The sequence below is a fragment of the Lentilactobacillus laojiaonis genome, assembly GCF_020616595.1.
In the GTDB taxonomy this organism is placed as follows: Bacteria; Bacillota; Bacilli; order Lactobacillales; family Lactobacillaceae; genus Lentilactobacillus; species Lentilactobacillus laojiaonis.
The window spans coordinates 461,372-519,042 of record NZ_CP085278.1 but is presented as its reverse complement, the minus strand read 5'-3'; the positions used below and the strand labels follow the sequence as shown (position 1 = coordinate 519,042).

Genomic DNA, 57,671 nt, shown 5'->3' with positions numbered 1-57,671 from the left:
CAGGCAACATAGTCTGTAAACAATTAATTTTAAACGAATAAGTTTCTGATGCTAACCAATCTGATAGTTTTAATAACTCCGAATTTAATTGAGGAATTAAATCGATTAAAGAAATTATTTCTTTTAATTTACCATTAAACTCAGTGGAATTATCTATTCCAACAACAAAACCAGTTATGTGTCTCTTACCAAAAGGAACAACCACCCGCATACCTAGTTTAATTTGATCACTTAATTCGTTAGGTATTAAGTAACTGTAACTGCTATTAGTTTGTCTAGTAGGAACATCTACAATAACTTGGGCTATTTGCAATCGTATTCCTCCTCTAGTTCAACAGTTGTGACATTATATCAACAATTTGCTTAGCTATTATATCTTTTGAAGCTAGCTCTGATTTAACTTGTTTTCCATCCTTAAAAATATAAGTTACTTGATTATCATTAGAATTAAAACCAATTCTTTTATCCGAAACATCATTAGCAACAATTAGATCCAGATTTTTATTTTTAATTTTTTTAACCGCATTTTCAATAAGATCATTAGTTTCTGCTGCAAAACCAATCATCACTTGATTATCTTGTTTATTTGATCCTAAAGTTTTTAAAATATCAGGATTTTTAACTAGCTCAATACTTAAATTGTCATTATCAGCAGTCTTCTTTATTTTATGATCAACGACCCGCTTAGGCCTAAAATCTGCAACCGCAGCGGACATAATTAATGCATCAGCACTTGAAAAGGCTTTTTGAGTTTCTTCTAATAGTTCTGTTGAGCTTTCTATTTTTAAAATTTTAACTCCAGAAGGTAATTTAACACTAACCGATCCAACCACTAATGTAACGTTAGCCCCTGCATTTCGAGCAGCTCGAGCAATTGCAATTCCCATTTTTCCAGAAGAATCGTTAGATATATATCTAACTGGATCAATTCGTTCCTTAGTACCACCCGCAGTAACAACAATATTTTTACCAGCTAATGGTGCCTCAAAAAAACTATCTAGCCAGTTAAGTATTTCTTCTGGTTCAGGAAATCTTCCTTTACCAGTGTATCCTTCAGCTAATAATCCATTAGCCGTCTCCATAATAGTTATTCCGTCATCAGATAATTGTCGTAAATTTCTAACAGTCGCTGGATTATCTAACATATGGGTATTCATGCTGGGAATCACAAATTTTGGAGCTTGAGTTGCTAGTAAAGTAGTACTTGCCATATCATCAGCAATACCATTAGCCATTTTGGCAATTATATTGGCAGTAGCCGGAGCAATGATAGCGACATCAGTATCGTCAGCGGTTTTAATATGTGAAATGCTTTTCGGATCGTTTTCAACAAATACATCCGTCAACACTTCGTTTTTAGTTAGAGCTTGAAAGGTTAATGGTGATATAAATTTTTGGGCATCCTCAGTCATAACTACTTTAACTTCGTTACCATTCTTAATTAACAATCGTGCTAGAATTAGGGACTTATATATGGCAATACTTCCAGTTACATATAAAGTAATCTTTTTATCTTTTAACATAAATTTTCCCCCTTAATCTCAAAACCCCCAAAATCGGAATTTTCCAATCTTGGGGGAAACTTTAATTAAACTGATTTTTAATTAAAATCCTTGGCATTTGGATCAATTTTTAAAACGCCTGCTTCAATTTCTTCTAAAGCTTTACCAACAGATTTTTTTGATTTGTATTCATTTAATAATGGTGTAGCACCACCATCTAATTCATGAGCTCGTTTACTAGCTAACATAATTAATGAATATCTTGAATCAATTTTGTCTAATAATTTATCAACAGATGGGTATAATAACATTTTATTTATCTCCTAACATTAATTCATAATCTGGCATAACTCGTGAAACGCGTAAACGTTCACTTTTTATAATATCTTTAATTCTTTCAACAGCATTTTCTACTTTATCATTTAAAACTGCATAATCATAATTTCTCATCATGCGAATTTCTGATACGGCTTTTTCAATTCGCTTGTTAATAACATCCATTTCATCAGTACCACGTCCAATTAGACGGTTTTTTAACTCCATTAAATCCGGTGGAGTTAAAAAGACGAATACGGCATCCGGACAATTTGCTCTAACTTGCATTGCTCCGTTAACTTCAATCTCCAAAAATACATCTTTTCCAGAATCTAAAGTTTCATTAACATATTTCAATGGTGTTCCGTAATAATTATCAACATACTTGGCATACTCTAGCATTTCACCATTACGAATATTTTCTTCGAATTGTTCTTTAGAAACAAAATAGTAATCTACACCATTTACTTCTCCGTCACGAGGTTCTCTAGTTGTCATTGAAGTTGAGTATTCAAAATCAACATCAGGTTCATCAAATAGTGCTTTTCTTACTGTTCCTTTACCTACTCCTGATGGACCAGATAAAACAATTAACATTCCTCTTTTAGCCATTAAAAAAATCCCTTCGCATATTTGTAATACTATCAATTATCTACTTTTTTAATAAATTTTACAAGACTTTTATAAATTGCAATTTAATTCTTGCTTACACAAACATTTGTTCGTATAATTATAAATGTACTAACATAGTTGAGGTGATTAATTTGCAAAGTAAAGTTTTTTATTCCGAGTTCAATTCTATAATGAAAGATAATTTTAAAAAAGTACATAATTTTTTAGATTTTCCAAATCATTTTATTCAAATGCCTCAATTTCAATTAGAAGTATTTTTAAATAAATCCATAAAAAAAGATTACATTGTTAAGATTATTTTCAATAATTTAGACATTTCATTAGTTGGTTCAATTAGTAAATTGAACGATCAATACATTATTAATGTAATTAATAGCAATATAACCAAAATTTTAAATGTTGATACTATTAAAACAATTAATTTAGTAAATAAAAAGGCAGACTAATTATCTGTCTTTTTATTTTTTCTAATTTCGTTTTTTTCTTTCTCAGCTAACTCTAATAATTCCTCAGCATGCGTTTTAGTAATTTTAGTAACTTGAGTTCCTGCTAACATTCTAGCGATTTCATTAACTTTTTGTTTAAAATCTAATAGAATCATTTGGGTTTTAGTCCGGTCATTTATGACTTCTTTTTTTATTAGATAATGTTGGTCACTCATAGCTGCGACTTGCGGCAAATGTGTAATACATAAAACTTGGGACTTAGTTGAAATCGTGAAAATTTTATTACCAATAGCTTGAGCAACTCTTCCCGATACTCCTGTATCAACTTCATCAAAGATTACAGAAGTAACTCCAGAAGCCCTAGCAAAAATAGTTTTTAAAGCCAACATAATTCTTGAGAGTTCACCACCTGAAGCAGACTTAACTAATGGTAACATTTTTTCTCCGGGATTAGTTTGTATATAAAACTCAACCCTATCCTTACCATTAATAGTAAATTGTGGTAACTCATTAATTCGAACTTCAAATACGGCCTTTTCCATATATAAATCGGCCAACTGTTGCTGAACTACCTTTTCAAGGCTAACAATTGATTGTTTTCGCACGGCGGTCAATTGATCAGCTAGTAATATTAATTTTTTCTCTTCATCTAACAACTGCTGTTCTAAATCATCACCATTAGATTGAAATACTGCCATTTCATCCAACTCGCCTTTAATTTGGTCTAAATAATCTAAAATTTGTGAAATAGAATCACCATATTTTAATTTAAGATTACGAATTAAATTTAAACGCTGATCTACATACTCTAGACGTTCTTGATCAAACTCTAATGTAGTTAGTTGATCAGATATTTCATTGCTAGCATCTTGTAAGGTATAAAATGAAGTCGACAGTTCATCACTAATTTGTTTAAAAGCTGGATCTAAATTTTCAATAGACTGTAAAGCGCTCATCGCCAATCCGATTTGATCTAAGGAACTCCCCATTTCACCACCATTGATATTTTGAAATCCATTCATTAAAGTGGTATGAATTTTTTGGAAGTTAACCAGTTTATTCTTCTCATCTTCTAATTCGTTATCTTCATCTTCTGATAGTTCAGCTCTTTCAATTTCATCAATTTGAAATTTCAACATGTCCATTCTTTGAGCCCATTCTTTTTCATTACTACGCTTATCAGCAATTTTTTTCTTTAATTTCAAATATTGACGATATTTTAGTTCATACTCCGTCATTAAATTTTCAATTTTTGATCCAGCAAAATTATCTAGTAAATTAATGTGATAATCAGAATTCATCAATTCCTGATGTTCATTTTGACCTTGAATACCTACAATAGTTTCACCAATTCGTTTCAAATTAGTGATATTAACTAAAATGCCATTTATTCGGCAACTATTCCTACCATTTTTAAAAATTGACCGTTCAATAATAATATCTCCATCGGTATGGTCAATTCCTAATTCATCTAAGATATTATAAGTATAACTATTAGCGGACAACCTAAAATGACCTTGTAGGATAGCTTTATTGGCTCCTGATCTAATTAGATCATGTGAACCTCTTCCACCAGCTAAAAGGCTTACTGCATCGATAATAATTGATTTACCAGCTCCTGTTTCACCAGTTAGAACGGTCATCCCTTTTTGGAAATCTACATCCAAATGTTCAATAATTGCAAAATCAGTAATTGATAACTCCAACAACATTTTATAATCAACTCCACTAATATAAACTCAATAATTCCCTAGATCACTTAATATATTAAAAATACGTTTAGTTGCATCTTCATTTTTACAAATTATCAATACACTATTGTCATCGCCCACCGTAGCAAATACCTCTTGATAATCGATCTTGTCAATCAAGTTAGCGATAACTGGTCCACTACCAGGCAAAGTTTTTAAATTGATAAATTCATTTTGCTTAGCAATTCCGACAAACGAATCGCTTAAAGCTTGCTTTAGTTTAGCTGCGACTCCGTTATTAGATTTATTAGGCAAACTATAGTAATAGTTACCACTTTTTGATGGAACTTTAACCAGCTGCATTTCCTTAATATCTCTCGAAATGGTTGCTTGAGTAGTATAAATTCCTAATTGCTCTAATTTATTAACAAAATCAATTTGATTTTCAATTTCATTATCTTTCAAAATCTTTTTAATAATATTTTGGCGTTCAATTTTTTTCATTAAATAACCTCAAAAATTAATTAATTTCTCTTTTTAAATCGCTATAAGCTGAATTAATAACCTCATCTACTGAAATTTTATTATCAATTACGGCATTATCAGTTGATTTTAAGTGAACTAAGAATTCAATATTCCCAGATCCCCCTTTAATTGGAGAAAAATCTAATCCAATTACCGAAAATCCACTCATTACTGCAAAATCCATTACCTTGTTAATAACATTTTCGTGCACTTTACGATCTCTAACAATTCCATGTTTACCAACATTTTGTTTTCCTGCCTCAAATTGAGGTTTAATAAGTGCTACCACTTCACCACCATTTTTTATAATTCCTTTTAGCGGTGGCAAAATTAATTCTAAGGATATAAACGATACATCAATTGATGCAAAATCAGGTTGTCCATCTTTAAAGTCATCTAATTTACTATATCTAAAATTAGTATGCTCCATAACAATTACTCGTTCATCTTGGCGTAATTTCCAGACTAATTGGTTACTACCAACGTCTAAAGCATAACTTAATTTAGCACCATTTTGTAACATTACATCAGTAAAGCCACCCGTTGATGAACCTATATCTAATACCGTTAATCCTTCAACATCAATATTAAAAACTTTTAGAGCCTTTTCGAGTTTTAATCCTCCTCGACTAACATATGGCATTGGTTTACCTTTAATATGTAGTTCGGTTTCAACGGATATTTTTACTCCCGGCTTATCTAGTCTTTCCTCATTATCACCCAAAACTTCTCCGGCCATAACAGCTCGTTTAGCTTTTTCTCGCGTATCAAATAATCCTTGTTCCACAAGTAAAACATCCACTCGTTTTTTTTCCATTTTTAATCCTCAATATTTAATTCAAAATAAGTAAAAAAGCTATTTAACAAACTAATATCAATTTGTTGACTAATTTTATCTAAGCTTTTTTTACCCATCTTAATAGTTTCCATTAATTTTTTTTGCGCTCCGGCTAACCCTAACAAATTTGTGTAGGTATTTTTATCTTGGTCTTGGTTTACTGGCTTTCCTAGACTAGCCTTATCGCCAACTACATCCAAAATATCATCATATATTTGAAAAGCCAATCCAAAACTATCCGCAAATTTCAATAATTCTTTTTTTAATTCATCTCCATGGCCAATAATTATACCGGCTAAAACTGAATAATGTATTAAATCCCCAGTTTTTCGTCTATGTAACGTTTGGAGTTGCTTAAAATCTAATTTAGTTTTACCTTCATTAAAAATATCGATGCCCTGACCAGCTACCATACCTTTAGGACCAGCTGCTTGAGCAAGTGCCTTTACTAATTTAACCTGGTCATTTATTGGAAGATTATTATTCACTAACCATTGGAAAGCTAGCGTCTGCAAACCATCTCCAGCTAAAGTTGCCATCCCTGAGCCAAAAACCATATGGTTAGTAGGTTTTCCACGTCTTAAATCATCATTATCCATTGCGGGTAAGTCATCATGAATTAAAGAATAGGTATGAATTAATTCAATAGATAAAATCGGTAACAAATCCATATCATTAATCTCTATCCCCAGTGATTTTAAAGTGGCTAACGTTAATAAAGGTCGTAACCTTTTACCACCAGCATCCACCGAGTAAGCCATTGATTCGCCTAATGTTTTTTGGTCACTATTTTTAACAACGTTATTGGCTAAAGCTTCATTGATTATAGGTGTCCATTCATTTTGAAATTCCAAAAGTTGCTTATTCATCAATCTCTCCATCTTGATCAACTTTTTCAAATGCAGATTCATTTCCATCTTCATCAATCATTTTAGCCATTGTATTTTCTGCATTAGTTAATGTACTTTGCAATGAATTACTTAATTCGATTCCCAATTTGAATTTTTCTAATGATTCCTCAAGTGGAACGTTACCTTGTTCCAACTGACTAACAATTTGTTCTAATTCATTCATTTTTTCTTCAAAAGATTTTTCTTCGGCCATGTTATTTCACCTCATTATTTGAAATTTGTATAACTTTCGCTTCAATTACCCCATCCGATAAGTTTACTTTAATTTTATCATCAGATTTAGTGTCATTAACAGAATTAATTAGCGTATTATCTTCATTGGTTACGTAAGAGTATCCTCGTTGCATTATTTTTAAAGGGCTCAAATGATCTAAAGAACTAATAAGTAACTCAAAATCTTGGCGTTTATTATTCATAATTTTAGTGATGTTTTGGGTTAACTTAGTATTCAATAAATCAAGTTGTTGCTGATTACTAAGAATATTTTTATGGGGATTTAGTCGTTCTAATCGATATTTTAAATTATTTAGTTGATCCTTTTGTTTATTTAATAACTCTAGTTCTTGTGAAACTAGGCGTCGCTTACTAATATCTACTTGCTGGCTATAAACCTCATAGATACGTTGTGGATTTTTAAAAATAATAGAATTAGTCGATCGTTGAAGCCGAATTGCTTGATTTTTTATTTGGTGATTTAAATAATTTACTAAACGCACCTTTAAATTTTCTATATCTGTTATTATTTGGCTCAACTTAGGTACCGCTAGTTCAGCAGCTGCTGTTGGCGTAGCTGCTCGAACGTCTGCAACTAAATCCGCAATGGTTGTATCCGTCTCATGACCTACTGAAGAAATTATAGGAATATGACTATCATTAATAGCTCGGGCAACTATTTCCTCGTTAAATGGCCATAAATCCTCAATAGATCCTCCACCACGACCAATGATCATAGTGTCAAAGCCACCTAATTCATTAACTTGATTAATCTTATTAGTAATATCTAAAGCTGCCTTATCACCCTGTACTACGGTTGGAAATAGTACAATTTGTGTAATTGGAAAACGCCTTCTAACAGTTGTAATAATATCCCTAATAACTGCCCCACTAGGTGATGTTATCACGGCTATTTTTTTAGGAAAACTTGGTAACTGCTTTTTGGGCGTATTAAAGATACCTTCTTGAGCAAGCTTATTTTTTAATTGCTCATAGGCTTGATACAATTGACCAATTCCATCTGGTTCCATGTGATCAATATAAATTTGATAACTTCCCGAAGGCTCATAAACTGATAAATGGCCCGTTACTAAAACTTTCATTCCTTCTTCAGGTTGAAATTTTATCTTATTAAATGCTGATTTAAACATTATGGCATTAATTTTAGCATGTTCATCTTTTAAACTAAAATATTGGTGAGAATTTGGTCTCAATCTAAAATTTGAAATTTCACCTGTTAAGTAAACTTTACCTAAATAGGGATCTGCATCAAATTTACGCTTGATATATTTAGTTAAAACACTTACTGATAGGTAATTATTCTCCATTTTCTTTACTCCATTTGGTTAATTCAACAGTTTGTTGCATTAAAGTGGCAATGGTCATCGGGCCAACTCCTCCAGGTACAGGAGTAATATAACTTGCTTGATTTGAAGCATCTTCAAAATCTACATCACCAACTAAATGACCATTTTCATCTCTATTTTGACCTACGTCAATAATTACAGCACCTTTTTTGAAAGCATCTTGTCCTAACAAATGTACTTGGCCAGTAGCTGAAACTACTATATCGGCATTTCGTGTATATTCATAAATATCTTTAGTGTATCGATGAATAATGGTAGTTGATGCTCCGCGATTTAATAATAAAGCTCCCATAGGTTTACCTACAATTGCACTTCTTCCAATAACTACCGCATTTTTTCCTTTAATATCAATATTATAGTAATCCAACATAGTTATAATTCCCTTAGGTGTGCAAGCCACTGGATAATTTGTTGAATCATCTAAAAATAATTTACCTACATTTAAAGGATGAAAACCATCCACGTCTTTTTTAGGATCAATTGCTTTAGTTATTTTTTTCTCGTCAATGCCACTAGGAAGCGGATCTTGAACTAAAATACCATTAATTTGATCATCATTATTATACTTATTAATTAAATCGATTAGCTCATTTTCACTAATCGTCGCAGGTTGGCTATCAACAATAGAATTTATGCCTAATTTTTGAGCAGTTCGATGTTTATTTCTTACATAACGATAACTTGCTTCGTCATCACCAACAATAATAACTACTAGTCCAGGAACAATATTATCTTTAACTAATAGTTTTTTTACTTCATCGCTAGTTTTCTCGTTTAATTCTTTAGCAATTTTTTTCCCATCAATTATTTTTGCCATAATTAATCACCTCTATAAATCACCATACAAAAAAATAGATTTACTAAAAGTAAATCTATTTTTTTGATTCTTCTAATGTATGAGATAAAATTCCATTAACAAATTTTCTTGAGCGATCATCACTAAATTTTTTAGCTAACTCAATAGCTTCATTAATTGAAACTTTTTCAGGTACGTCATCTTCATACTGCATTTCATATATTGCTAATTCAATAATAATTAAATCAGTTTTTGCTAAACGGTCTAATGACCAACTTTTGTTTAAATACTTTTTAATCGTATCATCGATTGATTGACGGTGGTCTAGCACCCCACTAATCAAGGTATTCAAATATTCAGGATAATCTTCACCGTATTTGCCATCAGTTAAGGCTTGGAAAAAATCATTCCAATCAGTTTGGTCATTAGTATATAAAGCAAAAAGCGTTTGAAAAGCAATTTCTCTAATTTGGTGTCTATTTAATTCCAATATTATTCACCATTTTCATTATTTGCAAAAGGATTATTAGGATCAACTGTACTCAAAGTTTCCTTTTCAGGAACAACTCCTTCAACATGTACGTTAACCTCTTGAACATTGAGATCAGTCATAAACAATAATTGTTGTTTAACTTGATCTTGAATTTCTAATGCTACTTTAGGAACAGAAACTCCATAGTTAAGATAAACGAAAATATCAACAATCAATTTATCTTCACTATAAGTAAGTTTTACACCTTTGCTATGTTCTTTTTTACGTCCAAGGAGTTCATTAACACTAGTAGATAATGAGCTTCTCATTCGATTTACTCCTTCTACTTGCGAAGCAGCTATTCCAGAAACAATTTCTAAAACATGTGGTGCAATTTCAATTACACCTAAAGAAGGGTCATCGGAATGAATTAAGATATTATTATCTTCAGCCATAATTAAGCCTCCGTATCGATTAATTATTAATTATGCACGTGAAATGTAACTTGCATCAGATGTATTAATAACAAGTTTATCTCCTTGATTTACAAAGAAAGGAACTTGTAAAGTTAATCCAGTAGTCATAGTAGCAGGTTTTGAGCCACCTGAAGCTGTATCACCTTTAATACCTGGTTCAGTTTCTGCAACTTCAAGAACAACCGTATTTGGTAATTCAACACCTAAAGTTTCATTACCATATTGAACTACACTAACTTCCATGTTTTCTTGTAAGTAGTTAAGTTCATCTTTAATTTGTTCTGCAGGAATTGAAAGTTGATCATAAGTATCTAAATCCATAAATACGTGATCAGTACCATCTGCGTATAAGTATTGCATTTTTTTAGTATCGATTTGAGCTTGTTCCATTTTAGCACCAGCTCTAAAAGTCTTTTCTTGAACTGCACCAGTTCTTAAGTTCTTTAATTTTGATCGAACAAATGCGCCACCCTTACCTGGTTTAACATGTTGGAAACTAATAATTCTCCAAATTGCACCATCGACTTCAATAGTTAGGCCATTTTTAAAATCTGCAGTTGAGATTGCCATAATTTTTCCTCCAATTCAATAATACATGATTACATTATATAATAGATTAACTTAAATTAAAAAAGAAATTAAAATAAAAAGGACCTTTAACAGTCCTTTTTAATTTATTATTTAGCTTTTGGATAAACTGAAACTTGACGTTTGTCACGTCCCATACGTTCAAAACGAACAACACCATCAACTAATGCGAATAAAGTATCATCACCACCACGGCTAACATTTTTACCTGGATAAATATGTGTACCACGTTGACGATAAAGGATTGAACCGCTTGTAACAGTTGAACCATCAGCAGCCTTAGCACCTAGACGACGACCTGCTGAGTTACGACCATTAGAAGTTGAACCTCCCCCTTTATGGTGAGAGAAGAATTGTAAATTCATTGATAACATTCGAATACACCTCCATACATATTAATTTATAGTTATTTGTATAAAATCTGAATAGTTAGTTGCTATGTCTAGCATTCCATTTTCAAAAGTTTGTAAAATGGCATCCGATTTTATTTGTTGAATAGATTCTTTTTTATCTATTGGAATACTAAGTGATAGAAAACCACCATTTTCTTCGTCACTTTCGACATCAACATCTAGTCCTGCAACTTCTTGCAAACCATTAATTGTACTTATCGATAGAACGGATACAGCAGCACAAACAATATCTTGTCCATACTCCCCTGCATCTGCGTGACCTTTAATTGTAAAACCACTGATATAATTATCATGATGGTCAATTGTAGCTCTTATCATTAGCGTATCCCTCGATATATCAAATTAACCTTTGATTGAATCAATAACAACTTTAGTATATGGTTGACGATGACCTTTTTTTGATCGTGAACCTTTTTTAGCTTTGTAACGGAAAATTGTAACTTTCTTTTCACGGCCTTGTTTTTCAACAGTACCAGTAACTGAAGCGCCATCAACTAATGGATTACCAATCTTAGTTGAGTCGCCACCGATCATTACAACTTGATCAAATGTAACTTTTTCACCTTCAGCAGCATTTAGTTTTTCAACATAAATTGCATCGCCTTCAGCTACTTTATATTGTTTACCACCAGTAGTAATAATTGCGTACACGTTGTGCACCTCCTTAAATTTTTGCTTAGACTCGCCGATATTAAGCGCTAAATATTAGACTTAAAAGCTCAATCCGTGCGGTTGTAGCTGTGGAAGCCCACAAATACAACGCTATAAGTATATCTAAAATTATTTGCTTAGTCAATATGAAATAAATAGATACCTACTAAAATTATTTACTTCTTTTAAAGTGCTTTGGATCCTGTTTCTCAACCGTAGTATTATTAAAGATATATTGAATTATTCCACATAATATGATTGAAATCATAATTAATATAAAGAAATACATTTTATGTCCCTCCAAGTGAAGATTGAATTTTAATTATAGTATGATTTTTATTAAAAATAACTGCAATTAATTAGTCTTAAATTTAAATTAATTAAATAAATCATAATAAAAATTAATTTCGTTAAAATATCAGAAAGTTATTGACGTTGAGTTAGTTTTACAATATAATTGTTCTTGTTGATTTGTTACAGTAGCTCAGCTGGATAGAGCAACGGTCTTCTAAACCGTAGGTCGAGAGTTCGAATCTCTCCTGTAACATACTAATTTTTCATATTTACATAACGAATGGGAGTAACTATTAGTTACTCCCATTTTTTTATTTTTAATAAGTCAAAATGTTTGAATTCATTCCAAAATTATTTAATAATTACTAGGTACTTGATTGAGGGAGGAAGATTTATTATGACATTTTACGATTGGATATCAGAATATAAAAATACCGAATTACCAATCGGAAAACTTGCAAGACACATTTACCTAGATCCTAAATATCCTCATCAAATTACTCGATGGGATGATTTAAAACAATACTTAAAATCGATTAATCTACACCAAGATTTTAATGAAATAAGACATGCCTTTGAATACTATCAAATGGATGTAAATATATTTAATGAAATTAACAAGTAAAAAAGCGAACTGATTTAATCAGTTCGCTTTTTTAATAATGATTATTCTGACGATCGTAATTTATTTTATTTTTTCATTAAATGCTTGGGTAATTTCTTCTTCACTAAATCCAAAATCGACAATACCCAATTTTAAAAATAGCATCCATGAATGCTTAAAGGCATCCATATCCTTATTAAAATAACTGTTAAACAACATTTGCTTAATAGCTAAATACTGCTTATTTAAAATAACTTCTTTTTTAGCAAGTTTGAGTTTACCAATCTTTTCTTGTGAATCAGTAATTACTCGATTCCAATTTTTTAAATTAGCAATTAACATATAAAAATAAATAACATCTACGTATTCAAAAATTAGAGTTTCACGATTAGTTCTATTTTCATCATGTTTACCACGATTTTCTTTCCATACCTTAAACCATTCTGCAGTATTAGCAACTTCTGAAAGTTCAACATCTAACGCTACATAGGCATTTTGTAATCGATTATCAGCCGTCCAGTTAATCTGCTTATTATATTCTATCTGGCGATTAAGTAAAATAGATGATTCTAACATTTCTTGTAAATTCATTTTTTACCTTCTTATTCAAAAATCAACGAATTAGATAAAATTTCTAGTGGCTTTTGATTTTTTAAGTACCATTCACGAATAAATGAATAGTCTAATAATAAATCAAACCAGCTTTCTTTTTGATTCTTGTCTCTTATTAAAGCGCCCCATTTAGGATGGTTAGCATTATTTTGGTTTAATACAATTAACTGAATATCATCATTTAAATTCAAAATTGCTTCATTATTTTCACCAGAGGTTAACATAAAACCATTTTCAGCGGCTTTTACAAATAGTTCATCCATAATTGGTTCTTCAAGATCTCCAGCAGCAAATGCGTAGAATTCACCGTTTGTACTATCTAGTATATTAAAGTCTACTTTGAAACCAAATTTTTCTTTTAATAAGCTAGCAAATTTAATTAAAGTTTGAGTAATTCCTTTAATATTTTCTGGTTCTTCAGCTTCTTTTTCAACAATAAAATAGCGAACCAAAGCGTTACTGTTAAAAAAGATTTCTTTAGTTCTTAAATTTAAGCAAAATAGTGGTAGATAGGCATCACTATTAGTAAAAAAATAAGTATCTGTATCTTTAGTTGACTTCACAAAATAAAAACTATCTTCTTTTAATAATAAGAAATAAGCTTTTAATTGTTCGATTTTATTAATACTTTGAATATCAAATTTATTTTTAATTCCGTTTAATTCTAATAACCGTTTCATAAAAACTAAATAAATATCTTCGGCACTGAATTTATTAGGAAATTGAATATTTTGATTGTCTAATTGATATTTAGATAACTTATATGCAGCGGAAATTAAGTCAGTATCATCGCTAGTCACCGTCAAAGTTTTTAGCAAACTGGTATAATCTAAGGCTGCATCTAGACTTTTTTTAAGATCATTTTGGTATGTACTAAAGAATTGAGAAATCCCCACTTCAGTTGATTCCATTAAATTATTACTCACCTTTATTCACCTTCGATCCATTTTTTAGACTAAATAGATAACTTTCGTATAATTTGTTATTTTGATCAACAAAGTCTTCAAAAGTTCCAAAGGTTACTTTAATACTTTGTCTTTCAAAACCTAAGATGGTTTCGTCTTTAGAAAGTTTCAAAATTTTACTTTCATTTTCTTTAATTAAACTAGGAGCTTGTGAGGCTTTTTCGTCAATTCTTTCAATTTCAACAAGTTGATCATCGAGTTGCTTTTTCTCTTCTTTGACCTTACCAGCATCCCAAGGCATGGGATTTTTTTCTGCATTTTCTTTTAAGGCAGCTTGTAATTTTCTCTTTTGTTCATCACGTTCTTTTTGGCCATCCATTAATTCTTCAAGCTTTTCATTTTCGTTAGCAATTTGTTTAATCAATGGATCATTGATTCGTTGGCCTTCTTTTTCGTACTTAAATGATTTAGACAATTTTTCATATTCTTGTTCATCAAAATCAAACTTTACATTGACCGCATCTAAACTACCAAACAAATAATGGTTCCACCAGTTTCCGAAATAGATAGAAAATTTACCTAATTCATACTCATGGTAGTAAAAAAATGGGTATTTTTCCCCTAAATAATCTATTAATTTATCGCTTAAATAATGACTTAATTCTGGAGTTAAATCATTAGCAAGCTTAAATAGGTTATCATCATATTGATTTTCTTCTTCATTAAACGCTTCTGAAAATTTACTTGGATTAATCAATTGATAAATTTTTAAATCGTCTTTATTTTTTAATGACGTTTTTAATTCATCTAAATAATTGATTTTACTGGTTAACTTAGCAGAAAGGTTAGCACTATTTTGGCCGAATTGGTCTTGACTATTTTGATTATCCATAACTTTTCCTCTAATCCTATTTTTTATTATATTTATAATGGTATATGAAAAAACCTAACAAATAAAGGAATTTTAAAGTTTTTTTCAAATAAAAAATGCGATTTACAAAAAAATTAGTAAATCACATTTTTTATCTTAATATTTGTCTAAATATTGATCTCGTTCCCATTCTGAAACTTGAGTACGATATGAATCATATTCTAGATTTTTAGCTTCAATAAATCCGTTAAATAATCGATCCCCTAAAGCTTTTTGCATAACTGCATCATTCGCTAAATCTTTCAATGCATTATGCAAAGTATCTGGTAAATTAGTAATATTACTTGCATTACGTTCTGATTCATTCATGCTGTAAATATTGCGATCAACACTCTCTACTGGTTCAGTTTGATTTTTAAGACCATCTAATCCAGCTTCCAGAACCGTAGCAATTGCTAAATATGGATTAGCAGCTGGATCCACACTTCTTAATTCTAAACGAGTTGAATTACCACGAGCGCTCGGTATTCTAATTAATGGTGAGCGATTTGATCCTGACCAAGCCACATAAACAGGAGCTTCATATCCAGGAATTAAGCGTTTATAAGAGTTTACAATTGGATTGCAAATAGCGGTATAAGCTCTTGCATGAGTTAATAGCCCATTCAAGAAATAATAAGCATCCTTAGATAGTTCCAAGTCTCCTTTAGGATCATAAAAGGCATTTGTACCATCACTATTAAATAATGACATGTTCAAATGCATCCCCGATCCATTAATTCCGCTTAATGGTTTAGGCATAAAGGTAGCATACAATCCAAACTTTCTAGCAACCGTTTTAACAACTAGCTTAAATGTTTGAATATTGTCAGCAGCTGCTAAAGCGTCAGCATATTGGAAATCTATTTCATGTTGTCCAGGAGCTACTTCATGATGCGCAGCTTCTACATCAAATCCCATTTCTTCAAGCGTTAATACAATTTCGCGACGACAATTCTCACCTAGATCCATTGGGGCCATATCAAAATAGCTTCCTTGATCATTTAATTGTTTAGTGGGATGACCTGCTTCATTTAATTTAAATAAGAAAAATTCTGGTTCTGGTCCAATATTAAAACTTGTAAAACCAGCCTTTTTCATATCATCTAAGACTCTAATTAAATTATTTCGTGGATCTCCAGTAAATGGCTTGCCTTCGGTTGTATAAACTTCACAAATTAGGCGTGCAATTTTTCCTTGATCTGTTGCCCAAGGAAAAACCATCCAGGTAGAAAGATCAGGATACAAATACATATCACTTTCTTCAATTCTTACGAAACCATCAATTGATGAACCATCAAACATTATTTTATTATCTAGTAATTTATCTAATTGACTGATGGGAATTTCAACATTTTTGATTGTTCCAAACATATCAGTAAACATCAAACGCAAAAATTTAACATTTTCTTCGCTAACCATGCTTCTAATATCTTCTTTTGAATAATTATGCTTTGTAGCCATTACATTTACCTTCTTTTATTATTTTTTACAATTTATTAGGATTAATAAACGAAGAATTGCTTTCAAATCCACCAATATTTAGCATTTCATTAGCCAACATTCTTCTAACTTCACTATCACTTAATGTAGCATTAGACTTCTTTAATTTGGCTTTATTAAATGCAGCTTTAACATCAGCAATTGTATTGCCTTCATTAAGGTAATCTTTAATTTCTAATAGTTTATCAGTGTCATTTAACGAATACATCCTTCGATTGCTCTGATTTCTTTTTGGCACAACCAACTTGTGAGTTTCGTAATACCTAATTTGCCTAGCAGATAACCCGGTTAATTCCATAACCGTTCCGATTGGTAAAATTGATAATGAACGACGAAATTCCTTTTCTGGCATTAGTTTCCTCCTAAATCATAAAGTAATAATACCATTGTGACCAACGAAGTCAAATATTATGTCACATAATGTGACATGAAGTTTAATCGGCTACATCTAGCCATTTTTTAACATCGATTTCAATTTCTTCTATGCTATTAACTTTTCTAACTAAATCATACCAATGTGGCTTGGTTTTATTTCTAAACCAAGTTAATTGTCGTTTAGCGTAGTGTCTAGTATCCTTTTTAATTTCATCAGTGACTACCTCTATTGAAGATGATCCATTAAAATATGAATCAAATTCGCGATAACCAATGCCCTTACCAGCTGGTAGCTCTATTCCTCCCTGTTGAAATAAAGTCTCGGCTTCTTTTATTAAGCCCTCTTGAAACATCTCATCCACTCGCCGATTAATTCTTTGGTATAGTAATTCTCGGTCCGTATTTAAACCAATTACAAAAGAGTTATAGAAGGTTGGAAGATTACTTTGCTCAGAAAACTTTTCTCCAGTAAATTCGTATACTTCTAATGCACGAATCATTCTTCTGATATTATTCAATGGAATGGTTTCAGCAGCCTTAGGATCAACTAGATTTAATTGATCATGTAACCATTGATTACCATAGAGCTTAGTCGATTCACTTAATTGCTCCCTGAACGCCATTTTTTCGTTTTCAGGACTACTGTTAGTGCCTCCTAAAGATAATCCTTCTAATAAGGCCTGTAAATAAAATCCAGTACCACCTACAATAATTGGAAGTTTGCCTTGTTGATTTAATTCTGAAATAATTTTTCGCGCATCATTTACAAAATCAGCCACAGTATACTGTTGATCAATTTCGCGAATATTAATTAAATGATGCTTTATTCCTTGCATTTCACTGGCCTTAATTTTGGCGGTTCCAATATCTAAAGATTTATAGACCTGCATTGAATCTCCTGAAATTATTTCGCCATTAAATTTTTTAGCTAATTCAATTGATAAATTAGTTTTTCCAACCGCAGTTGGTCCTACAATCGCTAATACTTTTTCCATAAATCTATTCCTCTAAATATTTCTTTAATACCACTGCTTTTCTAGGGTAATCCGTAATTATCGCTGCCATTTTTCTCTTGTAGCAAATCTCCATATCTTCTGTAGTATTGACAACCCAAGGACGAATTTTACGTCCGGGAGCAAAAAAGCGATGCTTCTTTATCCAATTAATTTTTGGATGATAGCTATCAATATAATCATCTTTAAATAATTTTTTAGCAGCTTTTCCATTAGTTTTAAACAATTTAGCTATCTCTACATTTTCATTAAGTTCCCTCAGTAATTTTACCGATCGAGAACTAAAACTGGAATAAATGACAGTAAATGGTAAATTTAATTCAACTAAATAATCATTAACCATTCTTTCAATTCCTTCATAGGGAGTTTTGTCAGTCTTAAACTCTAAATTAAAAATTCCTTGAAAATTATTAGTTATTAGTAACTGAATGACTTCTTGAAGCGTAGGTATTTTTTCATTAATAAATTTAGGATCATATTTAATTCCCGCACTAAACTGTTTCAATTCATCTAAAGTGTAGTCAACAATTTTTCCTTGACCATTGGTAGTCCGATCAATAGTTTCATCATGCATAATAATAAATTGATTGTCCTTAGATAAATGGACATCTGTTTCAATTCCATCTGCTCCATCATCAAGCGCGGCTTGAAAAGCAACTAATGTATTTTCAGGTCGCGTTCCTTTACTTCCACGATGGGCTATTATCTTAGTATTGAGCATCACTTTTCTCCTTTATTATACTTTTTACTAGCCAATTATCCTTAAGTATCGCATAATAGTTATTGTAATAACATTATACAGGAGGTTTGCCTTATGAAAAAATTTACTAAAGGTATTTTTGTAGGTGTCGCTGGAACTTTAGCTGCCGCAGTTGGATCCTTATTAACTTTCAAGAAAACTGTCGTTGAACCAATTGAAAACCAAGAACAAAAATACGAAGACAATCGTAAAAAAGCAGTCCGTAAGAGTCGTTCTGCACATCACGGATAATTGATACATAAAAAAGCTAGGACAATTTTGTCCTAGCTTTTTAATTTTTCTTTTCTTTGCCATCCCAATTTTGATATCCACCTTTTAGGATATAAATTTTGTCATAGCCTTGTTTATTTAAAAGCTTAGTTGCTCGTTTACTTAAAGTTTTACCTTGATCATATAAATAGACTGGTAAATCTGGTCTAATTTGCTGATAAAAGGTTCTCATCGTTGAGTATGGAATATTTCTAGCGCCTAAAATATGACCTGCGTTAAAATTACTTTTTTCTCTTAAATCAACGACTTGTGCTTTACGCATCCCCGCTTTAAATTCATCATTAGTAAGATAAGTGGCCATTCGATTAATTCGAGCATTTTCATATAACCGATAACCAATCCAAAAAATTAAAATTAAAATTAAAACGGTTGCTAAACCAGTATTTGTTGTAATTGCACCCAATCTAAAAACTCCTTAATTAAATATTAATCATTAAATCTTAATGCCAATGAAGCTGCACCGATCAAGCCCGCATCATTACCTAATTGAGCTAATTTCAAGCGAGTTGAATCTCTAACTGCTGGGAAGGCATTATTTTGGAAATAGTGCGTAGTAGGTTGTAGTAAAGTATTTCCCGCGTTAGATACCCCACCACCAATAATAATATTATTAGGATTTAGAGAATTACCAATATATGATAATGCTTTACCTAAATAGTGCGTAACCTTATCAACTACTTGATTAGCTAAAATGTCACCATTATCAGCTAAGAAAAAGACGGTTTTAGATGAAACTTCTTGATTAGTATCTTCTAATTCTTTTAATTGAGAGTGACCATTAAAATCTCTAGCCATATCTTTAGCTAGTTGAACAATCCCTGTAGCTGATGCATATCGTTCAAGACATCCTCGTTTTCCACAAGTACATAAATAACCATTTTCTTCAACGGTGATGTGACCGATTTCTCCTCCACCACCATTAGCACCATGTACCAGACTACCGTCAATAATTACACCGCCACCAACACCAGTGCCTAGTGTTACAAAGACTGCATCATTAGAGTTATTACCCGCACCACGCCAATATTCACCCAGTGCTGCTGAATTAGCATCATTTTCAATAATAATTGGTAAGTGAAGTCCTTTACTGATCTCTTCACCTACGTTTTGTTCTTCTTTCCAGTTAAGGTTGTAAGCTCCAGTAACTGTACCTTTTTCTTGATTAATAGAACCAGGAGTCCCCATACCAACTCCATAAAAATCAGTCGATCTTAAATCTTGTTTACGAATTTGTTCATTAATCGAATGGATAATATCTGGAACGATATGTTTTCCATCATCTGAGATATCAGTAGGAATATTCCATTTACTCAAAATATTTCCATCAACATCCAGAAAACCGAATTTTATAGTTGTTCCTCCTAAATCAATCCCAATAATTTTTTTTGCCACGTAAAAACACCCCTTAGTTATTTTTTTCTTCGATTCGATGTTCATGTTTTAAGACTAGCTTTGCTTGCATAAATTCGCGTTTCTCAATAACATTCGCTTTATACAAATTATCTAGTTCCAATGCCATAACTTCTATGTCCCATATCCGTTTTCCCACATAAACATAAATACCAAATCTTTTTAGAAGTTGTTGGACATCATATAGCGTTTTCATTATCTCACATCCTGTACTAAATTTCACACAAAAACATCAAAATTGCATACCAATTTTAAATAAAATTATAGATATTAAAATTAATAAAATAAGTGCAATAACTTTTTTAGCGGTACTAATCTTATTGTTTGGCAAGCCTACAATATAACTTGCTAAGATCCCGCCAATCAGTCCCCCAATATGGCCTACAATATTTACCTGTGGCATAAATAAATCACTAACCAAATTTAAAATTATTAAAAGTCCAAAATTTCGTGCCATATTATTTATGATTGAATTTTGAAAATTTTCACTCAACATAATAAAGACCCCAAATAAACCAAATATAGCCGTACTTGCTCCCGCAGAAACAGAATCTGAAAAGGCAAAACTAGCTAAATTTCCAACTATCCCTGATAGTAAGAAAATTATAATAAATCTGAGATGACCAAATATTTTTTCTACATATGGACCAATTAAATATATGGTAAATAAATTTAAAAATAGATGGGTAAATCCTATATGCAAAAACATCGGAGTTACTAATCGCCAATATTCACCCGCCATAATATATGGATTGAATTGTGCCCCAAATCTAACCAAATTATACGAATTAGTAGTACCACCATCCAAGGACATGATTATAAAAATCAATACCATAATAATAATTAACGCGTATGTCATAAAAGGTTTGTACTTTAAATTACGAAAATTCATATTTATTCCTCACTAATTATTTTATCAATCGTTACATCAAACTCATCAACCTTCCAAATTGGTTGGTCAAAATATTGTGGTAACGCCGCTAATGAAATAGTATTGCCATGATATTCTTTGAGATATCGATCATAAAATCCAGCTCCAAATCCTAAGCGATGGCCTGCTTTAGTAAAGGCCACTCCCGGAACAATGATTAAATCAATTTTATTTTTAGGATAAACCTGACCATTAATTGGTTCTTTAACCCCAAACTTGGTCTTCTCTAGCTTAGTTTGTTCATCTAACTTAACAAACTCCATTTTAAAATCTGGTAAAGTCCTAGGAACAACTACCGTTTTATTATTTTGATAAGCTTCTTTAATAATCGGCAATGTAGGAATTTCATTGGCCATATTAACCGTGATTCCAATTACTTTAGCATCCATGAATTCTTGAGAATTAAACAACTGTTCATACAACGAAGAGGTATGAAAATTTCCGCCAAAGTACTTATTCATCTTTTCTTTTTGCTGATTGCGAACAATTTTTTTATCCAATTTATCACCTCGGATTTTGATAAATAAAAAAGGTTCTGGGTAAATTACCCAAAACCTTATTTTGTTTCGCGATGTAATGTCACCTTACGTTGGTTTGGACAATACTTGTCAAGTTCTAAACGATCAGGATTGTTACGACGGTTTTTGCTTGATAAGTAATTACGATGACGGCATTCAGTGCATTCTAATGTAATGTGTACACGCATGAAGTAATACCTCCGATAAATTTAAATACAGCTATATTAGTAATAACCTTAACTTAAAACATTCTATCATTATTTAAAATAAATTACTAGACCTTAATGCAAATAATGTTAAGTGTTTTTACTTAACAGTTGAAGTAGATTCAACATCTTTCCAATAAGCAGCATAGATTTTCTTAGCTAATTGCATATTATTGCTTTCAGCATTTACATCTAGATTAGGCATAGCGACAACAACCACAACTCTTGGGTTTGTTGACGGAGCATATGATCCTAAACTTAAAGTTACTGTTTCTGTACCGTTATAGAAAGTTTGAGCAGTACCTGTTTTAGCTGATATTTCTGGACTAATAGAAGCTAGTTGTCCACCAGTTTTATAAGTGTTAGTTCCATGAACTACTTGATAATATCCACGTTTAACTAACGCTTTTTCAGCACTAGTCATCCCAATAGTATTTAATACCGTAGGAGTTACCGTTTCTTTAACCTTACCTAAAGTTCCATCATTATTAGTTCCTCGAATTGATTGAACAACGTGAGGTTTAATACGATAGCCACCATTAGCCATAGTTGACATATATTGAGCGACTTGAATTGGAGTATAGGCATCATAGTTACCAAAGGATAAATCTAATGCATTACCAATATTTGAGTAACCACTAGCACCCTTAATACCAGTTGATTCACCAGGAATATCAATTCCAGTTTTTACTCCTAAACCAAATTGGTAGAAATACCCTCGCATCTTATCAAAAATAGTTGGAGACATCGATAAAGCTCCACCAGGTACATAATTAAAATGAGCTTCTTTCATGGCTAATTGCATCATATACGAGTTAGAAGAAACTTCCATGGCACCAGCGGCATCCAATGCAATATTAGAATCACCGTTTTTATTAAACCAAGAAGATTTCTTAACTCCACCAACGTTAATTGGCGAATCAGTTAGGACACTATTAGTAGGAGTAATAACTTTCTCCATCAAGGCTCCTGATACCATTGCACCTTTAACAACCGAACCCATAACAATCGAACTATTAATAGTTCCTAAAACGTTATCAGTAATTTTACCAGTTGAAGGATTTCTATCAACTCCTCCCAAACCAATTACTGCACCGTTATTTGGATTCATAACCACTGCATAGGTACCAGTAGAATATCCTCCAGCACCTTCCTCAGCACTTTGTACCAATTCCTGTAAATCTGACTGGAATTTAGAATTGATTGTTAGTTGCAAGTTATCCCCTTTTTGGCCGCCATATTTAGTAATTTGCTTAGTAATAGCATTATTACTACCAACCTCAACTTGGGTTTGTGACTTACTACCACTCAAAATAGATTGATATTGTTTTTCAATATAACTTTGACCAACACTATCATTTCTCGAATATCCTTCTTCCAGTAACTCATTAACTCGATCACTTGGTAATCCAGATTTTTCATTAGAAACCGTTCCGATAATACTTTGAACTGATTTACCATTTGGATAATTTCTTGTCCAACTAGTTCCAATGTTTACACCTTTCATGTCAGCTAAGTGTTCCCCAACTTCTGCAATCTCTTTTTGACTTACATTTGAATTTTTAATGTAGGTTGTAGATAGTTGATAAGCCCCACTCATTTTAGAAAAAATCGTAGCTGCATTTTTTTCAGCCTTAGTAAAATGAATTTTATTAGATTTTTGTACATATTCAAGTGATTTATCATATTGAGCATCTGCAGAATATTCTTGAATATCTTTAATCTGTGACATTACTTTTTTTAGATTATCCGAGTTAGATAAATAATAATCTGCTAATTGGCGTTTAGTGAGTTGATTAGTCGGTACCTTGACATACTTGGCTAAATTAGTAGCGGTTTTGTAAAGGTCACTAGACATAACATTAACACCTTTAGTATATGTAATAGCTTGGTGAGTTGAATTACCAACTAAAACTTTTCCAGTTGAATCATAGATCATTCCTCGCTGCACATTTCCCGTTACAGTCGAGGTATCTGATTTACTTACTTCTGCTTTAAACTTATTTCCATTTATGACTTGGAGATAGGCCGCTTGTCCTAATAAAACAATAAACAATACTCCAACCACGATAAATATAATGTTAATTCTAAATGGTAACGAATTCTTTTGCTTTTTATTACTTTTACTTAATTTATTCTTCCTAAAAAATTTCAATTACATTACTCCTCGCTTGAACATAATTTTATCAAAGATCAATTATAAAAACTACCAATAAAGTCCAATATTTAAACTATCTAAAACTTTGTTTAGCCCACCCAATGTCATAATATGCTATCCTTATTATAATATTAATAAAGAAAGGAACCGTTGCAATGAACTCCAAACGCAAGCCAATTTGGCTAAGTTTTTTAGTACCTATTCTAATTGTTCTGATTTATTTTAGTTATCGTGGAATGGCTCCCTTTGGAAAATCCACTCTACTAACTGTCGATCTAGGACAACAATATATTGATTTCTTCGCATACTTTCATAATACTGTTTTACATAACCCTTCCGCTATATTTTATTCCTTTTCTAAGGCACTTGGCGGGGATATGTTAGGAACTTGGAGTTATTATTTACTCAGTCCGCTAAATATCCTACTGCTATTTTTCCCTATTTCTAAACTACCATCAGCTGTTTTAATTATTACAGCCTTAAAATATGGGCTTAGTGGATTAAGTTTTGGATATATTGCAACAAAATTAGATAAAATTCACGGTCCATTCATTCCCATGTTTGCAACTGTCTATGCTTTAATGGGTTGGATAGTTGCCTACCAATTTAATATTATATGGTTAGATGGGTTGATTTTCTTACCATTAATATTTTACGGATTGCTAAAATTGTTAAACCAACAATCTATGTGGTTTTATATTTGGTCATTAGCTTTTATGTTAATGATTAACTATTATATAGCATATATGATTTGTCTTTTTATTGCTTTATATACTTTCGTTAATCTATATCCAACTGATCATAATTTCAAACTTGCTTTTAAAAAACTATTTAGATGGATTAAAGCATCTATAATAAGTTTTTTAATCTCCTCTTGGATAACTATTCCGACGATTATTTCTTTAATGGATAGTAAAATCAGTAATTCTCATGCTAAATTAAATTTTTTAGGAATTGAATACTTTCCATTAAATTTTCTCGGTAAATTTGTTAATGGAACGGTAACTTTTAAACAGTTACCATATGGAACTCCTAACATTTTCGTTGGTAGTTTGGTAATTCTTTTATTTATTTACTACTTTTTATCTTCACAATTTTCGAAAGTAGAAAAAATTCGTAAGTCAATTATCACTTTATTTATTTTAATTAGTATGGTTTATCAGCCACTTGATTTATTATGGCATGCTATGCAAAAACCAATTTGGTACCCTTACCGTTTTTCATTCGTATTATCATTTTGGATGATTATTACGGCAATTGAAGTATTTGCTAAAATCTATAATGACAAGTTAGAAAAGCGGCCATTTATTATTAGTTGTGGAGCAATTCTTTTAGGCTTGCTATATATTTTCTTAGCTAAACTTTTAGGTCGCTTAACTTACTTAAAATTCACTGATTATATTTATGGAATAGTATATATGGGAATTACTATTTCATTAATGTTTTATTTCAACACTTATAAAACAACTAAGCCATTTAAATTCATATTATTTATTTTGGTAGTTTCAGAAATGGGTCTTAATTTATTTACTTCCCTAAATAATCTAACATACCTACAAAACAGTGAATATGAAAATTATATTAAAATGATTAAAAAACCTACGGACCAAGTTGCACAAAAAGATAAGAGTTTTTATCGTGAAGGCTTCACCTTCTTAAGAACTCGAAATGATCCTTTTTCTGGTAATTATCATGGTGGCTCATTGTTCTCATCAACTTTGGAACATAACGTAGCTAATTTCTTTAGTAATACGGGTAATCAAGCCAGTCGAACTACTGTCGCTTATAACCATGCAACTTTATTTACCGATAGTTTATTATCCATGAAATACTATTTTGATAATCAAAATGTACCTTTTGAAAATGATGATAATAATATCAAATACGGAACTCGAGTTTTACAAATGACTAACCATCCCGATATTAATAACTTTAATTTAATTAGTGATGACCACGTTATAAGTACCTATGAGAACCCTAGAATAATGCCGATAGCTTTTGTAGGACAAAATAAAAATGCTCCTATATATCGAAACCTTCCAATTGTATTTCAAGATAGATTAGCCGAACAAATTATGCCAAGCGAAGCTAATATAGAACATCCGTTATTTACTAGAATTGGTTTTCCAAAACTTTCATTTAATAACATAGTTCCTTTTAAACATTTGAATCAATCATTAGTTCATAAACAATTTTTATTAAATGATGCCTCTATTTCCTTCATAATTAAAGCTAAGCCCCATACTTCCTACTATATGACACTAGGTGGAGGATTATCAGCTAAAGAGGTTTCTTTCAACATTAATGGTGTTGATCAGGCAAAATTCCCTGGTCATAAGCACGCAATTATCTTTAATCTAGCAAGTACAAATGCTGAGCCTCAAAATGTAAAAGTAACCCTTAATTTTCACGCAAATGATGTTTTACTAAGTAACGTCAAACTTTATAAATTACCAGTTAGAAAAATTACCAAAATTTCAAAACATGCTCAAAATAATAAAGTAAATATAACTAATATGAGTAGTCGATCAATCAGTGGTAAAGTTAATGTTAAAAAGCCTAACCAAGCCGTTTTAACTACTATTCCATATACTAAGGGATGGCACACGATTGTAGATGGTAAGAAAGTTCCAACGCATACTTGGGCTGAAACTTTCTTAAAGATTCCTCTAAGTAAAGGAACTCATACAATTAAATTATATTACATTCCAAAAGGTTTTATTTTTGGATCTACCATTAGTATTATCACGATCTTAACGATGATTGGATTTATAGTATATAAAAAAAGGATTAGCTAATTAGCTAATCCTTTTTTAAACATTTTTTTAAACATTTTCAACGCTAATAATTTCAACTTCCATACTACCAGCCGGAATATCGATACTAACGGTTTCACCAACACGATGATTTAATAGTCCTTTAGCGATTGGAGAATCATTGGAAATTTTACCAGACATTGGATCAGCCTCAGCAGCTCCAACAATTTGATAAGATTCTGGTTCTTCATCAGGTAATTCTTTAAAAGTAACCTTTTTACCAACTGTTACTTCATCTTTATCACTATCTTTAGAATCAATTATTTCAGCATATTGTAACATATGTTCAACAGTTGAAATACGACTTTCTAGCATGCTTTGTTCGTCTTTAGCAGATTCATATTCAGAATTTTCAGATAAATCTCCATAACTACGAGCAATTTTAATTCTTTCAACCACTTTTGGTCGTTGATTTACTTTTAAGTCGTCTAATTCTTGTTCTAATTTTTGACGACCTTCTTCAGTCATTGGGTATGTTTTTTCAGCCATAATAGTTAACCTCACAAATTTAAATTGTTGAATCTTTATTGTTAATAATTTTATCATTACCGCGTTGCATAAGAATTGATCTAATTTTAGTGGTTAATAAATCAATTGCTACCTGATTATTACCACCTTCAGGAACAATAATATCAGCATAACGCTTAGTTGGTTCTACAAATTGATGATACATTGGTTTAACCGTATTCAAATACTGTTCAATAATACCGTCTAATGAACGACCACGCTCTTGAGTATCTCTTTGTATTCTACGAATTATTCTAATATCGTCATCCGTATCAACAAAAACTTTTATGTCCATTAGATCTCTTAATCTTGCATCATCTAGGATTAAAATACCTTCTAAAATAATAACTTCTCGGGGCTCTTGATGAATTGTCTCAGTACCTCTAGTTAATAAATTATAATCATAAACCGGTTTTTCAATCGCCTTATAATCTAATAACTGTGACAATTGTTCAATTAATAAATCAGTATCAAAGGCTAGAGGATGATCATAGTTAACGTTAGCTCTTTGTTCCATCGTCATATTTGCTTGATCATTATAATACGAGTCTTGCTGTAATATTAGAATTGAATTTTGTGATAATTCATTAAATATTTTACGGCTAACTGTAGTCTTTCCACTACCTGATCCACCGGTTACTCCAATAACTACAGGTCTTTGATTATTATATTTCATCAAATTATTCACCCACCTTATTGATTATCATTATTTCCGACTGCATATCTTCCTATATTTGCTTGGTGTTGATCAAAAGTTTTTGCATAGTATACCTTACGGGTCTTGGTATTAGCTACAAAGTAAAGATATTTTTTTGATCGGTCCCTAGGGTTTAATACTGCTTTTATCGCACTAACACTTGGATTATCAAATGGACCCGGTCCAAATCCAGCATTGGTGTAAAGGTTATACGGTGAATCAGTTTTTAAATCTGACATGGTTAGGACTTTATCATTTCGGTGAATAGCATATAACACCGCAACATCAGATTGCAATGGCATTTTAATATCCACTCGGTTTAATAAGACCCCTGCCATAATTTCGCGATCTTTTTGATCCACACCTTCACGTTCTATTAATGAAGCTAATGTCATAAATTCTTGCACAGATAATTTTTCTTTTTTTATCTTATCATAATATGGGGTTAGTACTTGATTAGTTTTAGCCACCATATCTTCAACTAATAGTGTCAAAGGCATATTTTTCTTAACTTCATAAGTAGCCGGATATAAATATCCTTCTAAAACATATCGAACATCTTTAGCTTTTACTGCTGAAGACAATAGTTTGGGATATGTCTTAGCTAAACGATTAATATATGATTTATCATTCATGAGTTTTATAAAATCATTTTTTGAAAAATCTGTATTCTTATCAATCTCTTTAGCAATTTGATCAATATTAGCGCCTTCTCTAATTAAAACATCTTTTTTACTTGCTTGGATCGGTTCATCACTACCACCTTTTTCTAACTTATTAGCAATAGTTCCCAAGCTCATTGAAGGTTTTAATTGATAATAACCAGCTTTAAATTTAGTCACATTATGAGAATTAATATAGTAGTCAAAGACCATCCCACTTTTTACAATATGATTATTTTGTAAAATAGAACCAATTTGCTTATTTGTAGCTCCCAAAGGAATGTGAATCTGTTTTACATTGTTATCTTTAGGGTTTAATGGTTTTAATGATTCATTAAAATAATGATAACCCAACAAGCCTAATGAGGCTATTAAAATTATCAATAAAGAAATGACCCAAATTATAATTTTTTTACCAAGGCTTTTTTCTTTTTTAGGTTGCTTTTCATCCATGATAGTTTCTCCTCAATAACATCATTTAGCCAATTATTAATTTAGACTATCTAATTTCAGCATTTAGCTCTTCAATTAAATATTTTTTAATCTTATCAAATGCATTGGTAACATCTTCATCTTTTAAAGTGTCATTATGATTTACATAAGTTAGTGAATATGCCAATGATTTCTTGCCATCATCAACATTTTCACCATTATAAACATCAAATAATTCAATATTACTTAATAGCTTACCGCCACGTTTAGTAATTATATCAATAATTTGTTGATTAGTTACCGAATCATCCACAACGATAGCAATATCTCGTTTAATTGATGGGTATTTAGAAATCGGAGCATATTGATTATCTGCCTTAGGTAAATCAATTAGTGCTTGTAAATTCAATTCAAAAGCATAAGTTGGCTTAATTTTAAATTGTTTAGCAATTTTAGGATGAATTTGTCCAATAAAACCAACCTCATGATCATGGATTAAGATTTTAGCAGTTCTTCCTGGATGCATTTCTTTAAGCTCATCTGTGGCAACATATTTTATTTCACCATTAATAGATAAATTATTTAAATAGCGACCAACAATGCCTTTTAATTGATAAAAATCAGCAGCCACCGCAGACTCATCCCAATTACTGGTTAATATTTCTCCAGAAATTACCCCAGCAATATGTTCAACTTCAGTTGGTTTTACTTGATCTTTAGTATCTTTATAAAAGACACGGCCTTGTTCATATAAAGCAACATTTTGTACCTTATGAGCATTGTTGTAAGCTATATCGTCCAAAAGCCCACTAATTAAATTCATTCGTAAAGCTTCTCGATCACTAGTCATTGGCCAAATTAATCTAGTCAATTCACTAGGACGCATCAAAAACATCTGAGCTTTTTCTTCAGTCGTTAGAGCATATGAAATAGCTTGAGTTAAACCTAATCCTTCCAGAATATTTCTAGATGATCGGATAATTCTTTGAGCTGAACTTAATGAACCGATTGTTTGTTTACCGACTGGTAAAGTTGTAGCTAAATTATCATAACCATAAATTCTTGCTACTTCTTCTAATAAATCAGCAGCTACAAAGATATCCCAACGTCTTAATGGGACAATAACCGTCATATCACTTTCATTTTCAACTACTTTAAAACCTAATCGGTTAAAGATACTAGTAATTTCAGTTTGTGATAAGTCGGTTCCTAAAACATGATTAATTCGTTGAACTGTAATATTTATTTTATTTTCTGGTTTATCTAATTTAGTTGCTTCAATGATTCCTTTAGCAACTTCACCATCAGATAATTCAACAATTAGACTAGCTACTTCATCTAGCGCCGTGTTAACTGAAGAAATGTCAATTCCTCGTTCAAATCTTTGAGAAGATTCTGTGTGAAGTCCGTGGCGTTGAGCACTTTTACGTACTTTTATAGGATCAAAAACACCGGCTCCTAATACAATATTTGAAGTATCGTTATCTACACTAACTACTTTTCCGTTCATTACACCGGCTAAGGCCATAGGAACCTCATCAGCAATCACAATATCATCGTTAGTAAGTTCAATTTCTGCTTCATTTTCTAAAAGTATTTTTTCATCCTTAGTTGCATATCTAACCGACATATTTTGTCCATTCATGCGATCCATATCAAAGGCATTAATCGGTTGACCATATTTCAACATAATATAATTAGTAGCATCAACTACAGTATTTATTGGTTTAATTCCAGACTTCCATAGAATTTTTTGTAACCATGCGGGACTACTTGTAACCTTAACATTATTAATTACCCTAGCACTGAAAGTCGAAGCTAAATCACTATCAGCTAAAACATTAATTTGTTTATTAGTTGGAGTAGTTGCATTTTCAATTAATTCAACTTTTGAAATTTTCGGAGTTAAATCATAAATTGCAGCTAATTCATGAACAGTTCCTAAAATACTTAACATATCTCCACGATTAGGAGTTACATCAAGGTCAATAATGGCATCATCCATTCCCAAATATGGAAATACTGGTTGACCAACTTGAGTATCTTCAGGGAATAAATAAATTCCATCAGCCCATTCATCTGGAACTAAATCTTTATCTAATCCCATTTCGTCTAATGAACATAGCATTCCGTTAGATGGAATTCCTCGCATTTTTGACTTTTTAATTTTTACATTATTTCCAATTCTTGATCCCGAAAGTGCAGTAATTACTTTTGCACCAACATGCACATTAGGTGCTCCACACACAATTTGAGTTGGTTCATCTTCACCAATTTCTACTTGGCAAATGTGTAAATGATCGGAGTCTGGATGATCTTCCATGGCGACTACTTCACCCACAACTACTTTTTTCATTCCTTCGGCTGGAAATTTAACTGAATCAACTTCAACAGCAGTTCTTTCAATCTTTTCAGCTAATTCATCAGCAGGAACTTCTAAATCTAAGTACTGTTTAATCCAATTATAAGATACTTTCATTTTGTTAGCCCCTTTTACTAAATTGATTTAAGAATCTAATATCATCTAAATAAAAATCACGGATATCGCTAACACCATATTTAAGCATAGCAAAACGATCTGGTCCAATACCAAAAGCAAATCCACCATAAACTTCTGGATCAACCCCGGCCATATTTAAAACATTTGGATGTACCATTCCTGCTCCTAGAACTTCAATCCAACCGGTGTGTTTACATACATCGCAACCCTTACCCATACAATTAAAACAAGTCACATCAACCTCAACAGATGGTTCGGTGAATGGGAAGTAACTAGGTCTTAGACGAATATCAAATTTATCACCAAAAATTTCGTGAGTCATCGTTAATAAAGTTCCCTTTAAATCAGTCATTGTAATATTCTTATCAATTACCAATCCTTCGATTTGATGGAATTGATGAGAATGAGTAGGGTCATCAGTATCTCGACGATAAACTACCCCGGGAGAGATCATTTTTAAGGGACCCTCTTCAAAATTATGAGTTTCCAATGTACGTGCCTGCATTGGAGAAGTTTGCGTACGCATTAAAATGTCATCGCTCAAATAAAATGTATCTTGCATATCGCGTGCGGGATGATCCTTGGGTAGATTCATCATCTCAAAATTATAATGATCTTCTTCAATTTCAGGACCATTTAATATTTGATAACCCATTCCTAAGAACAAGTCCACCACTTGATCAATAATTTGTTGAATAACGTGGGGTTGTCCTTGTAAAGTATGATCAGCCGGTAACGTTACATCAATTTTTTCATTAGCCAATTGTTCATTTAAAGCAGCGTCTTCAAGAACTTGCTTTTTATTTTCAATTGCAGTTGATAAAGCATCTCTAATTTCGTTAGCATAGCTACCAACCTCAGGACGTTGTTCAACTGGAAGGTCACGAATTCCACGTAAAGCGGATGTAATAGGACCTTTTTTACCTAATAAATTAACTCGAATTTCATTTAATTTCTTTAAATCATTAGTTAAAGAAATATCACTTAAACCCTGATCTTTAATCGCAGTTAAATCTTCTCGTAAAGTCATTTTTTCCTCCATGTTTAAAATAAAAAAAGCCCCATCCCATAAAAGGGACGAAGCTTCGCGGTACCACCCTGTTTTATTAATTGGAATCCAATTAATACACTTAGACATCGATAACGGCGATAACCAAATTATTTTATTTAATTATTGTTTTATTTAGGCAGAAAAACGAATTCATCAAGCCTTTTTCCTTGTTTACACCAAGCACAAGGTCTCTATAAAAAAGGGATTTGATTACTACTTTTTTCAATTTACACCATTAATTAGAATAATAATCTAAAGTAGATACTAGGTCAAGACCATTTTAGAACTATTTATACCATTTCTCTGCCCATGCATGAATTTCCTGAATTGCTGGAGCCAATTCACGGCCACGCTGAGTTAATGAATATTCAATTAAAGGTTTATCTTCATATTCTTTACGATTAACAAGACCTTCATTTTCTAATTCTTTAAGTCGTTCCACAATTACTCGATCACTACATTTGCTAACATAGTGAGCAATATCCTTAAAACGTGCCGTTTCATTTTTTAAAAGGACATCAATAATTAGTCCGTTCCACTTTTTGCCTAAAAATTCAAAAGTTTTTTCAAATCTAGGACAAAGGTTAGTATCCACTTCTTCTGCTTCTTCATTTATTTGTTTAACTGTCATTGTTATTCTCCTATATTTTTGGTATCAATTTGTGCATTGTTAAATAATTTTGCTTTAAACGGACTTAAAAATTCATGCGTTGCTTCATAATCATCAACCAATGAAACAATCAAGCTCTCACGATATTTAGGTAACGAAACCGTTAATCCCCACATATGTTTTAAAATAATGTCTTTTTCTTTATCCGATAAATCAGTGATTTTTTCGGCATTTCTTAATGAAACCCTAGGATGAATAAACGCATGTGATCCTAAATTAAATTTAGTAGTACGCCAATCATAATAAAAAAGATCGTGTAATAAACCAGCTCGTGCAGTTGCCCGATAATCCAAATGGTGCTTCTTAGCAATCTTATAACTATCATACGAAACTGCTATTGAATGTTCTAATCGGTTAGAATTATGATGCTGAGTGTAATTTGCCAGTTTTTGAACCATTTCATTTTTCAAAAGATCATCTACTATCTCTAAATAAACTTTATCTTTTTTCCATTCGTTTTTTTGCAAACTAACCCCTCCTAACCTCTAATTAAGGTAATAATACTAGTTTTTGTTGTGATATACAATTAAATTTACTTATTCAAATAAAACATTGCAATTCCAGAAGCAATAGCCACATTTAAAGATTCAGCGCGACCTTTCATTGGTATATAAACACTTTGTACCATTTCTAATACTTCTGAACTAACTCCATTTCCCTCATTACCCATTATTAAGGCAAAATCATTTCCCGGTTTTATATCATATAAACTAACCGCAGATTTGTTTAATTCTGTACCATAAACCGGAATTTTATTTAAATTAAATTGTTTTATCCAATCAATTAGGTTTCCATTATATAACGAAATATGAAATTGGCTACCCTGCATTGAGCGAACTACCTTAGGATTAAAAATATCAACCGTCCCATCACCAAATACAACTCCATCTAATCCAGCTGCGTCAGCAGTTCTCACAATTGTGCCAATATTACCCGGATCTTGTAATCCATCTAATAGAACGAATTTACCAGTTAAAGTTTTTGGAATATTAGTTTCGTTTTGGTCAATTCTTACCACTGCAAAAATTCCTTGTGGAGACTGAGTGTCGCTAATAATTTTAGCAATCTCATCAGTAATTAAATAAACATCAACAGATTTATCTAAGTTTAAATCCTGTAAATATTCCGCATTAACTACTAATATAGAAGTAATTATTTGATGATTACTTAAAGCTTCATTAACTAAATGCCAACCTTCTAACAAATAGCTATTGCTAGCTTGGCGTCCTTTTTTAGTTTGTAACTTTTTCCAATTTTTAACATGTTTGTTTTGATTCGATTTGATAATTTCCATTAATTAAAGGTTCCTCACTCATTAATATTAAGGCGGTGAAATAATATGACTGAAAAAAATACTATGCAAACAGTCCATATGATTGTATCCGGAAAAGTTCAAGGAGTAGGATTTAGAGCCTATACCCTAAAATTTGCCCAACAATTTAATTTATCAGGATGGGTTAAAAATTTACCTACTTCCGAAGTTGAAATAACTGTTAGTGGTTCATCTGAAAATATCCAACAGTTTATCACAATAATTCAAAACTCTCCATCACCTTTTAGTATAGTAACAGATACTAAAATAGATTATATACCGTATAAAGATTTTTTAAACTTTAAAATTCAATATTAATTTAATTGAAATATTTATCATATTCACGTAAGATGTTTTTATTAAGTACCAATTAATAAAGGAGTTATCACTTAATGAAAAAACTTAAACGTGGATCAGTTATTTTATCCTTAACTGGTTTGATCTTTATTCTTAGTGGGTGTGTTCGTACTACTAAATCCGGTAAGCCCTATGGTTTAGTATACGACTATCTTGCCAAGCCAGCACAAGCAATTATGGAATGGTTAGCCCACTATGTAGGTAGTTATGGGTGGGCAATTATTGCATTAACTGTGATTGTTAGAATGATTTTATTACCTATGATGATTAATCAGATGAAAAATTCAACCATTCAACAAGAAAAAATGCAACTTATTCGACCACAAATGACCGAACTACAAAATCGGGCCAAAGAAGCTAAAACTCCAGAAGAACAACAAGCTGCTAGCCAAGCCATGATGCAATTATATCGTCGTAATAACATTTCAATGACTGGTGGAATTGGTTGTTTACCATTGTTAATTCAATTGCCAGTATTTGCTGGATTGTATTCGGCCATTAAATATTCTCCTGAACTTTCACATACAGTTTTTATGGGAATTAAATTAGGAAATACTAGTTGGATTTTAGCAATCCTTTCATTTTTGGCTTATGTTCTCCAAGGATACGTTTCTCTAATAGGTATTCCTGAGGCACAAAAAAAGCAAATGCGTGCGATGCTACTCATTAATCCTGTAATGATTTTAGTCTTTACTATGTCATCGCCGGCTGGTTTAGGATTATACTTCTTCATTGGTGGATTATTTGCTTGCTTACAAACCATCATTATTAATTTATATCGTCCTAAAATCAAACGAGATATTGAAAAAGAGATGGCTGAGCTTGAACCAATCAGCGTTGATGAACTTTTACCTAAAAAAATTGTTAGTGATGAAAGTTCCAATGAAAATCAATCTACACCAAATAAAAATGTAAATAATCATAAACGTAATGCTGGAAAACAAAATATCAAGAGATAAAAAAAGATTGCCGTATGGCAATCTTTTTTATTTTGGATCTTGTTTTAAAATCGGGAAACTAACTTGAAAAATAGTTCCATAACCTACCGAACTTTCAATAGATATATCTCCTTGATAGGCTTTAACTAAGCGATTAGCAATAGCCAACCCTAGTCCATTCCCACCTTTATTACGACTACGAGCTTTATCTACCCTAAAAAATCGATCAAAAACTTTATCTAAATTTTCTTTAGATATTCCTTCACCAAAATCTTGAACAGAGATACTAACCATATTGGTATTACTAGATAGCGAAAGATGAATTTCTTTTCTAGTTTCAGAATATTTTATCGCATTATCTAGCAGAATAATTAGTAATTGCTCTAAATGATTTCGATATATCTTTATATAAGATTCATAATAAGTGTCATCATCAAAAGTAAAGGTAAAATCATCATGAAGCATTTTAAAATCATTATAGACCTGGTTAACCACTTCATTTACATTGGCAATCTCATTACCATAATTAATCTCAATTTGTTCAGCTCTAGATAAATCGAGCATTTCAGTTACCAGGCTCTCCATACGTTTGGTCTCTTGTAAGGATGCATTCAATGACTCTGCTAAAACTTTAGGATCATCTTTTCCCCATCTAAGTAAAAGTTTTAGATGCCCTTGAATAACCGCTACCGGAGTTCTCAATTCATGAGAAACATCTTCAACAAACTGTTGCTGCTGGTGAATATAGCGCTGGGTTTGGTCAATCATACCATTAAAAACAACACCTAAATCAGATAATTCATCATTAGAATTAATTTCTAACCGTTGATCTGAATCGGGATCAGTTTTTAAAACATTAATAGTTTTTTGAATTTCATTCATTGGTAATAGGAGTTTTGCTGCCAACCAATACGATAGAATAGATATGATAATTACCCCAATTAATACAAATATAAATAACGTTTCTAATAATTTATATCGAATTTTATTATAGTTATTAAATTTATTGGATATTCGTAAATAGCCAATTAATTTATTAGTCTTAGTATTTTTTACTAAAAACAGTCCAACTAAGCGTTTATTATGTTGGTCATTAACTATCGTGATTCTATCACTTTGGATAGGCTTAATCTGTTCATATGCTCTATTTCCACTAATTAATTTACCATGAGGATCATAAATTGATACTCTTTGCTGAGGATAATTTTCACCTATTTTTATTTGCTTATCAATCTGATTATACTTACCGAGCTGTTTATTAATAACAACAGCCTGATCATTTAAACCTGCTTTTGCTTGATTTATTAATACATTTGATACTCGATTAAATACTATTAAAGAAAATAAAACTAATAGTATCAACGTTGCTCCAGTAATTAGTAAATTCCATTTCCACTTTAGTGGAATTCTTCTTTTATCTTCATTTTCCATCATTAATTGTATATCCTATTCCTCTAACCGTTTGAATATAGCTGGTAGTATTAGGACGATCAATTTTATTTCTCAAATACCTAATATATACATCCACTACATTAGTCCCAGCACCTGAATCAAAGCCCCATACCTTTTCTAATAAAATATCCCTAGCAAGTGGAATACCAATATTTTCCATTAAAATAAGTAATAAATCATATTCTCGTTTAGTTAAATTAATTACCTCATTACCTCTTCTAACAATACCATCGTCCTTATCGATCATTAGATCTTTAAAGACTAATAAATTATTATCTTCTTTTTTAGTTATGGTATTTTCAATTTTAATTCTTCTCAAAAGAGCCCTAATTCTGGCCAAAAGTTCCTCAATTGCAAATGGTTTAACAATATAGTCATCCGCACCATGATCAAAACCAGAGACTCGATCAATGATTGAATCTCGAGCTGTCATAATAATAATTGGAGTATTTTTAACTTCACGCAACCTTCGTGCTACTTCCATCCCACTTAGTTCTGGTAACATTAAATCTAATAAAATTAAATCGTATTCGTTATTTAAAGCTTCATTTAATCCACTTCGACCATTAGATTCAATCTTAGTTTGATAATCTTCATGTTGTAGTTCCAATTCAACGAATCTAGCAAGATTCTTTTCATCTTCAATTATTAAAATTTTAGTCATTACTACTTCTCCAGTTTATTCTTAATAAAATAATTTTAACATAATTTTTATTCACTAATTGTTCGATAATTCACTTGAAATTTAGTATTTATAGCATATAATTATACATGTTAAAACAATAACAAAGATAGAAAGAGGTTTATTTAATGAAAGCTGCAGTTGTTAGAGATCCAGTAGACGGATACGTAGATATCAAAGACGTTGAATTACGTCCAATAACACACGGTGAGGCCCTTGTTAAGGTCGAATATTGTGGATTATGTCATACCGATTTACATGTTGCTGCCGGTGATTTTGGTGCCGTTCCAGGAAGAATTATTGGCCACGAAGGTGTTGGTAAAGTTATCCAAGTTGCCGATGACGTTGAAAATCTTAAAATTGGCGACCGTGTTTCAATCGCTTGGTTCTTTAAAGGCTGTGGTGCCTGTGAATATTGTAATACTGGTCGTGAAACACTATGTAGAAATGTTCAAAACTCAGGATTTAGCGTTGATGGTGCAATGGCTGAAGAAGTTATTGTTGACGCTAACTATGCCGTTAAAGTTCCCGAAGAATTAGATCCAATCGAAGCTACTTCACTTACATGTGCAGGAGTTACTATGTATAAAGCCCTTAAAGTTGGTGAAACTAGACCCGGACAATGGGTTGAAGTTGTTGGTGCCGGTGGTTTAGGTAACTTAGCAATCCAATTTGCTCACAATGTTTTTGGTGCTCACGTAGTTGCAGTTGATGGTAACGAACAAAAACTACAAGCTGCCAAAGATAATGGTGCTGACATTGCTATTAACCGTCATGATTCCGATGTTAGTGAACAAATCCAAGAAAAAGTTGGCGGTGTTCACAACGCCCAAATTACTGCAGTTAATGCAGATGCATTTACCACTGCAATCAATGCCTTACGTCCAGATGGTAAATTAGTGGCAGTAGCCTTACCACAAGGTGATATGGCTTTAAACATTGCTAAAACTGTTTTAGATGGTATCCAAGTTAAAGGATCATTAGTTGGTACTCGTCAAGATTTAGCAGAAACTTTCCAATTTGGTGCAGAAGGTAAAGTTAAACCAATCGTCCAAACTAGACGTTTAGAAGAAATTAACGATATTATTGATGAAATGAAAAACAATAAAATTGTTGGTAGAATGGTAATTGATTTTACTAAATAATAATGATAAAAGGGATTCCTAATTAGGAATCCCTTTTATAGTACAAATATAGTATAAAAAAATAAACCAACAGAATCCATGGCATTCTAATTGGTTTATTTTTTTAATTATTTAGTGTTTACAACCTGACGGCCATCGTAGAAGCCGCAATTTGGACAAACTACGTGAGACTTACGTAATTCTCCACAGTTTGGACATGCACTCAAGTTAGGAGTATCTAACTTAATGTGTGTACGACGTAAACGTTTCTTAGTTTTTGAAGTTCGACGTGCTGGTACAGCCAATCTAAACCCCTCCTTTATATAAAAATATCCACTAGTGAAATTTTAATGTCTAATTACTACTTAGAATTATCTTCATTAAAATAATTTTTAAGTTTCTCTAGACGTGGATCAACATTTTTGTTTTCTGCCTTTTGATTATTATAATCATCAGATGAAATAATTTCCCAGTCATTTCCGGAAATAAATCCCTTACCGGCTTTTTCATCTTCAGACAGAACCTGCATTGGAATTCGTAAAATTATATTATCTATAATTGCGCTGTTCATATCCATGACAGCATCTTCATCAATTACAAATACAACTTCACTTTCATCGTAACGCTTTTCCGCAGCTTTACTTAATACGTATATCTCCTGTAAGTCAAAATCTAATGGTAACTCAACAGGTTCTAGCGTTCTGGATGACGGAACCACAATACTTCCTTTAACATTTGCCGAAATAATTACATCACCTAAATCAGAGAATGCAGATCCGTTAATTTCAAAATCAGAAGCATTTAAAATTTCTTCGGGATCCTTCGATTGTAATTCTGATGTTAGGTTAATTGTTTCTTTAAATCTAAATGGTTCATTACTAGGGTATTTAATTAAATCCTTATAATAGAATTTCATAGTTTTCCCTCCAATGCAACAAAATTTATTATACCTACATGATAAATGCTTGTCAAGATAGCATTTGTTCAATCAATTAATAATTATCGGTGAATGATATAAATCTTGATCATTCGTACCGATTAATTTAAACAATAACCCACTTCGATAGTCCAATTCAAGATATTTTTGAATGACCGGATCATTTACCTTAGTAATTATCGGTAGACTAACTTGCTTTTTAATCTGATTTAAATATTTTTGGCCTAATCTATTAAATCCTAGGATTCGTATATAGGACTGACGATCTAACATTTCTTGCTCATTAGCTTTAACTAAAATATACGCACATAGTCGCTTAATTCGTGAATAATTAAATCGTTTATTTCTTACTTTGGCTAAAAATTCATCAAAAGAATCGACATTTTGAGCAACGGATTTCAACCGATATTCAATTCCTTCACTCATCTGATAAATTTTATTTAGTTCCGTAATCGATGATTCAAGAATTTGATATCTTAGATAAGGCCAAAATTTATTCCAATGGACTGTTGATTGGTTAATCAATTCATCGCTATTAGGAATTAATTGCATCGCCGCCGAGAAATTGTCATCAAAAATTGCATTACGAATAGAAGTAGCACTAGAAAAATCATTTGAAAGTTTCACATCATTATGTTGGCTATCTCCGACTCGTTTAATGGGAACAATTTTCATTGGTAAATCTAATAATTGATTATTTTTGGCATAGTTTAATCCTAAAATATCATTCGGATGATTAATCTTCAAACCGGTTTGTTCAAAGATATTTTCTTGAATTATTTGAGCATGTGAATTCTTAAAATTGCTATTTCTTTGATCAATCTTTATGTTCTTAACTATTTCATTAAAATCAAATTGAGCATTTTCTACCCCAAATGATAACCAGGTACATTGTAAGTTACCTAGTAAATTAACAGCGCCTCTAGCAAAGATATCAGCCGGTTGAACCGCAAATTTAAAAGGTAATTCGATTACTAAATCTACTGAATTTAAAAGTGCTAGCTTAGTTCTCACCCATTTATCATAAATCGCCGGATCTCCACGTTGAGTCCAATTACCACTCATAACTACAACTGAAACATCGGCTCCAGTTTTTTTCTTAGCTTCTTTTAACTGGTATAAATGTCCATTATGAAACGGATTGTATTCAGCTACTATTCCGACAGCCGTTAGCATTAATTATCACCTACAGTTGGCATTCAAAAAACCAACGTTTAATATTTTTTTCATAAGGATCTTTGCCAAAATTGGTTGTAATAGTTATATTCTTAAATCCAACCTTTTTAAGCAACTCTTGATAAGTTTCAACCTCAAAAGTTACTTCTTGATGTAATTCATTATATTCATCAAAAGCATCCTTTTGTTCGTTATACATTAAAAAGGTTAATTCATGTTCAACGGAATTTTTAGCAAATTCGCCAGCATAGCTGGTCCACATAAAGATTCTTTCATCATCTCGATAATTGTACATATAGCCGGGATAAACTTCATTAGCTTGATAGGGAGTAATAACATCAAATAAAAATTTTCCCTTAGGATTTAAGTGACTAGCCACTTCGCTAAATACTAGTTCTAAATCTTTTAAATTCAATAAATAGTTTAATGAATCATCAAAACAAGTAATGACATCGTAATTGCCAATAGTTGATAAATTACGCATATCTAATTCATAAAATGGGATGGTTACCTGGGCCTCCCTAGCATGCTGATCTGCAATCGATAACATTTCACCTGATAAATCTGCTCCTGAAACCTCATAGTTGTCTTTTGCCAGCATAATGGCTAATTTACCATTACCACAGGCTAAATCTAAAATTGATGAGTTTTGATTAATTGAATTTGTTAAATATTGGAACCAGCCACTGTACATTTCTGGATCAAATAATTCATCATAAAATTCAGCAAACTCCTTATATATCATGATTAATCTTCAATCCATTCGGTAATATTAACTAATGGAGCATCTGACCATAATTTTTCTAGGTTATAGTATTCACGTTCATCTTTTTGGAATACGTGGATAATTACATCACCTAAATCAATCAAAATCCACTTAGCACTTTCTTTTCCAGAAATGCTTTTAACATCAATTCCAGATTCTTCAACTTGATCAACAATTTCTTCTGCAATTGATTTAACTTGACGATTTGAGTTAGCATCAACAATTACAAAGTAATCAGCCATTAAACTGATTTGTTCCATATCCATTACGACAATATCTTCTGCTCGTTTACTGTCTGCAGCTCTAACTGCGATTTGTGCAATCTCTTTTGTATCCATTTTTAAAAATTCCTCATTTATTATATATTAGGTACCCAACTATTATAAGTTTCCAATGTTTTAGGATAAACTGGCTTATTATTATCAACTAAATAGCTTAATGTATGTTTAATTTGATATTTAACACCTTGCGTTAAGCTTTCGTTGGTTATCTCACGGGCATCCGCTACTCCCGGAAAATCTCTGCCTGGTTCAATATAATCTGCCATAAAAATTATTTGTTCAAGCATTGTCATATAACGATTGCCAACTGTGTGATATTTAACTGCGTTTAGTATCTCAATATCATTTACATGTAGCTCATTTTTAATTAATATCCAGCCAACAACTCCATGCCATATAGCATTACCATAGTTTAAAAGCTCATCACTTAAATGATATTCATGAATCGTATTAATAAAGTCTTGGTCTGGTCGCTGCTTAGCGTAGTCATGAACTAAAGCGGCTATACTAGCTTTTTCCAAATTAACTCTATATTTATCGGCTAATTTAAGTGCCGTTTGTTCAACTCTTAGAACGTGTTCAAACCGATCCTTAGTTAAGGCACTATTAACTAATTTTATTAACTCTAGTCGTGAAAAAGGTATTAAATTTTGTGTATATTCAATTTCAATAGCCATATAATTGATGCTCCTTAATATAATTTTCAACTAACTGAGGAACTAAATATTTGATCGATTGTTTATTACGCAAATTAGACCTAATCGCAGTCGAAGAAATTCCAATATTAGGGATATCAACCCAAATAATCGGATATTGTGACTCAAATGAGTAATCTTCTCTCTTAACTCCTACAAAGTGAACTAGGTTAACCAATTCATCAATTTTGTACCATTTAGGCAAATAATTAACCATATCTCCGCCGATTATAAAATAATATTCGTTTTCTGGATGAAGTTGTCGCAACTTAATCATCGTGTCATAAGTATAACTGGTACCTCCACGAATTACTTCTTCCATTTCAATAGCAAATTTTGGATTATCTCTTATCGCTAAATTAATCATATTAACCCTATCTTTAGCATCGATAGCAATTTTTGTGTCAATATGTGGTGGATTATAATCCGGCATAAATCTAACTTGTGATAACCCTAACTGATTTAAAACTTGATCTGCGATTATTAAATGTCCCATATGTATGGGATTAAAGGTACCACCTAAAATACCAATCTTTTTTCGTTTGTTAGACTGGCTTGTTAGGGGTTGAGTTAATTTCTTAGTTGTTAAAACAGTTTTTGGCATATTATTACACCTCTAAATCAAAGTAACGTCCTTAGAAATATCTTGTTTTTCCGGATCATCAGATTCTTTAAATAATACTAAAATTCTTCCGATTGTTTGTACAACTTTAATATTACTATTTTGTTCAATATAATTTTTTACATCACTGGTAGTTACATCAGCATTTTGTAAAATATTAACTTTAATTAATTCACGATTATTTAATACATTATTAACTTCTTCTAACCATATAGAACTCAATCCATTCTTACCGATTGAAAATACTGGTCTTAAATGATTAGCTTTAGCTCTTAAAAATCTTTTCTGTTTGCCAATTAATTGCATAATTTCTCCTCTAAATCATTGCAGGTCGAACTAATACACTAACTCCTTCGGGAGCCCATCCAGAAACAACTACACCTTCAGGGACTGTAATCCATCCAAGTCCTTCAATGACTATGTCACTTTTTTTAGTAATCTTAAATTCATGTCTAACTAACTTAGGCAAATCATCTAAGTTATCCTCAGTTGGTGGATTTAACATACCACCAACATGTTTTTTATAAAATTCATCCGCATTGCTTAATTTTGTTCGATGAATAAATAGATTGTTTTCTACATAAACTGTAAATCCATGTTTTTTGTTACCTGAATTGTAGTCAAATCTACCAATTCCTCCAAAAAATAAAGTTTGTTCTGGATTAAGTTGATATACTTTGGGTTTAACTGTTTTTTGTGGTGAAACTATTTTTAAATCTTTTCCATTTAAAAAATGTGCCATTTGTTCAGGTTGAATAACTCCAGGAGTATCAATCAAGTTTCTTCCATCATCTAAAGGAATTTTAATTTGATCTAACGTGGTTCCTGGAAATCTTGAAGTAGTAATTAATTCACTAATTCCAGTTGATTGTTTGATAATTTGGTTAATTAATGTCGATTTACCTACATTAGTTACCCCAACTACATAAACATCTTTTCCATCACGATACTTATCAATAGATTTCAATAAGTGATCAATATCAAAACTAGTTTTTGCGGATACTAATTCAACATCAATTGGTCGAATTCCAGCTGCATTGGCTTGCTGTCTTAACCAATCTTTGATTTTAGTATATTTAATTGAGCTAGGTAATATATCTACTTTATTACCCACTAATAATACTGGATTACTACCAACAAATCGGTGTAATCCCGGAATCATACTTCCATTAACATCAAAAATATCAACTACATATACAATTAGTGAATCAGTATCTTGAATTTGAGTCAATAATTTCAAGAAATCATCATCTGTTAAACTAACTGGAGTTATTTCGTTATAGTGTCTAAGTCTAAAACATCTTTGGCAATAAACCTCGCCACTTTCAATTCCCTTGTTTAAAGCTGATTTCGGGGTATATCCTAATTTGTCCGGATTAACAGTTTGTACTCGAGCGCCACAACCAATACATGTTATAACTTCATCATTATAAATGATTACTTCATCTTCAGTATTTGCCATATTTTCCTCCTAACGCCATTTAAGGTCTGGATATTTTTTATATAATTGTTTCCAAATTGCATGTTCAATCATTCGATTAGGTTTAGTATTCCAAGCATCGCTAGCTACCAATGGTTTAACTAAAATACTTTTAACTCCACTATTGTTAGATGCCAAAATATCAGTCATTAACTGATCGCCTACCATAATCACTTGATTAGGATTCAAATTATAGTTTTTAATGGCTCGTTTAATTCCAAAATTTAGTGGTTTCAAAGCTCGTGAAATAAACGGTACATTTAATGAAGCAATCGCAGAATTCACTCGATTAAAACTATTATTTGAAATTACGATAACTTGTATACCATTATTATGCATGACAGTTAACCAATTTTTCAATTGATGAGTACTTTTTTTTGTATCCCATGGTATTAAGGTATTATCCAAGTCAGTTAAAATAGTTGTTATCTTATTTGCTTTTAAGAATTCTGGAGTTATTGCATATATATTATTAAACATCCAAGTCGGTTTGAATTTAGAAAACATATAAGCTCCTTAATTAATTAACTTAAATTTATTCAAAAAAACTTTCACCAAACAATGCTGGTGAAAGTTTTTTAATTAAACTTATTTAAGTGCATCTTTAGCAGTATCAGTTAATGCTTTAAAAGCATCTGCATCATTAACAGCTAAATCAGCAAGCATTTTACGGTTCATATCAATGTTAGCAAGTTTCAAACCGTGCATTAATTGACTATAACTCATACCATTCATGCGAGCAGCGGCATTAATACGAGTAATCCATAATTTACGGAAGTTACCTTTATTTGCACGACGATCACGGAATGCATAAGTTTGTGATTTCATTACTTGGTCTTTAGCAGTCTTAAATAGACGATGCTTTGCACCTCTGTAACCTTTAGCTAATTTTAAAACACGTTTACGACGTGAACGTGATACTGTTCCACCTTTTACTCGTGGCATAATGAATTCCTCCTATATTTAAAAAAACTTTTAATTAATTGTGTATTATTAACCTAATAATTCGCGGTAACGTTTGAGGTTAGTCTTGTCCATCATGCTAGTACCTCTTAATTGACGACGTTGTTTCTTAGTCTTTCCGTGAAAACGGTGACTAGTGTAGGCATTAGCACTTTTTAATCCACCATTAGCAGTTTTCTTAAAACGTTTTGCAGCAGCGCGGTTTGTTTTTTGTTTAGGCATTATTATTTCCTCCTTGAATTTTAGATAAAATTATTTTTTATCTTCTTTTGGTGCAAGCATTAAGAACATGCTGCGACCATCCATTTTAGGTTTTTGTTCAATAGTAGCAAAATCAGCAGTACTTTCTGCCATTTTATCTAGTACCTTGCGTCCAATTTCCTTATGGGTAATTGCACGACCTTTAAAACGAATTGAAACACGTACTTTTTCACCTTTTTGTAAGAATTTTTTTGCATTCTTCAATTTGGTGTTAAAGTCATTAACATCAATAGTAGGACTTAAACGTACTTCTTTGACACTAACAACTTTTTGTTTTTTACGTGATTCACGTTCCTTTTTTTGTTGTTCAAAACGATATTTCCCATAATCTAAAATTTTAGCTACAGGCGGTTTAGCTTTAGGAGCAACTAGTATAAGATCTAGGTCAGCATCTTCTGCCAATTTAAGGGCTTCATCTCTTGACTTAACACCAAGTTGTTCACCATTATCACCAATTAATCTAACTTCACGTGCTCTAATGCCGTCATTAACCAACATATCTTTTGCTATGGTAATTCACCTCCATAATTTATAAATCAAAAGCAGAATGGGCGGATAAACATAGTTTACCCGCCCAAAAAATTTCAAGGTATAGTTACCTTTACTCGATATCATGCCCAGCAAATGTATCATTTACTTAGGCGAGAAGCGGGAGCTTCTGCTTTTATTAACTATATGATGATAACATCATACTAGCTAGCTTGTCAATACTATTTATCTTTTTCTAGTTTTGATTCAACAGTATTTTCTGAATTATTTTTACGTGAATAAGTCATAATGTCATTTTGAACATATTTAATGAAGTCATCTAAAGAAACTTCTTTAGCATCACTTTCTCCATATTTTCTAACAGAAACGCTACCTTCATTCATTTCTTCATCACCAACTACTAAAGTATATGGCAATTTGTGAGTTTGAGCATCCCTAATTAAGTAACCCATTTTTTCGCTTCGAGTTTCAACACTTGAACGAATATTTAAGCCACGTAATTTTTCGTTAATCTCTTCGGCATATTTTCCATGCTTATCTTGGCTAACTGGAATAATTGTAACTTGATGTGGTGCAAGCCAGGTTGGGAATGCCCCTTTATAAATTTCAGTTAAGTAAGCAGTGAATCTTTCCATAGTTGAAACAATTCCACGGTGAATCATTACAGGACGGTGTTCTTTACCATCTTCACCAATATAGTGTAAATCAAATCTTTCAGGAAGCATGAAGTCTAATTGAATAGTTGATAAAGTTTCTTCGTTACCTAAAGCAGTCTTAGTTTGAACGTCTAATTTTGGACCGTAGAAAGCAGCTTCACCTTCGGCTTCAACATAGTCAAGACCTAAGCTATCCATGGCACCTTTTAGCATGTTTTGTGCTTTATTCCACATTTCATCATCATCAAAATATTTTTCAGTATTTTGAGGATCACGGTAACTTAAACGGAATTTGTAATCATTAATATCAAAATCATGATAAACCGAAATCATTAATTTAAGAATTTTTTGGAATTCATCTTGGATTTGATCAGGAGTTACAAAAGTATGCCCATCATTTAAAGTCATTTCACGAACACGTTGTAATCCACTTAAGGCACCTGATTTTTCATAACGGTGCATCATACCTAATTCGGCAATTCGAAGTGGTAATTCACGATATGAACGTACACGGTGTTTAAATACTTGAATATGACTAGGACAATTCATTGGACGTAATTCCAATAGTTCTCCATCACCCATATCCATTGGTGGGAACATGTCTTCACGATAATGAGCCCAGTGACCTGATTGTTTATATAAATCTAAATTAGCTAATACTGGAGTATAAACGTGTTGATAATCAGCAGCTAATTCACGATCAGTGATATATCTTTCGATTGTACGTCTAATTGTGGCACCATTTGGCATCCAGTAAGGTAAACCAGCCCCTACTTTTGGATCAACAAAGAATAAATCTAATTGATTTCCAATTACTCGGTGATCACGTTCTTTGGCTTCTTGGCGACGTTTTAGATCTTCTTCAAGTTGACCTGCTTTATAAAATGATGTTCCGTAAATTCTTTGTAACATTGGGTTAGATGATTTACCTTGCCAATATGCACCAGCTACTGATAATAGTTGGAATACTTTAGCTTTACCAGTTGAACTTAATACTGGGGATTCAGCAAGTGATTTGAAATCACCAATTTGATAAAACTTAACTTTTTGATCAACTGCTTTTGAATTAACTAAATCGACTTGGTAATTATCACTACCTACTAAAGATAAAGCTTCATCTAAAGATAGTTCGATTGTTTCAATTGCAAGATTTTGTTTAACAATATTTTGCATTGATTTAGTTAATTGATCTAATTCATCTGCACTAATTTGAGTACCAACTTTATCGGTATCAACAAAAAAGCCGTCTTCATTAGCTATAGCTTCACCAAATAAAATGTCATTAAAATCTTGTTTAATAGCCATTTTTAAAATTTGTGCTGCGGTTGATCTTAAAACTTTTAAACCGTCATCACTATCATTAGTAATGATTTCAATTTTACCTTCGGTATGAAGTGGTTCATTAAAATTAACCAAATTACCATTTAATTTACCGGCAACTGATTTTTTAGCTAAACTAATAGAAATTGATTTAGCAATATCTTCAGCTGTTACACCATCATCAAAATCTTTAATACTACCATCTGGAAATTCAAATGAAAGTTGTTTCATAATGTCAATTCTCCTTTTAATAAATTGAAACCACAAAAAAATCCCTAGTATTTCTAAGAAATACTAGGGACGCAATTAGCGTGGTTCCACCCAATTTACCTAAATTATAGGCACTCTAAAGGTTGGTAACGGAACCCCATCCGTGATTACAATTAAATAATCCAAATTTAAGAAGTGGTAGCACATATCCCTTGAACAGGTAAACTTGCAGACTAGATTTACCCTCTCTTTGATAAAAAATATGTGTCATATCTCCTTAATTAACACTAAAATTATAAAATTAATTATTAAGCATGTCAATAAATTTCTCGACGATTTTCTCCATCCATTATCACTTCTCTAGATAAAAAACGAATTCTTTGCATTAAACGTTTTGCTTTTAAAGGCTCTAATTCACCTTTTTGATTTATACTCAAATGTTCATTTTCTAATTGCTCCATGGAGAAATTTGAACTAAAGAAAGTTGGTAACTTTTGTTGCATTCGATACTCTAAGATAACCCCTAAAACTTCATCTCTAATCCAAGATGACATTGAATCAGCACCAATATCATCCAACATTAAGATCGCTGATTTTTTAACAGCATTAATTTTTTCCATAACTGAATTATCATTAATTGCTGATTTCATTTCAACGGCAAAACTAGGGAAATGAACTAAGGTTGTGTTTTTACCCAGCTTAGCCAGTTCATTAGCAATTGCCCCTAATAAATAGGTCTTTCCAACCCCAAATGGTCCATAAATATATAATCCAGGGGTAAATTGTTTTTCATTGATAGTATTTATAAATTCTAAAGCTCTACTTAATGCAGAAAAACGATTAGAATTTTGATCAAAGCTTTCTAAACTGGCTGACTTAATATCTTTAGGCATTGATATCATTGAAATACGCTTTTCAATACGGTCAGCAGCTTGTTTTTTGATTCTTTCTGGAGAAGCCGCATACGAAATATCGATTAGATGATCGTTCACAACTAGTTCAGGCAAATACCCTGGAGCAAAGGAACTTTCTCCCTTTTCAATTTTCATTTTTACATCATAATATTCATATAATTTTGAAAATGATCGATTAATAGCATCCCTAGTTAACTCGCTTTGGTGTTGATTCAAAAAATATTGAATATCCGTATCATTTAAAACTTTTGAATTGATTCGTTGATATCGATCAGTTAATCCCTTTTTATCCATAATTTTTTGCATGATTTCACTAATATTTTCCAAAATCTCACCTCTTTATCTATGATTTATTTTTATTAAGTTGATCTAGTTGCTTTTGTAACTGTTGTTTTTGACTTTCTGTTAAACCAGTTGTTGCTGAATCATTTTTGCTAGAAGTAGATTTAGCCCAGTCTGGTAAAGTCTCCTTAGCTACTAATTTACGTTTGGATTGCTTTTTAGGTTGAACTTTATTTTGCTTACGCTGCTTAATAACCTCTAGGGCTTGAGATGCAGTTTGAACATTTTTTTGTGACCAATCATTAGCGATGGTATCTACTAAATTTTTATTTAAGGTAGCGTTATTTTCACCAATTAATAAGTGGTAAATTAAGATATTAATGACTTCATTAGAAAATATATGTCGACTAACAATTTCACGAACAATTCGTTGCTCATTATCGGCTACATAACCATGCTTTTGTTTTTTTAATTGTTGTAAAAATGCAATCGGTGCAATTTCTTTCGCCATTGAAATTAATTTATCAACGGCTTGATTACCAGTTTTAGAATTTGCCTGGGGAGTTGAAGTCACCATCTCCTCGGTAACTTTTTTAGTTGGTTCCGAAAAGTTTTTAGCGATAATTTTTCTTAATTTATTAGTATCTAAAGTATTATCAGTTAACTTAATAGCTTGTTTAATATACTTAGATAAAGCAATTTCATCTAATCCATATAGTAAATGCTCTGAAACTATTAGATTCATATTCTTTTTAACACTATCTATATCAATAAAACTATTTTCCAATATATCAGTTAATAATTTAAAATTAAAATCGCTATTTTTTAAAATATTCATACGATCAACCGAAGTAGTTGGCGTTGAAATTTTAACTAAGTTGTCTGCTTTATTTTTTAAATTACTTGTAGAAATTGAAAATTCCTCTAAGGGAGATGCTGAAATATCTCGATCGGGCTTATATTTCAAATTATTAATTAAAATGCGATCAATAATTTTGTTGTAGATATCTTCTCCTACTGAATCAAATAGCATTAAAGACAATATATCCGTTTTAAAAAAATCCTCACTAGTTAGTGGTAAATGCATTTCATATATTAATCGTTTGCTATTAACTTGTGTAAAAGTTGAAATTAAACCTGTGGCTTCCAATTTTTTTCTAGATTTTAAGATATCATCTAATCCCATATCTAAAATACTTTGAAGTTCAATATAGTCATAGACTCGAATCTTTCGTTGGCTTTCAATACTAAATGACCACAATAACGAATATAGACTAAAGCCTTTGTTTCCAATGATTGGTTGATACAAATTAGTTAAAATTTCATAATTAACTGGGCTATTTATGAACTTATTAATCACAATATATTGTGATTTAACATTAATCTGATCATTTCCCATCGATTGATTCCCCTAATTTTTTTGCATTAGTTTTTTCCATAATTTCTTTTAATTCATTAAAAAATACATTCATGTCTTTAAATTGGCGATAAACGCTAGCAAATCTAATATAAGTTATTTCATCAACACTTTCTAAGTCTTCCATTACATACTCGCCAATTTGTTTAGCTGAAATTTCTTTTTTATCAATTGAATGAATCTTATTCTCAACGTGATCTACTACTTTTTCGATAGTTTCTCTACTAACTGGACGCTTTTGAGCAGCTTGTATTATTCCATTAACAATTTTCTCACGGTCAAAAGACTCGCGATTTCCATTCTTCTTAATGACTAATAATGGAGTAACTTCAATTTTTTCGAAAGTTGTAAAACGAAACTCACAATTTTCGCACTCTCTTCTTCTACGAATGGCTTTGCCATCTTCCGTAGGACGACTATCAATAACTTTTAAATGGGATGAATTACAGTGTGGACAGTGCATTAACGTCACCTATTTTCTTCTAAAAATTGATCAATTTGTTGATAAGTTAGATCACTTGTATCGTTATTATTAATTAGAATATCAGCCAATGATTTTTTAATATCTAAAGACCATTGATTCTTTAACCGATGGTTGGCTTCAGTAAAGGTTAAACCATCCCGTTTCAATAATCGATCAAATTGGTTTTTACTATCACAATAAACTACCATTACTTTATCAACTAAATAACTATATCCGGCTTCATATAAAGTCGGAGCATCCAAAAATATAATTTCTTCATCCTGATGATCATTAATTAAATCAACTATTTGTTGGCGTAAACTTTTATTAACTATTTGGGTAAGTATTTTTAAGTATTTAGAATTTTTGAAGACTAAATTTGCCAATTTGCTTCGATTTAATTCTCCATTATCTAGTAAATATTCCTTACCAAAATGGCTTAAAATTTCATTATAAGTTTGGGTACCTTTTTTTTGTAAATCATGTGTTGCCTTATCAGCATCAATCACAAAATAGCCTTTTGATATTAGATATTGGCTAACTAGTGTTTTACCAGTAGCAATACCACCAGTTATTCCGATGACCTTAGCCATTTACTTCACCATGCACTTTTTGACAGTTAGGACAGAAGTGGGTGCCTCGTTGAGCAACTTTAATTTTTTTAATTAGTGTGCCACATCTTAAACATGGCTGTCCATCTCTACCATAAACGTTTAGATAGTTTTGAAATCCACCCGCTTCGCCAAAGGCATTAGTATAAGAATGAACGGTAGTTCCATGACCTTCAATGGCTTTTTGAATTTCTTCGATAATATTAATTCTCAATGTATTAATTTCATCATCAGATAATAGGTTGGCTGGTTGTTCTGGGTGAATTTTGCTTAACCATAAAACCTCATCAACATAAATATTTCCTAATCCCGAGATTTTACTTTGATCAAGTAAAAGTGGCTTAATTTGTTTCTTAGTCTTAGAGAATATCGATTTCATATAGTCAAATGTTAGATCTTCTTCAGTTGGTTCGGGACCAATGGTTTTTAAACCACCCACTGTAAATTCTTCACCTGTTTTAACTAAGGCCATTCGGCCAAATTTACGAGTATCATTGTAACGCAATTGTCGATTTTCATTTAGATGAAAAACAACATGCGTATGTTTATTTAACGTTTGTCCTTCAGGCTCAACATCGTACTTACCTTCCATTCTAAGGTGAGAAACAATGGTCATATCATCACTTAATCTAATTAATAAATATTTTCCTCGACGATCAATTCTTTCGATAGTCTGACCAATCAAATTAATATTAAATTCTTCTGGAGTCATATTAATCATCTTCGGATATAGAACTTCAACTTTTTTTATAATTGAACCAACCACCAATTCAGTTAGTCCTCGACGTACAGTTTCAACTTCAGGTAATTCAGGCATAATACTACCTCCTAATTAATTATTTTGCATCATACCAACTGTGTCCCCAATTACTTTCTACCTTTAAGGGAACTTCCAATTTAACAGCAGAGTCCATGACCTTAGGTATCAATTCCTTAATTTGCTCAAGCTCATATTCCGGAACTTCAAAAATTAATTCATCATGTACCTGTAATAACATTTTAGTGTCTAAGTCTTTGATAGCTTCTTGTACTTTAATCATTGCAATTTTAATAATATCAGCAGCGCTCCCTTGTATAGGGGTATTCATAGCCGTACGCTCTGCAAATGATCGTTTGCTAAAGTTACGATTATTAATATCAGGTAAATATCGACGACGATTAGCAATTGTTTCTACGTAACCATATTCTCTAGCTTGTTTTACAATGTTATCCATATATTCCTTAACACCTGGATATTCTGCAAAATATTTGTCAATAAAAGTTTTAGCTTGCTTACGACTTATTCCAGTATTTTGCGATAATCCGTAATCACTTATACCGTAAACAATTCCAAAATTAACTGCTTTAGCTTGGCGACGATAATCACCATTAACTACTTCATCTTTAGCTAGTCCAAAAATTCTTCTTGCTGTGGCTTCATGAATATCTTCTCCATTTTTAAAAGCCATTTGTAAATTTTCATCGCCAGTAATTGACGCTAAAACTCTTAATTCGATTTGCGAATAATCAGATGAAAAGATTACCCAGTTATTATCGCTAGGAACAAACGCCTTACGAATTTTACGACCATCTTCGGATCTAATTGGTATGTTTTGTAAATTAGGATCAACTGAAGATAAGCGGCCAGTTTGGGTTAGAGTCTGTAAATATCTAGTATGGATTTTATGATCATTAGGATTAATCACTTTAATTAATCCATCAATATAAGTTGATAATAATTTAGAAATTTGTCGGTATTCTAGAACATTTTGGACAATCTGAGCATCTGGAGCCAATTTTTCTAAAACATCAACTGCCGTTGAATAACCAGTTTTAGTTTTTTTAATAACCGGTAACTTAAGTTTATCAAACAAAATTACGCCTAATTGCTTAGGTGAGCCAATATTAAACTCTTCACCAGCTTCTTGATAAATAGTTTGTTCAATTTCACTTAGTCGCTCCTGTAATTTACTTCCCATTTCAGATAAAGTAGTTTCACTGACTGTAATCCCATTAATTTCCATTTTTGATAACACTAAAGCAACTGGTAATTCAATATCCCAATAAAGCTTTGCTTGGTCGTTATCATTTAATTTGGTAAACATTTTATCATGTAAATAGTCGATTGAATAAGTTTTATGAACTAAGTGTTCAAAAAATTCTTCACTATTTGGATCGATAATTTTTTTGGCACCTTTACCGTATACTTCATCATCAGTTCTAATATTTTCATAACCATGTAGTTTAGAAATGGTTCCCACATCATTACTATTATTATTAGTGTCGAGTAAATAAGAAACTAATAGCATATCAAAATCAACATTCTTTAATTCAATACCTAATCGATGTAAACAAACGTAATTTTTCTTAACATCAAATAGATTTTTCTTTACTGTGATATCTTCAAGCTTAGATTTAATAGGTGAAAGTTTCAATAAATCAACATCATTAGAAACAAACCACTTATCTTTAAAGCCAATCGAAAATCCTAACATTTCAGCTTGATGATAATTTTCATCATCTAATTCAATCTGAATAGTTAGTTCATCAAAGCTGTTAATTTCATTAATATTATCAGCTGTAAGTTGGGTATAGTTAATTTTATTAAATTCAAAATCGGATTTTGTTTCAGCAGTATTCATATTTTTTAAAAATGATTTAAAGCCTAATTCTTTATATAGTTTAATTAATTTTTCAGTTTTTGCATTATTAAAATCGATATCATCAAGGCCGATTCCTACTGGTGAATTCCTATTAATCGTTGCTAATTTTTTAGCATTGAACGCTTTATCACGGTCTTCAATTAAATGCTCTTTTAATTTTTTACCTGAAACTGACTCAATATTATCGTAAATAGATTCAATACTACCAAACTGTTGAATTAACTTAGTGGCTGTAACATTTCCTACTTTAGTGACTCCAGGATAATTGTCAGAAGTATCACCTTTTAGTCCTTTAAAATCAACAATTTGAGTAGGTAAAATTCCTAATTTTTCTTTAACAAATTCTGGAGTGAATGTATCTAGTTCAGTTACTCCTTTTTTAGTTACTTTAACAGTCGTTGTATCTGAAGATAGCTGAGTCAAATCACGATCTCCGGTAATTACCGTAGTTTGATAATCTCCGGCATCCTCAGCTAGCTTAACAAACGTTCCAATAATGTCATCAGCTTCATAGTTATCTAATTCATAGGATACAATTCCACGATCTTCTACTAATTCCTTAATATATGGAATTTGCTCTAATAATTCTTGAGGTGTCCTAAGTCGATCTCCTTTATAATCAGAAAAAATAGCCGTTCTAAAAGTTGTTTTACCTGCATCAAAAGCTACTAATACTTTTGTTGGTTCCTCTTCAGCTAGAACTTTGTCTAGCATACGATTAAATCCATAAATTGCACTTGTATGCAATCCGCTATCACTAGTAAATCCATTGGCATTATACAAAGCATAAAACGCTCTAAACGCGATACTATTTCCATCTATTAATAATAATTTTTTCGTCATCGTAGAAGACCTCACAATTAATTTTCTAAATCAATTTTAACATGTTTTCGGTTAAAAAATAAAAAGGTATCAGGAATATTCCTGATACCTTTTTATTTATCTACGATCACTATTTCCAAAAATTGATAATAATTGTAAAAATAGGTTTACAAAATCTAAATATAGTTGAAGTGCTCCATAGATGGCTAAACCAGTAGTAGAAACCTGATTACCATATTGATTATAAATATTTTTCATTTTTTGCGTATCATATGCAGTTAAGATAGTAAAAATAATAACCGCTATAATTGAAAAAACAAATGAAATTAAACTACTTTTTAGGAAAATATTAATTATTGAGGCAATAATTAAAGCAATTAAAGCTGCTGATGCTTGGGCACCAAACTTGTCTAAATTGCGATGGGTAAACAAACCAAAAAGTGTCATTGTGATAAAAATTGTAGCACTAGATAAAAATGCAGCAGCTATAGAAGTTCCACTATATGCTAAAAATATAGTTGAAAACATTGCACCAGTAAGAATTGCATAAACTACTAATATCACTAAGCTAAGAGTTGGTCGTTTCATCGCCTGAAATGAAATAACCATTGGTAAAATAAACCAAGCAATCAATAAAATCCACATAGTTGCTCGACTACTTCCTAAAATAGCCATTGTTTGACTAGCAAATACATTTCCTAATAGATAGGCAGTAGTTGCAGATAATAAAACAGCTAGTGACATCCAACTATACATCTTTGTCAAAAATGAGTTTAATTCATAAGAATTATTAACTACTTTTCGATCATTGGAATAATTATTCAATTTAATTTCCCCTTTTACAAATCAAAGTTAATGGAAGCTTAACAACAATTATATAAATTATCAACTAAATAAATATATTTTTAACTAAATTAATGATTTGCATTCAATTGTTCAATATAGGCATCTTCATATTTTTGAATATCCCCAGCACCCATAAATATGACAACAGCATCTTTAAAATCTAGTAATGAAGTTAAATTATCAACCGTTATGATTTCACTATTATTTCCAATCTTATTAACGATATCTTCACTTGATACGTTCCCAGATTTTTCACGTGGTGAACTATAGATATTAGTTAAGAATACTTTGTCAGCCAGACTCAAGCTGCTT

At 31.6% G+C, this 57,671-nt stretch carries 70 protein-coding genes, 1 tRNA gene and 3 other annotated features (2 of these 74 running past the window's edge); of the genes, 8 read left to right on the top strand and 63 right to left on the bottom strand.

Annotation, left to right across the window (positions count from 1 at the left end):
• The 4 genes from priA to gmk all read right to left on the bottom strand — a co-directional run.
• A protein-coding gene (gene priA / locus LHL71_RS02780) for a primosomal protein N' (protein ID WP_227361502.1) crosses the window boundary here: on the bottom strand, positions 1-313 show its start. 2,087 nt of this gene lie to the left of the window's left edge; the window shows 313 of its 2,400 coding nt (coding positions 1-313); the start codon lies at positions 311-313; its stop codon lies beyond the left edge, outside the window.
• A gap of 13 nt (positions 314-326) precedes the next feature.
• Positions 327-1,523, bottom strand: coding sequence for a bifunctional phosphopantothenoylcysteine decarboxylase/phosphopantothenate--cysteine ligase CoaBC (gene coaBC / locus LHL71_RS02775; RefSeq protein ID WP_227361501.1), 1,197 nt, complete (start codon positions 1,521-1,523; stop codon positions 327-329).
• Between the two features lie 77 nt (positions 1,524-1,600).
• Positions 1,601-1,813 carry a DNA-directed RNA polymerase subunit omega gene (rpoZ, locus tag LHL71_RS02770; protein WP_227361500.1) on the bottom strand — a complete coding sequence of 71 codons (213 nt, stop codon included), beginning with the start codon at positions 1,811-1,813 and terminating at the stop codon, positions 1,601-1,603.
• A gap of 1 nt (position 1,814) precedes the next feature.
• The gene (gmk, locus tag LHL71_RS02765) at positions 1,815-2,429 is read right to left on the bottom strand and encodes a guanylate kinase (RefSeq protein ID WP_227361499.1); all 615 of its coding nucleotides are present in this window, start codon (positions 2,427-2,429) and stop codon (positions 1,815-1,817) included.
• A 191-nt stretch (positions 2,430-2,620) separates the two neighbouring features.
• Between gmk and LHL71_RS02760 the strand changes: the two genes are divergently transcribed.
• The gene (locus tag LHL71_RS02760; RefSeq protein WP_227361498.1) at positions 2,621-2,896 is read left to right on the top strand and encodes a hypothetical protein; all 276 of its coding nucleotides are present in this window, start codon (positions 2,621-2,623) and stop codon (positions 2,894-2,896) included.
• Here the strand turns inward: LHL71_RS02760 and recN are convergent.
• The 13 genes from recN to rplU form a co-directional block, all read right to left on the bottom strand.
• Positions 2,893-4,608, bottom strand: coding sequence for a DNA repair protein RecN (gene recN, locus LHL71_RS02755; RefSeq protein WP_227361497.1), 1,716 nt, complete (start codon positions 4,606-4,608; stop codon positions 2,893-2,895). The two genes, LHL71_RS02760 and recN, sit on opposite strands and share 4 nt — an antisense overlap.
• Before the next feature lie 27 nt (positions 4,609-4,635).
• On the bottom strand, positions 4,636-5,091 hold the full coding sequence (locus tag LHL71_RS02750; RefSeq protein ID WP_227361496.1) for an arginine repressor: 456 nt from the start codon (positions 5,089-5,091) through the stop codon (positions 4,636-4,638).
• Positions 5,092-5,107: 16 nt separating this feature from the next.
• Entirely contained in the window at positions 5,108-5,929 is an 822-nt protein-coding gene (locus tag LHL71_RS02745) for a TlyA family RNA methyltransferase (RefSeq protein ID WP_227361495.1), read from the bottom strand.
• 2 nt (positions 5,930-5,931) lie between these two features.
• The gene (locus LHL71_RS02740; RefSeq protein WP_227361494.1) at positions 5,932-6,819 is read right to left on the bottom strand and encodes a polyprenyl synthetase family protein; all 888 of its coding nucleotides are present in this window, start codon (positions 6,817-6,819) and stop codon (positions 5,932-5,934) included.
• The gene (locus tag LHL71_RS02735; protein WP_227361493.1) at positions 6,812-7,054 is read right to left on the bottom strand and encodes an exodeoxyribonuclease VII small subunit; all 243 of its coding nucleotides are present in this window, start codon (positions 7,052-7,054) and stop codon (positions 6,812-6,814) included. Before LHL71_RS02735 ends, LHL71_RS02740 begins: the two co-directional genes overlap by 8 nt.
• A 1-nt stretch (position 7,055) precedes the next feature.
• Positions 7,056-8,402: an exodeoxyribonuclease VII large subunit gene (gene xseA, locus LHL71_RS02730; protein ID WP_227361492.1), complete on the bottom strand. Its 1,347-nt coding sequence runs from the start codon at positions 8,400-8,402 to the stop codon at positions 7,056-7,058.
• A complete protein-coding gene (locus LHL71_RS02725) occupies positions 8,392-9,258 on the bottom strand; it encodes a bifunctional 5,10-methylenetetrahydrofolate dehydrogenase/5,10-methenyltetrahydrofolate cyclohydrolase (RefSeq protein WP_227361491.1) in 867 nt (288 codons plus the stop codon). The genes xseA and LHL71_RS02725 overlap by 11 nt, the downstream gene beginning before the upstream one ends.
• A gap of 55 nt (positions 9,259-9,313) precedes the next feature.
• On the bottom strand, positions 9,314-9,727 hold the full coding sequence (gene nusB / locus LHL71_RS02720) for a transcription antitermination factor NusB (protein WP_227361490.1): 414 nt from the start codon (positions 9,725-9,727) through the stop codon (positions 9,314-9,316).
• A gap of 2 nt (positions 9,728-9,729) precedes the next feature.
• Entirely contained in the window at positions 9,730-10,164 is a 435-nt protein-coding gene (locus LHL71_RS02715) for an Asp23/Gls24 family envelope stress response protein (RefSeq protein ID WP_227361489.1), read from the bottom strand.
• Between the two features lie 30 nt (positions 10,165-10,194).
• Positions 10,195-10,755: an elongation factor P gene (efp, locus tag LHL71_RS02710; protein WP_227361488.1), complete on the bottom strand. Its 561-nt coding sequence runs from the start codon at positions 10,753-10,755 to the stop codon at positions 10,195-10,197.
• Positions 10,756-10,862: 107 nt separating this feature from the next.
• Positions 10,863-11,147 (bottom strand): 50S ribosomal protein L27, encoded by a 285-nt coding sequence (rpmA, locus tag LHL71_RS02705; protein WP_227361487.1) that lies wholly within the window; start codon positions 11,145-11,147, stop codon positions 10,863-10,865.
• 21 nt (positions 11,148-11,168) lie between these two features.
• On the bottom strand, positions 11,169-11,504 hold the full coding sequence (locus tag LHL71_RS02700) for a ribosomal-processing cysteine protease Prp (RefSeq protein WP_227361486.1): 336 nt from the start codon (positions 11,502-11,504) through the stop codon (positions 11,169-11,171).
• 24 nt (positions 11,505-11,528) lie between these two features.
• On the bottom strand, positions 11,529-11,837 hold the full coding sequence (rplU, locus tag LHL71_RS02695; protein WP_227361485.1) for a 50S ribosomal protein L21: 309 nt from the start codon (positions 11,835-11,837) through the stop codon (positions 11,529-11,531).
• 17 nt (positions 11,838-11,854) lie between these two features.
• Positions 11,855-11,930: a sequence feature (ribosomal protein L21 leader region), on the bottom strand.
• Positions 11,931-12,310: 380 nt separating this feature from the next.
• Here rplU and LHL71_RS02690 point away from each other — a divergent pair.
• Both LHL71_RS02690 and LHL71_RS02685 read left to right on the top strand, forming a co-directional pair.
• Positions 12,311-12,384, top strand: a tRNA-Arg gene (locus LHL71_RS02690).
• A 144-nt stretch (positions 12,385-12,528) separates the two neighbouring features.
• Positions 12,529-12,756, top strand: coding sequence for a YozE family protein (locus tag LHL71_RS02685; RefSeq protein WP_227361484.1), 228 nt, complete (start codon positions 12,529-12,531; stop codon positions 12,754-12,756).
• Positions 12,757-12,816: 60 nt separating this feature from the next.
• Here LHL71_RS02685 and LHL71_RS02680 read toward each other — a convergent pair whose 3' ends face one another.
• The 7 genes from LHL71_RS02680 to LHL71_RS02650 all read right to left on the bottom strand — a co-directional run bounded on the left by LHL71_RS02680 (position 12,817) and on the right by LHL71_RS02650 (position 18,774).
• The gene (locus LHL71_RS02680) at positions 12,817-13,326 is read right to left on the bottom strand and encodes a dUTPase (RefSeq protein ID WP_227361483.1); all 510 of its coding nucleotides are present in this window, start codon (positions 13,324-13,326) and stop codon (positions 12,817-12,819) included.
• A gap of 11 nt (positions 13,327-13,337) precedes the next feature.
• On the bottom strand, positions 13,338-14,258 hold the full coding sequence (locus LHL71_RS02675) for a hypothetical protein (RefSeq protein WP_227361482.1): 921 nt from the start codon (positions 14,256-14,258) through the stop codon (positions 13,338-13,340).
• Between the two features lie 7 nt (positions 14,259-14,265).
• Positions 14,266-15,144, bottom strand: coding sequence for a hypothetical protein (locus LHL71_RS02670; protein WP_227361481.1), 879 nt, complete (start codon positions 15,142-15,144; stop codon positions 14,266-14,268).
• 135 nt (positions 15,145-15,279) lie between these two features.
• Entirely contained in the window at positions 15,280-16,626 is a 1,347-nt protein-coding gene (gene glnA / locus LHL71_RS02665; protein ID WP_227361480.1) for a type I glutamate--ammonia ligase, read from the bottom strand.
• A 25-nt stretch (positions 16,627-16,651) separates the two neighbouring features.
• The gene (locus LHL71_RS02660; protein ID WP_227361479.1) at positions 16,652-17,017 is read right to left on the bottom strand and encodes a MerR family transcriptional regulator; all 366 of its coding nucleotides are present in this window, start codon (positions 17,015-17,017) and stop codon (positions 16,652-16,654) included.
• Positions 17,018-17,099: 82 nt separating this feature from the next.
• Positions 17,100-18,035 (bottom strand): tRNA (adenosine(37)-N6)-dimethylallyltransferase MiaA, encoded by a 936-nt coding sequence (miaA, locus tag LHL71_RS02655; protein ID WP_227361478.1) that lies wholly within the window; start codon positions 18,033-18,035, stop codon positions 17,100-17,102.
• Positions 18,036-18,039: 4 nt separating this feature from the next.
• Positions 18,040-18,774 (bottom strand): glycerophosphodiester phosphodiesterase, encoded by a 735-nt coding sequence (locus tag LHL71_RS02650; protein ID WP_227361477.1) that lies wholly within the window; start codon positions 18,772-18,774, stop codon positions 18,040-18,042.
• Between the two features lie 93 nt (positions 18,775-18,867).
• Here LHL71_RS02650 and LHL71_RS02645 point away from each other — a divergent pair, with 93 nt between their 5' ends.
• Positions 18,868-19,044 (top strand): DUF3042 family protein, encoded by a 177-nt coding sequence (locus LHL71_RS02645; protein WP_227361476.1) that lies wholly within the window; start codon positions 18,868-18,870, stop codon positions 19,042-19,044.
• Between the two features lie 40 nt (positions 19,045-19,084).
• Here LHL71_RS02645 and LHL71_RS02640 read toward each other — a convergent pair whose 3' ends face one another.
• The 7 genes from LHL71_RS02640 to LHL71_RS02610 all read right to left on the bottom strand — a co-directional run bounded on the left by LHL71_RS02640 (position 19,085) and on the right by LHL71_RS02610 (position 24,303).
• Entirely contained in the window at positions 19,085-19,486 is a 402-nt protein-coding gene (locus LHL71_RS02640) for a rhodanese-like domain-containing protein (protein ID WP_227361475.1), read from the bottom strand.
• A 23-nt stretch (positions 19,487-19,509) separates the two neighbouring features.
• Positions 19,510-20,475: an ROK family glucokinase gene (locus LHL71_RS02635; protein WP_227361474.1), complete on the bottom strand. Its 966-nt coding sequence runs from the start codon at positions 20,473-20,475 to the stop codon at positions 19,510-19,512.
• Positions 20,476-20,488: 13 nt separating this feature from the next.
• Positions 20,489-20,689, bottom strand: coding sequence for a YqgQ family protein (locus LHL71_RS02630; protein WP_227361473.1), 201 nt, complete (start codon positions 20,687-20,689; stop codon positions 20,489-20,491).
• Positions 20,690-20,725: 36 nt separating this feature from the next.
• Positions 20,726-21,385: a rhomboid family intramembrane serine protease gene (locus LHL71_RS02625; RefSeq protein WP_227361472.1), complete on the bottom strand. Its 660-nt coding sequence runs from the start codon at positions 21,383-21,385 to the stop codon at positions 20,726-20,728.
• Between the two features lie 2 nt (positions 21,386-21,387).
• Entirely contained in the window at positions 21,388-21,924 is a 537-nt protein-coding gene (locus LHL71_RS02620) for a 5-formyltetrahydrofolate cyclo-ligase (protein ID WP_227361471.1), read from the bottom strand.
• Positions 21,925-21,980: 56 nt separating this feature from the next.
• A complete protein-coding gene (gene rpmG / locus LHL71_RS02615; RefSeq protein ID WP_227361470.1) occupies positions 21,981-22,130 on the bottom strand; it encodes a 50S ribosomal protein L33 in 150 nt (49 codons plus the stop codon).
• A gap of 118 nt (positions 22,131-22,248) precedes the next feature.
• On the bottom strand, positions 22,249-24,303 hold the full coding sequence (locus LHL71_RS02610; RefSeq protein ID WP_227361469.1) for a peptidoglycan D,D-transpeptidase FtsI family protein: 2,055 nt from the start codon (positions 24,301-24,303) through the stop codon (positions 22,249-22,251).
• Between the two features lie 158 nt (positions 24,304-24,461).
• On the opposite strand from LHL71_RS02610, the gene LHL71_RS02605 reads away from it, so the two are divergent.
• Positions 24,462-27,104, top strand: coding sequence for a YfhO family protein (locus LHL71_RS02605; protein ID WP_227361468.1), 2,643 nt, complete (start codon positions 24,462-24,464; stop codon positions 27,102-27,104).
• A 27-nt stretch (positions 27,105-27,131) separates the two neighbouring features.
• Here LHL71_RS02605 and greA read toward each other — a convergent pair whose 3' ends face one another.
• The 8 genes from greA to LHL71_RS02565 form a co-directional block, all read right to left on the bottom strand.
• Positions 27,132-27,611 carry a transcription elongation factor GreA gene (gene greA / locus LHL71_RS02600; protein WP_283812383.1) on the bottom strand — a complete coding sequence of 160 codons (480 nt, stop codon included), beginning with the start codon at positions 27,609-27,611 and terminating at the stop codon, positions 27,132-27,134.
• A 19-nt stretch (positions 27,612-27,630) separates the two neighbouring features.
• The gene (udk, locus tag LHL71_RS02595; RefSeq protein ID WP_430689984.1) at positions 27,631-28,305 is read right to left on the bottom strand and encodes a uridine kinase; all 675 of its coding nucleotides are present in this window, start codon (positions 28,303-28,305) and stop codon (positions 27,631-27,633) included.
• Between the two features lie 17 nt (positions 28,306-28,322).
• Positions 28,323-29,441, bottom strand: coding sequence for an endolytic transglycosylase MltG (mltG, locus tag LHL71_RS02590; RefSeq protein ID WP_227361466.1), 1,119 nt, complete (start codon positions 29,439-29,441; stop codon positions 28,323-28,325).
• 46 nt (positions 29,442-29,487) lie between these two features.
• On the bottom strand, positions 29,488-31,899 hold the full coding sequence (gene pheT / locus LHL71_RS02585) for a phenylalanine--tRNA ligase subunit beta (protein WP_227361465.1): 2,412 nt from the start codon (positions 31,897-31,899) through the stop codon (positions 29,488-29,490).
• A 4-nt stretch (positions 31,900-31,903) separates the two neighbouring features.
• Entirely contained in the window at positions 31,904-32,950 is a 1,047-nt protein-coding gene (gene pheS, locus LHL71_RS02580) for a phenylalanine--tRNA ligase subunit alpha (RefSeq protein WP_227361464.1), read from the bottom strand.
• 40 nt (positions 32,951-32,990) lie between these two features.
• Positions 32,991-33,201: a binding site (T-box leader), on the bottom strand.
• A gap of 56 nt (positions 33,202-33,257) precedes the next feature.
• Positions 33,258-33,602, bottom strand: a complete 345-nt coding sequence (locus LHL71_RS02575; protein ID WP_227361463.1) for a winged helix-turn-helix transcriptional regulator — start codon at positions 33,600-33,602, stop codon at positions 33,258-33,260.
• A gap of 2 nt (positions 33,603-33,604) precedes the next feature.
• Positions 33,605-34,108 (bottom strand): HD domain-containing protein, encoded by a 504-nt coding sequence (locus LHL71_RS02570; RefSeq protein ID WP_227361462.1) that lies wholly within the window; start codon positions 34,106-34,108, stop codon positions 33,605-33,607.
• 65 nt (positions 34,109-34,173) lie between these two features.
• Complete coding sequence (locus LHL71_RS02565; protein ID WP_227361461.1) at positions 34,174-34,935, bottom strand: TrmH family RNA methyltransferase; 762 nt, start codon at positions 34,933-34,935, stop codon at positions 34,174-34,176.
• A 45-nt stretch (positions 34,936-34,980) separates the two neighbouring features.
• Between LHL71_RS02565 and LHL71_RS02560 the strand changes: the two genes are divergently transcribed.
• A complete protein-coding gene (locus LHL71_RS02560; RefSeq protein WP_227361460.1) occupies positions 34,981-35,271 on the top strand; it encodes an acylphosphatase in 291 nt (96 codons plus the stop codon).
• 74 nt (positions 35,272-35,345) lie between these two features.
• Positions 35,346-36,269, top strand: coding sequence for a membrane protein insertase YidC (gene yidC, locus LHL71_RS02555; protein ID WP_227361459.1), 924 nt, complete (start codon positions 35,346-35,348; stop codon positions 36,267-36,269).
• A 27-nt stretch (positions 36,270-36,296) separates the two neighbouring features.
• On the opposite strand, the gene LHL71_RS02550 is transcribed toward yidC, so the two are convergent.
• The gene (locus tag LHL71_RS02550; RefSeq protein WP_227361458.1) at positions 36,297-37,682 is read right to left on the bottom strand and encodes a HAMP domain-containing sensor histidine kinase; all 1,386 of its coding nucleotides are present in this window, start codon (positions 37,680-37,682) and stop codon (positions 36,297-36,299) included.
• A complete protein-coding gene (locus LHL71_RS02545) occupies positions 37,669-38,364 on the bottom strand; it encodes a response regulator transcription factor (RefSeq protein WP_227361457.1) in 696 nt (231 codons plus the stop codon). The genes LHL71_RS02550 and LHL71_RS02545 overlap by 14 nt, the downstream gene beginning before the upstream one ends.
• A 146-nt stretch (positions 38,365-38,510) precedes the next feature.
• Between LHL71_RS02545 and adhP the strand changes: the two genes are divergently transcribed.
• Positions 38,511-39,527, top strand: a complete 1,017-nt coding sequence (adhP, locus tag LHL71_RS02540) for an alcohol dehydrogenase AdhP (protein ID WP_227361456.1) — start codon at positions 38,511-38,513, stop codon at positions 39,525-39,527.
• A gap of 107 nt (positions 39,528-39,634) precedes the next feature.
• On the opposite strand, the gene rpmF is transcribed toward adhP, so the two are convergent.
• From rpmF to murC, 22 genes are all read right to left on the bottom strand, one after another.
• Positions 39,635-39,811 carry a 50S ribosomal protein L32 gene (rpmF, locus tag LHL71_RS02535; RefSeq protein ID WP_227361455.1) on the bottom strand — a complete coding sequence of 59 codons (177 nt, stop codon included), beginning with the start codon at positions 39,809-39,811 and terminating at the stop codon, positions 39,635-39,637.
• A 56-nt stretch (positions 39,812-39,867) separates the two neighbouring features.
• Positions 39,868-40,422, bottom strand: coding sequence for a YceD family protein (locus tag LHL71_RS02530; RefSeq protein ID WP_227361454.1), 555 nt, complete (start codon positions 40,420-40,422; stop codon positions 39,868-39,870).
• Positions 40,423-40,494: 72 nt separating this feature from the next.
• Positions 40,495-41,619 (bottom strand): nucleotidyltransferase, encoded by a 1,125-nt coding sequence (locus LHL71_RS02525; protein WP_227361453.1) that lies wholly within the window; start codon positions 41,617-41,619, stop codon positions 40,495-40,497.
• A gap of 10 nt (positions 41,620-41,629) precedes the next feature.
• Positions 41,630-42,364, bottom strand: a complete 735-nt coding sequence (locus LHL71_RS02520; RefSeq protein ID WP_227361452.1) for a class I SAM-dependent DNA methyltransferase — start codon at positions 42,362-42,364, stop codon at positions 41,630-41,632.
• Positions 42,365-42,366: 2 nt separating this feature from the next.
• Complete coding sequence (rsfS, locus tag LHL71_RS02515) at positions 42,367-42,723, bottom strand: ribosome silencing factor (protein WP_227361451.1); 357 nt, start codon at positions 42,721-42,723, stop codon at positions 42,367-42,369.
• A gap of 20 nt (positions 42,724-42,743) precedes the next feature.
• Entirely contained in the window at positions 42,744-43,343 is a 600-nt protein-coding gene (gene yqeK / locus LHL71_RS02510) for a bis(5'-nucleosyl)-tetraphosphatase (symmetrical) YqeK (RefSeq protein WP_227361450.1), read from the bottom strand.
• A complete protein-coding gene (locus LHL71_RS02505) occupies positions 43,333-43,965 on the bottom strand; it encodes a nicotinate-nucleotide adenylyltransferase (protein WP_227361449.1) in 633 nt (210 codons plus the stop codon). Before LHL71_RS02505 ends, yqeK begins: the two co-directional genes overlap by 11 nt.
• 12 nt (positions 43,966-43,977) lie before the next feature.
• The gene (yhbY, locus tag LHL71_RS02500) at positions 43,978-44,289 is read right to left on the bottom strand and encodes a ribosome assembly RNA-binding protein YhbY (protein ID WP_227361448.1); all 312 of its coding nucleotides are present in this window, start codon (positions 44,287-44,289) and stop codon (positions 43,978-43,980) included.
• A gap of 10 nt (positions 44,290-44,299) precedes the next feature.
• A complete protein-coding gene (gene yqeH / locus LHL71_RS02495; RefSeq protein WP_227361447.1) occupies positions 44,300-45,445 on the bottom strand; it encodes a ribosome biogenesis GTPase YqeH in 1,146 nt (381 codons plus the stop codon).
• Between the two features lie 9 nt (positions 45,446-45,454).
• Positions 45,455-45,970, bottom strand: coding sequence for a YqeG family HAD IIIA-type phosphatase (locus LHL71_RS02490; protein ID WP_227361446.1), 516 nt, complete (start codon positions 45,968-45,970; stop codon positions 45,455-45,457).
• Between the two features lie 81 nt (positions 45,971-46,051).
• Complete coding sequence (gene rplT / locus LHL71_RS02485; RefSeq protein ID WP_227361445.1) at positions 46,052-46,408, bottom strand: 50S ribosomal protein L20; 357 nt, start codon at positions 46,406-46,408, stop codon at positions 46,052-46,054.
• A 48-nt stretch (positions 46,409-46,456) separates the two neighbouring features.
• A complete protein-coding gene (gene rpmI / locus LHL71_RS02480; RefSeq protein ID WP_227361444.1) occupies positions 46,457-46,648 on the bottom strand; it encodes a 50S ribosomal protein L35 in 192 nt (63 codons plus the stop codon).
• 30 nt (positions 46,649-46,678) lie between these two features.
• Positions 46,679-47,203 (bottom strand): translation initiation factor IF-3, encoded by a 525-nt coding sequence (gene infC, locus LHL71_RS02475; RefSeq protein WP_227361601.1) that lies wholly within the window; start codon positions 47,201-47,203, stop codon positions 46,679-46,681.
• 21 nt (positions 47,204-47,224) lie between these two features.
• Positions 47,225-47,357 (bottom strand) — a sequence feature (ribosomal protein L20 leader region).
• Between the two features lie 40 nt (positions 47,358-47,397).
• Positions 47,398-49,383, bottom strand: coding sequence for a threonine--tRNA ligase (gene thrS / locus LHL71_RS02470; RefSeq protein ID WP_227361443.1), 1,986 nt, complete (start codon positions 49,381-49,383; stop codon positions 47,398-47,400).
• A gap of 296 nt (positions 49,384-49,679) precedes the next feature.
• On the bottom strand, positions 49,680-50,603 hold the full coding sequence (gene dnaI / locus LHL71_RS02465; protein ID WP_227361442.1) for a primosomal protein DnaI: 924 nt from the start codon (positions 50,601-50,603) through the stop codon (positions 49,680-49,682).
• Positions 50,604-50,619: 16 nt separating this feature from the next.
• A complete protein-coding gene (locus LHL71_RS02460; RefSeq protein ID WP_227361441.1) occupies positions 50,620-51,957 on the bottom strand; it encodes a replication initiation and membrane attachment family protein in 1,338 nt (445 codons plus the stop codon).
• The gene (nrdR, locus tag LHL71_RS02455; protein WP_227361440.1) at positions 51,947-52,438 is read right to left on the bottom strand and encodes a transcriptional regulator NrdR; all 492 of its coding nucleotides are present in this window, start codon (positions 52,436-52,438) and stop codon (positions 51,947-51,949) included. The genes LHL71_RS02460 and nrdR overlap by 11 nt, the downstream gene beginning before the upstream one ends.
• Before the next feature lie 5 nt (positions 52,439-52,443).
• Positions 52,444-53,031 carry a dephospho-CoA kinase gene (gene coaE, locus LHL71_RS02450; protein ID WP_227361439.1) on the bottom strand — a complete coding sequence of 196 codons (588 nt, stop codon included), beginning with the start codon at positions 53,029-53,031 and terminating at the stop codon, positions 52,444-52,446.
• Entirely contained in the window at positions 53,024-53,866 is an 843-nt protein-coding gene (mutM, locus tag LHL71_RS02445; protein ID WP_227361438.1) for a DNA-formamidopyrimidine glycosylase, read from the bottom strand. The genes coaE and mutM overlap by 8 nt, the downstream gene beginning before the upstream one ends.
• 19 nt (positions 53,867-53,885) lie before the next feature.
• Entirely contained in the window at positions 53,886-56,534 is a 2,649-nt protein-coding gene (gene polA, locus LHL71_RS02440; protein WP_227361437.1) for a DNA polymerase I, read from the bottom strand.
• A gap of 96 nt (positions 56,535-56,630) precedes the next feature.
• Positions 56,631-57,338 carry a Bax inhibitor-1/YccA family protein gene (locus LHL71_RS02435; protein ID WP_227361436.1) on the bottom strand — a complete coding sequence of 236 codons (708 nt, stop codon included), beginning with the start codon at positions 57,336-57,338 and terminating at the stop codon, positions 56,631-56,633.
• A gap of 89 nt (positions 57,339-57,427) precedes the next feature.
• Positions 57,428-57,671: the final stretch of a UDP-N-acetylmuramate--L-alanine ligase gene (gene murC / locus LHL71_RS02430; protein WP_227361435.1), read on the bottom strand. The gene runs 1,076 nt beyond the window's last position; the window shows 244 of its 1,320 coding nt (coding positions 1,077-1,320); its start codon lies off the right edge, out of view; it ends in the stop codon at positions 57,428-57,430.

Bases quoted from the DNA above. Each gene is read 5' to 3' on its own strand.
- coaBC (WP_227361501.1), bottom strand. From the start codon at position 1,523: ATGTTAAAAGATAAAAAGATTACTTTATATGTAACTGGAAGTATTGCC.
- rpoZ (WP_227361500.1), bottom strand. From the start codon at position 1,813: ATGTTATTATACCCATCTGTTGATAAATTATTAGACAAAATTGATTCA.
- gmk (WP_227361499.1), bottom strand. From the start codon at position 2,429: ATGGCTAAAAGAGGAATGTTAATTGTTTTATCTGGTCCATCAGGAGTA.
- LHL71_RS02760 (WP_227361498.1), top strand. From the start codon at position 2,621: ATGAAAGATAATTTTAAAAAAGTACATAATTTTTTAGATTTTCCAAAT.
- recN (WP_227361497.1), bottom strand. From the start codon at position 4,608: ATGTTGTTGGAGTTATCAATTACTGATTTTGCAATTATTGAACATTTG.
- LHL71_RS02750 (WP_227361496.1), bottom strand. From the start codon at position 5,091: ATGAAAAAAATTGAACGCCAAAATATTATTAAAAAGATTTTGAAAGAT.
- LHL71_RS02745 (WP_227361495.1), bottom strand. From the start codon at position 5,929: ATGGAAAAAAAACGAGTGGATGTTTTACTTGTGGAACAAGGATTATTT.
- LHL71_RS02740 (WP_227361494.1), bottom strand. From the start codon at position 6,819: ATGAATAAGCAACTTTTGGAATTTCAAAATGAATGGACACCTATAATC.
- LHL71_RS02735 (WP_227361493.1), bottom strand. From the start codon at position 7,054: ATGGCCGAAGAAAAATCTTTTGAAGAAAAAATGAATGAATTAGAACAA.
- xseA (WP_227361492.1), bottom strand. From the start codon at position 8,402: ATGGAGAATAATTACCTATCAGTAAGTGTTTTAACTAAATATATCAAG.
- LHL71_RS02725 (WP_227361491.1), bottom strand. From the start codon at position 9,258: ATGGCAAAAATAATTGATGGGAAAAAAATTGCTAAAGAATTAAACGAG.
- LHL71_RS02715 (WP_227361489.1), bottom strand. From the start codon at position 10,164: ATGGCTGAAGATAATAATATCTTAATTCATTCCGATGACCCTTCTTTA.
- efp (WP_227361488.1), bottom strand. From the start codon at position 10,755: ATGGCAATCTCAACTGCAGATTTTAAAAATGGCCTAACTATTGAAGTC.
- rpmA (WP_227361487.1), bottom strand. From the start codon at position 11,147: ATGTTATCAATGAATTTACAATTCTTCTCTCACCATAAAGGGGGAGGT.
- LHL71_RS02700 (WP_227361486.1), bottom strand. From the start codon at position 11,504: ATGATAAGAGCTACAATTGACCATCATGATAATTATATCAGTGGTTTT.
- LHL71_RS02685 (WP_227361484.1), top strand. From the start codon at position 12,529: ATGACATTTTACGATTGGATATCAGAATATAAAAATACCGAATTACCA.
- LHL71_RS02680 (WP_227361483.1), bottom strand. From the start codon at position 13,326: ATGAATTTACAAGAAATGTTAGAATCATCTATTTTACTTAATCGCCAG.
- LHL71_RS02675 (WP_227361482.1), bottom strand. From the start codon at position 14,258: ATGGAATCAACTGAAGTGGGGATTTCTCAATTCTTTAGTACATACCAA.
- LHL71_RS02670 (WP_227361481.1), bottom strand. From the start codon at position 15,144: ATGGATAATCAAAATAGTCAAGACCAATTCGGCCAAAATAGTGCTAAC.
- glnA (WP_227361480.1), bottom strand. From the start codon at position 16,626: ATGGCTACAAAGCATAATTATTCAAAAGAAGATATTAGAAGCATGGTT.
- LHL71_RS02660 (WP_227361479.1), bottom strand. From the start codon at position 17,017: ATGCCAGAAAAGGAATTTCGTCGTTCATTATCAATTTTACCAATCGGA.
- miaA (WP_227361478.1), bottom strand. From the start codon at position 18,035: ATGGAAAAAGTATTAGCGATTGTAGGACCAACTGCGGTTGGAAAAACT.
- LHL71_RS02650 (WP_227361477.1), bottom strand. From the start codon at position 18,774: ATGCTCAATACTAAGATAATAGCCCATCGTGGAAGTAAAGGAACGCGA.
- LHL71_RS02645 (WP_227361476.1), top strand. From the start codon at position 18,868: ATGAAAAAATTTACTAAAGGTATTTTTGTAGGTGTCGCTGGAACTTTA.
- LHL71_RS02630 (WP_227361473.1), bottom strand. From the start codon at position 20,689: ATGAAAACGCTATATGATGTCCAACAACTTCTAAAAAGATTTGGTATT.
- LHL71_RS02625 (WP_227361472.1), bottom strand. From the start codon at position 21,385: ATGAATTTTCGTAATTTAAAGTACAAACCTTTTATGACATACGCGTTA.
- rpmG (WP_227361470.1), bottom strand. From the start codon at position 22,130: ATGCGTGTACACATTACATTAGAATGCACTGAATGCCGTCATCGTAAT.
- LHL71_RS02605 (WP_227361468.1), top strand. From the start codon at position 24,462: ATGAACTCCAAACGCAAGCCAATTTGGCTAAGTTTTTTAGTACCTATT.
- greA (WP_283812383.1), bottom strand. From the start codon at position 27,611: ATGGCTGAAAAAACATACCCAATGACTGAAGAAGGTCGTCAAAAATTA.
- udk (WP_430689984.1), bottom strand. From the start codon at position 28,305: ATGAAATATAATAATCAAAGACCTGTAGTTATTGGAGTAACCGGTGGA.
- mltG (WP_227361466.1), bottom strand. From the start codon at position 29,441: ATGGATGAAAAGCAACCTAAAAAAGAAAAAAGCCTTGGTAAAAAAATT.
- pheT (WP_227361465.1), bottom strand. From the start codon at position 31,899: ATGAAAGTATCTTATAATTGGATTAAACAGTACTTAGATTTAGAAGTT.
- pheS (WP_227361464.1), bottom strand. From the start codon at position 32,950: ATGACTTTACGAGAAGATTTAACTGCGATTAAAGATCAGGGTTTAAGT.
- LHL71_RS02575 (WP_227361463.1), bottom strand. From the start codon at position 33,602: ATGACAGTTAAACAAATAAATGAAGAAGCAGAAGAAGTGGATACTAAC.
- LHL71_RS02565 (WP_227361461.1), bottom strand. From the start codon at position 34,935: ATGGAAATTATCAAATCGAATCAAAACAAACATGTTAAAAATTGGAAA.
- LHL71_RS02560 (WP_227361460.1), top strand. From the start codon at position 34,981: ATGACTGAAAAAAATACTATGCAAACAGTCCATATGATTGTATCCGGA.
- yidC (WP_227361459.1), top strand. From the start codon at position 35,346: ATGAAAAAACTTAAACGTGGATCAGTTATTTTATCCTTAACTGGTTTG.
- LHL71_RS02550 (WP_227361458.1), bottom strand. From the start codon at position 37,682: ATGATGGAAAATGAAGATAAAAGAAGAATTCCACTAAAGTGGAAATGG.
- LHL71_RS02545 (WP_227361457.1), bottom strand. From the start codon at position 38,364: ATGACTAAAATTTTAATAATTGAAGATGAAAAGAATCTTGCTAGATTC.
- adhP (WP_227361456.1), top strand. From the start codon at position 38,511: ATGAAAGCTGCAGTTGTTAGAGATCCAGTAGACGGATACGTAGATATC.
- LHL71_RS02530 (WP_227361454.1), bottom strand. From the start codon at position 40,422: ATGAAATTCTATTATAAGGATTTAATTAAATACCCTAGTAATGAACCA.
- LHL71_RS02525 (WP_227361453.1), bottom strand. From the start codon at position 41,619: ATGCTAACGGCTGTCGGAATAGTAGCTGAATACAATCCGTTTCATAAT.
- LHL71_RS02520 (WP_227361452.1), bottom strand. From the start codon at position 42,364: ATGATATATAAGGAGTTTGCTGAATTTTATGATGAATTATTTGATCCA.
- rsfS (WP_227361451.1), bottom strand. From the start codon at position 42,723: ATGGATACAAAAGAGATTGCACAAATCGCAGTTAGAGCTGCAGACAGT.
- yqeK (WP_227361450.1), bottom strand. From the start codon at position 43,343: ATGGCTATTGAAATTGAATATACACAAAATTTAATACCTTTTTCACGA.
- LHL71_RS02505 (WP_227361449.1), bottom strand. From the start codon at position 43,965: ATGCCAAAAACTGTTTTAACAACTAAGAAATTAACTCAACCCCTAACA.
- yhbY (WP_227361448.1), bottom strand. From the start codon at position 44,289: ATGCAATTAATTGGCAAACAGAAAAGATTTTTAAGAGCTAAAGCTAAT.
- yqeH (WP_227361447.1), bottom strand. From the start codon at position 45,445: ATGGCAAATACTGAAGATGAAGTAATCATTTATAATGATGAAGTTATA.
- LHL71_RS02490 (WP_227361446.1), bottom strand. From the start codon at position 45,970: ATGTTTTCTAAATTCAAACCGACTTGGATGTTTAATAATATATATGCA.
- rplT (WP_227361445.1), bottom strand. From the start codon at position 46,408: ATGCCACGAGTAAAAGGTGGAACAGTATCACGTTCACGTCGTAAACGT.
- rpmI (WP_227361444.1), bottom strand. From the start codon at position 46,648: ATGCCTAAACAAAAAACAAACCGCGCTGCTGCAAAACGTTTTAAGAAA.
- thrS (WP_227361443.1), bottom strand. From the start codon at position 49,383: ATGAAACAACTTTCATTTGAATTTCCAGATGGTAGTATTAAAGATTTT.
- LHL71_RS02460 (WP_227361441.1), bottom strand. From the start codon at position 51,957: ATGGGAAATGATCAGATTAATGTTAAATCACAATATATTGTGATTAAT.
- nrdR (WP_227361440.1), bottom strand. From the start codon at position 52,438: ATGCACTGTCCACACTGTAATTCATCCCATTTAAAAGTTATTGATAGT.
- coaE (WP_227361439.1), bottom strand. From the start codon at position 53,031: ATGGCTAAGGTCATCGGAATAACTGGTGGTATTGCTACTGGTAAAACA.
- mutM (WP_227361438.1), bottom strand. From the start codon at position 53,866: ATGCCTGAATTACCTGAAGTTGAAACTGTACGTCGAGGACTAACTGAA.
- polA (WP_227361437.1), bottom strand. From the start codon at position 56,534: ATGACGAAAAAATTATTATTAATAGATGGAAATAGTATCGCGTTTAGA.